This window comes from Chitinophaga niastensis, from assembly GCF_003014755.1.
Lineage (GTDB): Bacteria > Bacteroidota > Bacteroidia > Chitinophagales > Chitinophagaceae > Chitinophaga > Chitinophaga niastensis.
The window spans coordinates 1-57,671 of the sequence record NZ_PYAW01000007.1; the positions used below are offsets into that span (position 1 = coordinate 1).

At 44.0% G+C, this 57,671-nt stretch carries 34 protein-coding genes (1 of these 34 running past the window's edge); 16 read left to right on the plus strand and 18 right to left on the minus strand.

All coding sequences use genetic code 11. From position 1 onward, the window contains the following. Positions 1-30: 30 nt before the first annotated feature. On the plus strand, positions 31-10,944 hold the full coding sequence (locus CLV51_RS24160; protein WP_211302108.1) for a T9SS type B sorting domain-containing protein: 10,914 nt from the start codon (positions 31-33) through the stop codon (positions 10,942-10,944). Positions 10,945-11,066: 122 nt separating this feature from the next. Further along, entirely contained in the window at positions 11,067-13,319 is a 2,253-nt protein-coding gene (locus CLV51_RS24165) for a glycoside hydrolase family 20 protein (RefSeq protein WP_106530682.1), read from the plus strand. A 72-nt stretch (positions 13,320-13,391) separates the two neighbouring features. Here the strand turns inward: CLV51_RS24165 and CLV51_RS24170 are convergent, their stop codons facing one another. The 3 genes from CLV51_RS24170 to serA form a co-directional block, all read right to left on the minus strand. Further along, a complete protein-coding gene (locus CLV51_RS24170; RefSeq protein ID WP_106530683.1) occupies positions 13,392-14,993 on the minus strand; it encodes a S41 family peptidase in 1,602 nt (533 codons plus the stop codon). Between the two features lie 35 nt (positions 14,994-15,028). After that, positions 15,029-15,790, minus strand: coding sequence for a hypothetical protein (locus CLV51_RS24175; protein ID WP_106530684.1), 762 nt, complete (start codon positions 15,788-15,790; stop codon positions 15,029-15,031). Between the two features lie 176 nt (positions 15,791-15,966). After that, a complete protein-coding gene (serA, locus tag CLV51_RS24180; protein WP_106530685.1) occupies positions 15,967-17,202 on the minus strand; it encodes a phosphoglycerate dehydrogenase in 1,236 nt (411 codons plus the stop codon). Between the two features lie 315 nt (positions 17,203-17,517). Between serA and CLV51_RS24185 the strand changes: the two genes are divergently transcribed. After that, positions 17,518-18,732: a serine hydrolase domain-containing protein gene (locus CLV51_RS24185; RefSeq protein WP_245898935.1), complete on the plus strand. Its 1,215-nt coding sequence runs from the start codon at positions 17,518-17,520 to the stop codon at positions 18,730-18,732. A 76-nt stretch (positions 18,733-18,808) separates the two neighbouring features. On the opposite strand, the gene CLV51_RS24190 is transcribed toward CLV51_RS24185, so the two are convergent. After that, the gene (locus CLV51_RS24190) at positions 18,809-19,786 is read right to left on the minus strand and encodes a cation diffusion facilitator family transporter (RefSeq protein ID WP_106530686.1); all 978 of its coding nucleotides are present in this window, start codon (positions 19,784-19,786) and stop codon (positions 18,809-18,811) included. Positions 19,787-19,970: 184 nt separating this feature from the next. Between CLV51_RS24190 and CLV51_RS24195 the strand changes: the two genes are divergently transcribed. Beyond that, positions 19,971-20,558 carry an HD domain-containing protein gene (locus CLV51_RS24195; RefSeq protein WP_106530687.1) on the plus strand — a complete coding sequence of 196 codons (588 nt, stop codon included), beginning with the start codon at positions 19,971-19,973 and terminating at the stop codon, positions 20,556-20,558. Positions 20,559-20,599: 41 nt separating this feature from the next. Next, positions 20,600-21,118, plus strand: coding sequence for a hypothetical protein (locus CLV51_RS24200; protein ID WP_106530688.1), 519 nt, complete (start codon positions 20,600-20,602; stop codon positions 21,116-21,118). A gap of 104 nt (positions 21,119-21,222) precedes the next feature. Here CLV51_RS24200 and infC read toward each other — a convergent pair whose 3' ends face one another. Both infC and thrS read right to left on the minus strand, forming a co-directional pair. Next, positions 21,223-21,933 (minus strand): translation initiation factor IF-3, encoded by a 711-nt coding sequence (gene infC, locus CLV51_RS24205; RefSeq protein WP_106530689.1) that lies wholly within the window; start codon positions 21,931-21,933, stop codon positions 21,223-21,225. A gap of 170 nt (positions 21,934-22,103) precedes the next feature. After that, positions 22,104-24,044: a threonine--tRNA ligase gene (thrS, locus tag CLV51_RS24210; RefSeq protein WP_106530910.1), complete on the minus strand. Its 1,941-nt coding sequence runs from the start codon at positions 24,042-24,044 to the stop codon at positions 22,104-22,106. Positions 24,045-24,245: 201 nt separating this feature from the next. Between thrS and CLV51_RS24215 the strand changes: the two genes are divergently transcribed. Next, a complete protein-coding gene (locus CLV51_RS24215; protein ID WP_106530690.1) occupies positions 24,246-24,509 on the plus strand; it encodes a hypothetical protein in 264 nt (87 codons plus the stop codon). Positions 24,510-24,559: 50 nt separating this feature from the next. Here CLV51_RS24215 and CLV51_RS24220 read toward each other — a convergent pair whose 3' ends face one another. Then, positions 24,560-26,923, minus strand: a complete 2,364-nt coding sequence (locus CLV51_RS24220) for a TonB-dependent receptor (protein ID WP_106530691.1) — start codon at positions 26,921-26,923, stop codon at positions 24,560-24,562. A 67-nt stretch (positions 26,924-26,990) separates the two neighbouring features. Beyond that, entirely contained in the window at positions 26,991-27,578 is a 588-nt protein-coding gene (locus tag CLV51_RS24225; RefSeq protein ID WP_106530692.1) for a DUF3347 domain-containing protein, read from the minus strand. A 283-nt stretch (positions 27,579-27,861) separates the two neighbouring features. Here CLV51_RS24225 and CLV51_RS24230 point away from each other — a divergent pair, with 283 nt between their 5' ends. The 7 genes from CLV51_RS24230 (at position 27,862) to CLV51_RS24260 (ending at position 38,955) form a co-directional block, all read left to right on the plus strand. Continuing rightward, on the plus strand, positions 27,862-29,823 hold the full coding sequence (locus CLV51_RS24230; RefSeq protein ID WP_106530693.1) for an ABC-F family ATP-binding cassette domain-containing protein: 1,962 nt from the start codon (positions 27,862-27,864) through the stop codon (positions 29,821-29,823). A gap of 92 nt (positions 29,824-29,915) precedes the next feature. Further along, on the plus strand, positions 29,916-30,602 hold the full coding sequence (locus tag CLV51_RS24235; RefSeq protein ID WP_106530694.1) for a response regulator: 687 nt from the start codon (positions 29,916-29,918) through the stop codon (positions 30,600-30,602). 52 nt (positions 30,603-30,654) lie between these two features. Next, a complete protein-coding gene (locus tag CLV51_RS24240; RefSeq protein WP_106530695.1) occupies positions 30,655-32,025 on the plus strand; it encodes a HAMP domain-containing sensor histidine kinase in 1,371 nt (456 codons plus the stop codon). 123 nt (positions 32,026-32,148) lie between these two features. Beyond that, positions 32,149-33,426 (plus strand): TolC family protein, encoded by a 1,278-nt coding sequence (locus tag CLV51_RS24245; RefSeq protein ID WP_158267139.1) that lies wholly within the window; start codon positions 32,149-32,151, stop codon positions 33,424-33,426. Positions 33,427-33,430: 4 nt separating this feature from the next. Further along, positions 33,431-34,522, plus strand: coding sequence for an efflux RND transporter periplasmic adaptor subunit (locus CLV51_RS24250; protein ID WP_106530697.1), 1,092 nt, complete (start codon positions 33,431-33,433; stop codon positions 34,520-34,522). Between the two features lie 8 nt (positions 34,523-34,530). Further along, positions 34,531-35,844 (plus strand): carbohydrate porin, encoded by a 1,314-nt coding sequence (locus CLV51_RS24255; protein WP_106530698.1) that lies wholly within the window; start codon positions 34,531-34,533, stop codon positions 35,842-35,844. A gap of 12 nt (positions 35,845-35,856) precedes the next feature. After that, positions 35,857-38,955, plus strand: a complete 3,099-nt coding sequence (locus CLV51_RS24260) for an efflux RND transporter permease subunit (protein WP_106530699.1) — start codon at positions 35,857-35,859, stop codon at positions 38,953-38,955. A gap of 236 nt (positions 38,956-39,191) precedes the next feature. Here CLV51_RS24260 and trhO read toward each other — a convergent pair whose 3' ends face one another. Beyond that, the gene (gene trhO / locus CLV51_RS24265) at positions 39,192-40,211 is read right to left on the minus strand and encodes an oxygen-dependent tRNA uridine(34) hydroxylase TrhO (protein WP_106530700.1); all 1,020 of its coding nucleotides are present in this window, start codon (positions 40,209-40,211) and stop codon (positions 39,192-39,194) included. A 114-nt stretch (positions 40,212-40,325) separates the two neighbouring features. After that, a complete protein-coding gene (locus CLV51_RS24270) occupies positions 40,326-40,532 on the minus strand; it encodes a hypothetical protein (RefSeq protein ID WP_146151371.1) in 207 nt (68 codons plus the stop codon). Between the two features lie 262 nt (positions 40,533-40,794). Here CLV51_RS24270 and CLV51_RS29825 point away from each other — a divergent pair, with 262 nt between their 5' ends. Beyond that, entirely contained in the window at positions 40,795-40,920 is a 126-nt protein-coding gene (locus CLV51_RS29825) for a hypothetical protein (protein WP_281261539.1), read from the plus strand. 89 nt (positions 40,921-41,009) lie between these two features. Here CLV51_RS29825 and CLV51_RS24275 read toward each other — a convergent pair whose 3' ends face one another. The 4 genes from CLV51_RS24275 to CLV51_RS24290 all read right to left on the minus strand — a co-directional run bounded on the left by CLV51_RS24275 (position 41,010) and on the right by CLV51_RS24290 (position 45,866). Then, positions 41,010-43,532 (minus strand): DUF5686 and carboxypeptidase regulatory-like domain-containing protein, encoded by a 2,523-nt coding sequence (locus CLV51_RS24275; protein ID WP_158267140.1) that lies wholly within the window; start codon positions 43,530-43,532, stop codon positions 41,010-41,012. Between the two features lie 80 nt (positions 43,533-43,612). Beyond that, complete coding sequence (locus CLV51_RS24280) at positions 43,613-43,966, minus strand: hypothetical protein (RefSeq protein WP_106530703.1); 354 nt, start codon at positions 43,964-43,966, stop codon at positions 43,613-43,615. A 273-nt stretch (positions 43,967-44,239) separates the two neighbouring features. Continuing rightward, positions 44,240-45,424: an O-succinylhomoserine sulfhydrylase gene (locus CLV51_RS24285; RefSeq protein ID WP_106530704.1), complete on the minus strand. Its 1,185-nt coding sequence runs from the start codon at positions 45,422-45,424 to the stop codon at positions 44,240-44,242. Between the two features lie 22 nt (positions 45,425-45,446). Continuing rightward, complete coding sequence (locus tag CLV51_RS24290) at positions 45,447-45,866, minus strand: OsmC family protein (protein ID WP_106530705.1); 420 nt, start codon at positions 45,864-45,866, stop codon at positions 45,447-45,449. Between the two features lie 118 nt (positions 45,867-45,984). Here CLV51_RS24290 and metX point away from each other — a divergent pair, with 118 nt between their 5' ends. Together metX and CLV51_RS24300 are read left to right on the plus strand one after the other, a co-directional pair. Further along, entirely contained in the window at positions 45,985-47,019 is a 1,035-nt protein-coding gene (metX, locus tag CLV51_RS24295; protein ID WP_211302109.1) for a homoserine O-acetyltransferase MetX, read from the plus strand. 261 nt (positions 47,020-47,280) lie between these two features. Then, positions 47,281-50,100, plus strand: coding sequence for a TonB-dependent receptor (locus CLV51_RS24300; protein ID WP_211302110.1), 2,820 nt, complete (start codon positions 47,281-47,283; stop codon positions 50,098-50,100). A 159-nt stretch (positions 50,101-50,259) separates the two neighbouring features. Here the strand turns inward: CLV51_RS24300 and CLV51_RS24305 are convergent, their stop codons facing one another. From CLV51_RS24305 to ychF, 4 genes are all read right to left on the minus strand, one after another. Next, the gene (locus tag CLV51_RS24305; RefSeq protein WP_106530912.1) at positions 50,260-51,807 is read right to left on the minus strand and encodes a reverse transcriptase family protein; all 1,548 of its coding nucleotides are present in this window, start codon (positions 51,805-51,807) and stop codon (positions 50,260-50,262) included. A gap of 400 nt (positions 51,808-52,207) precedes the next feature. Then, a complete protein-coding gene (locus CLV51_RS24310) occupies positions 52,208-53,875 on the minus strand; it encodes an SWIM zinc finger family protein (protein WP_106530707.1) in 1,668 nt (555 codons plus the stop codon). Between the two features lie 16 nt (positions 53,876-53,891). Beyond that, positions 53,892-57,224: a HEAT repeat domain-containing protein gene (locus CLV51_RS24315; RefSeq protein WP_106530708.1), complete on the minus strand. Its 3,333-nt coding sequence runs from the start codon at positions 57,222-57,224 to the stop codon at positions 53,892-53,894. 400 nt (positions 57,225-57,624) lie between these two features. Continuing rightward, positions 57,625-57,671, minus strand: partial view of a redox-regulated ATPase YchF gene (ychF, locus tag CLV51_RS24320; RefSeq protein ID WP_106530709.1) — the 3' end only. 1,057 nt of this gene lie beyond the right edge of the window; the window shows 47 of its 1,104 coding nt (coding positions 1,058-1,104); the start codon falls outside the window, past its right edge; it ends in the stop codon at positions 57,625-57,627.

Here is a 57,671-nt window from a genome sequence, read left to right on the forward strand (position 1 = left end):
CAGGCAAACTGTAATAACACCAGCTTTACCATGACCGCCAAAGCTCCTACTGAGTTAGGCGCAAGCGGTAAATGGACATACCCTGCCACTCCAGGTATGACTGTTTCAAGTGATACAGATCCTAAAGCAACTATTTCTATTCCGGTAGGCACCAGTGTAACATTCACATGGACCGTTTCCAATGGTAAATGTGCCGCTACTGCTGCAACAGTTACATTAAGCAACTATGCGGTTCCGGCAAGTGCTGATGCCGGCAAGGATCAGGTAAACTGTAATAACACCAGCTTTACCATGACTGCCAAAGCTCCTACTGAGTTAGGCGCGAGCGGTAAATGGACATACCCTGCCACTCCAGGCATGACCGTTTCAAGTGATACAGATCCTAAAGCAACTATCTCTATCCCGGTTGGTACCAGTGTAACATTCACATGGACGGTTTCCAATGGTAAATGTGCCGCTACTGCTGCAACGGTGACATTAAGCAACTATGCAGTTCCGGCAATCGCTGATGCCGGTAAAAACCAGGTTAACTGTAATAACACCAGCTTTACCATGACTGCCAAAGCTCCTACAGAGTTAGGTGCGAGCGGTAAATGGACATACCCTGCCACTCCAGGCATGACGGTTTCAAGTGATACGGATCCTAAAGCAACTATTTCTATCCCGGTTGGTACCAGTGTAACATTTACCTGGACGGTTTCCAATGGTAAATGTGCCGCTACTGCTGCAACAGTTACATTAAGCAACTATGCGGTTCCGGCAATCGCTGATGCCGGCAAAGACCAGGTTAACTGTAATAACACCAGCTTTACCATGACCGCCAAAGCCCCTACAGAGTTAGGCGCGAGCGGTAAATGGACATACCCTGTTATTGTGGGTATGACTGTTTCAAGTGATACGGATCCTAAAGCAACCATCTCTATACCGGTTGGTACCAGTGTAACATTTACATGGACTGTTTCCAATGGTACATGCGCTGCTACTTCTGCTACGGTGACATTAAGCAACTATGCGGTTCCTGCGATCGCTGATGCCGGTAAAAACCAGGTAAACTGTAACAATACCAACTTTACTATGACCGCCAAAGCTCCTACTGAGTTAGGCGCGAGCGGTAAATGGACATACCCTGTTATTGTGGGTATGACCGTTTCAAGTGATACAGATCCTAAAGCAACCATCTCTATCCCGGTTGGTACCAGTGTAACATTCACATGGACGGTTTCAAATGGTAAATGTGCGGCTACCTCTGCAACCGTTACATTAAGCAACTATGCAGTTCCAGCAAATGCTGATGCCGGTAAAAACCAGGTAAACTGTAATAACACCAGCTTTACCATGACTGCCAAGGCTCCTACCGAGTTAGGCGCTTCAGGCAAATGGACATACCCTGTAGTAACTGGTATGACGGTTTCAAGTGATACGGATCCTAAAGCAACTATCTCTATTCCGGTTGGTACCAGTGTAACATTTACCTGGACCGTTTCCAACGGTAAATGTGCCGCTACTGCTGCAACAGTTACATTAAGCAACTATGCAGTACCAGCGATCGCTGATGCAGGCAAAGACCAGGTAAATTGTAATAACACCAGCTTTACCATGACCGCCAAAGCTCCTACTGAGTTAGGCGCAAGCGGTAAATGGACATACCCTGTTATTGTGGGTATGACGGTTTCAAGTGATACAGATCCTAAAGCAACTATTTCTATACCAGTAGGTACCAGTGTAACATTTACCTGGACTGTTTCTAACGGTAAATGTGCCGCTACTGCTGCAACCGTTACATTAAGCAACTATGCGGTTCCAGCAATCGCTGATGCCGGCAAAGACCAGATTAACTGTAACAATACCAGCTTTACCATGACCGCCAAAGCTCCTACCGAGTTAGGCGCAAGCGGTAAATGGACATACCCTGCCACTCCAGGTATGACTGTTTCAAGTGATACAGATCCTAAAGCAACTATTTCTATTCCGGTAGGCACCAGTGTAACATTCACATGGACCGTTTCCAATGGTAAATGTGCCGCTACTGCTGCAACCGTTACATTAAGCAACTATGCGGTTCCGGCAAGTGCTGATGCCGGTAAAGATCAGGTAAACTGTAATAACACCAGCTTTACCATGACTGCCAAAGCTCCTACTGAGTTAGGCGCGAGCGGTAAATGGACATACCCTGCTATTGTAGGTATGACCGTTTCAAGTGATACAGATCCTAAAGCAACCATTTCCATTCCAGTGGGCACCAGTGTAACATTTACCTGGACCGTTTCCAATGGTACATGTGCTGCCACTTCGGATAAAGTAACCTTAAGCAACTATGCGGTTCCGGCGATCGCTGATGCCGGCAAGGATCAGGTTAACTGTAATAACACCAACTTTACCATGACCGCCAAAGCTCCTACTGAGTTAGGCGCGAGCGGTAAATGGACATACCCTGTTATTGTAGGTATGACCGTTTCAAGTGACACGGATCCTAAAGCAACCATCTCTATACCGGTTGGCACCAGTGTAACATTCACATGGACCGTTTCCAACGGTAAATGTGCTGCTACTGCTGCAACGGTGACATTGAGCAACTATGCAGTACCGGCAATCGCTGATGCTGGCAAAGACCAGGCTAATTGTAACAATACCAGCTTTACCATGACCGCCAAAGCTCCTACTGAGTTAGGCGCAAGCGGTAAATGGACATACCCTGCCACTCCTGGCATGACCGTTTCAAGTGATACAGATCCTAAAGCAACTATCTCTATCCCGGTTGGTACCAGTGTGACATTCACATGGACGGTTTCTAACGGTAAATGTGCGGCTACTGCTGCAACAGTGACATTGAGCAACTATGCGGTTCCGGCAATCGCTGATGCCGGTAAAGACCAGGCAAACTGTAATAATACCAGCTTTACCATGACCGCCAAAGCTCCTACCGAGTTAGGCGCGGCTGGTAAATGGACATACCCTGCCATTCCCGGTATGACCGTTTCAAGTGATACGGATCCTAAAGCAACGATCTCTATTCCGGTTGGTACCAGTGTAACATTTACCTGGACCGTTTCCAACGGTAAATGTGCGGCTACTACTGCAACGGTTACATTAAGCAACTTTGCAGTACCAGCGATCGCTGATGCCGGTAAAAACCAGGTAAACTGTAATAACACCAGCTTTACAATGACCGCCAAAGCTCCTACTGAGTTAGGCGCTTCAGGCAAATGGACATATCCTGTTATTGTGGGTATGACCGTTTCAAGTGATACGGATCCTAAAGCAACGATCTCTATCCCGGTTGGCACCAGTGTAACATTTACCTGGACGGTTTCCAACGGTAAATGTGCGGCTACTGCTGCAACAGTTACATTAAGCAACTATGCAGTTCCGGCAATTGCCGATGCCGGCAAAGACCAGGTAAATTGTAACAGCACCGGCTTTACAATGACTGCCAAAGCTCCTACCGAGTTAGGCGCAAGCGGTAAATGGACATACCCTGCCACTCCAGGCATGACCGTTTCAAGTGATACGGATCCTAAAGCAACTATTTCTATACCAGTAGGTACCAGTGTAACATTTACCTGGACTGTTTCAAATGGTATATGTGCGGCCACTTCGGATAAAGTGACCTTGAGCAACTATGCGGTACCTGCAAGTGCTGATGCCGGCAAGGATCAGGTAAACTGTAATAATACCAGCTTTACCATGACCGCCAAAGCTCCTACCGAGTTAGGCGCAAGCGGTAAATGGACATACCCTGTTATTGTGGGTATGACCGTTTCAAGTGATACGGATCCTAAAGCAACCATCTCTATTCCGGTTGGTACTAGCGTGAAGTTTACATGGACGGTTTCCAATGGTATATGTGCGGCCACTTCTGCAACGGTGACATTAAGCAACTATGCGGTTCCTGCAATCGCTGATGCCGGCAAAGACCAGGTAAATTGTAACAGCACCAACTTTACCATGACCGCCAAAGCTCCTACTGAGTTAGGCGCAAGCGGTAAATGGACATACCCTGTTATTGTAGGTATGACCGTTTCAAGTGATACAGACCCTAAAGCAACCATCTCTATTCCGATGGGCAATAGCGTGAAGTTTACATGGACGGTTTCCAATGGTACATGTGCTGCTACTTCTGCTACGGTGACATTAAGCAACTATGCGGTTCCTGCGATCGCTGATGCCGGTAAAAACCAGGTAAACTGTAACAATACCAACTTTACCATGACCGCCAAAGCTCCTACTGAGTTAGGCGCGAGCGGTAAATGGACATACCCTGTTATTGTGGGTATGACCGTTTCAAGTGATACAGATCCTAAAGCAACCATCTCTATTCCGGTTGGTACCAGTGTAACATTTACCTGGACGGTTTCCAATGGTAAATGTGCCGCTACTGCTGCAACCGTTACATTAAGCAACTATGCAGTTCCAGCAAATGCTGATGCCGGCAAAGACCAGGTTAACTGTAATAACACCAACTTTACCATGACTGCTAAAGCTCCTACTGAGTTAGGCGCGAGCGGTAAATGGACATACCCTGTTATTGTAGGTATGACCGTTTCAAGTGATACAGATCCTAAAGCAACCATCTCTATTCCGGTTGGTACTAGCGTAACATTCACATGGACGGTTTCCAATGGTAAATGTGCTGCCACTTCTGCAACAGTTACATTAAGCAACTATGCGGTTCCAGCAATCGCTGATGCCGGCAAAGACCAGGTTAACTGTAATAACACCAGCTTTACCATGACCGCCAAAGCTCCTACTGAATTAGGCGCGAGCGGTAAATGGACATACCCTGTTATTGTGGGTATGACCGTTTCAAGTGATACGGATCCTAAAGCCACCATCTCTATTCCGGTTGGCAATAGCGTGAAATTCACGTGGACGGTTTCCAACGGTACATGTGCTGCTACTGCTGCAACGGTTACATTAAGCAACTATGCGATTCCTGCAATTGCCGATGCCGGCAAGGATCAGGTAAATTGTAATAGCACCAGCTTTACAATGAATGCCAAAGCTCCTACTGAATTAGGCGCGTCTGGTAAATGGACATACCCTGTTATTGCTGGTATGACCGTTTCAAGTGATACAGATCCTAAAGCAACCATCTCTATACCGGTGGGCAACAGCGTGAAATTCACTTGGACGGTTTCCAACGGTAAATGTGCCGCTACTACTGCAACGGTTACATTAAGCAACTATGCGGTTCCGGCAATTGCCGATGCCGGTAAAAATCAGGTAAACTGTAACAGCACCGGCTTCATTATGAACGCCAAGGCTCCTACTGAGTTAGGCGCGGCTGGTAAATGGACATACCCTGTAGTAACAGGCATGACAGTTTCAAGTGATACTGATCCTAAAGCCACCATCTCTATACCGGTGGGCAATAGCGTGAAATTCACGTGGACGGTTTCAAATGGTACATGTGCTGCCACTTCTGCAACAATCACATTAAGCAACTATGCAGTTCCAGCAATCGCTGATGCCGGCAAGGATCAGGTAAATTGTAATAGCACCAGCTTTACAATGACTGCCAAAGCTCCTACTGAATTAGGCGCGAGCGGTAAATGGACATACCCTGTTATTGCTGGTATGACCGTTTCAAGTGATACAGATCCTAAAGCAACCATCTCTATCCCGGTGGGCAACAGCGTGAAATTCACGTGGACGGTTTCAAATGGTATATGTGCGGCTACTGCTGCAACGGTTACATTAAGCAACTATGCAGTTCCGGCAATCGCTGATGCTGGGAAAGACCAGGTAAACTGTAACAGCACCAGCTTTACCATGAACGCCAAGGCCCCTACTGAGTTAGGTGCTGCAGGCAAATGGACATATCCTGTTATTGCGGGCATGACCGTTTCCAGTGATACAGATCCTAAAGCAACCATCTCTATACCAGTTGGTAATAGTGTGAAATTCACATGGACTGTTTCAAATGGTAAATGTGCTGCTACTTCCGCAACGATCACATTAAGCAACTATGCGGTTCCTGCAAAAGCAGATGCCGGATTAGACCAGAAAAACTGTAATAACACCAGCTTTACCATGAATGCCAAAGCTCCTACTGAGTTAGGCGCGGCTGGTAAATGGACATACCCTGCCACTCCAGGTATGACCGTTTCAAGTAATACAGATCCTAAAGCAACCATCTCCATTCCGGTTGGTACCAGCATAACATTTACCTGGACCGTTTCCAATGGTACTTGTGCTGCCACTTCGGATCAGGTAATCTTAACCAATTACGCTATCCCTGCTGTTGCCAAAGCTGGCAAAGACCAGGAAAACTGTAACAACCCATCCTTCACATTGAATGGCAACGCTCCTACCGAATACGGAGCAGTGGGTACATGGACAGTTCCAGCGGGTACTACCGGAGTAACCATCACCAATCCAAATCAGGCTAATACCACAGTAACGGTAACTGCCGGTCAAAGTGTAACCTTCACCTGGACCATCACCAATGGTACTTGTGCGGCAACAGCTGACAAGGTAGTAATCACCAACTATGCTACCGCCAATAAAGCCAATGCTGGTCCTGACCAAAAAATCTGTGGCAAAACAGATGATTTCAAAATGGCAGCAAATACACCAAGTGTAGCTACTGCCAAAGGAATATGGACAGACATCAGCCGCATACCAGGCAAGGCAACCATTAAATCACCGAACGATCCGTTTACCAATGTAACCGTTCCAATAGGTGATACAGTGGTATTACAATGGGCGATTGGCAACGGTGTATGTGACTCCACTTTCAGCAGAGTTACTATCATCAATTACAAAACCGCTACAACAGCAAACGCTGGTCCTGACCAGGAAAAATGTAATACTACGGCTGACTTCAAAATGAGCGCCAGCGCACCGGGAGCTACAAGTGCCACAGGTGTATGGACAGATGTAAGCCGCATTCCTAGCCTTGCCAGCATTAAGGAACCAAATAATCCGCTTACGGCAGTGACGGTTCCTTTAGGCGATACCGTTATATTGAAATGGACTGTTACAAATGGTGCATGCGCAAGCAGCAGCAGCACTGTAACCCTTATCAATTATGCGAAAGCTGCTGATGCAAATGCAGGTCCTGATCAGGAAATGTGTAATGCTACCGGTGACTTCACCATGGCTGCAGATGCTTTATCAGTTCCAAGTGCAAAAGGCTTCTGGTCTATTGTCAAAGGAAGTGCTGTTATCAAATCAATTAACAACCCTGCTTCCGGTGTAAATGTGAACGTGGGTGATACTGTTACCTTACGTTGGACCGTTACCAATGGCGTATGTAGTGCTACCTGGGATGATGTGACACTGATCAACTACAGATCGCCGGTAAAAGCCAATGCAGGAGCCAACAGCGAACATTGTAATGTGGATACTTTCCATATGCATGCAAGCGATCCTGGTGTAGCCGGTGCAATAGGCACCTGGGTTGTTACCAGCAGCAATGCATCACTGATCAACATCGCAGGAATCAATAAAAAAGATGCTATCGTAACAGTACCTGCCGGTGAAACAGCACAGCTCACCTGGGTGGTAAGCAACGGCGTATGCGATGCTACCAGCTCCAGCGTTACGCTGATTAACCGTAAACCGATACTGGGTAATACTATCACGGCTGATCAAACAGTATGTGCTACTGAAACGCCAATGGCTATAAGTAGTAATGTATTGACCGGCGGCAATGGTATTTACACTTACCAATGGCAGAAAAGCACCACCAGTGCTACCGGACCATTTACCAATATTACCGGTGCTACCGGCGATACTTATCAGCCGCCTGTACTCACTGCGAATACCTGGTACAGAAGAGTAGTAGCTTCCGGTGCATGTATCGATAACACCAGCAATGCTGTTAAGATTACCGTGGTTACACTAAGCCCAATAGTAACTTCCGTACCTCCTGCTATCACTACTGAATGTATACAGGGTAAGGATTATACCACACTGTTTAGTACACCGGTGTTCAGTCACGCACCTTATAATAATGAAAATCTCACTATCACCTACAATGATGCAACCGTAGTTAGTTCTGCATGTCTCTCTACTATCACCCGTACCTGGACAGCAAAAGACAGATGCGGATTGATGGTAACTGCTTCGCAAACCATTACGATCAGGGATACAAAAGCGCCGGTATTCACTACCTCCGCTCCTGCCGATATCACGGTGGATTGTGATAAAGTACCTGCTAAAGTAGATCTGACGGCGAAAGACGATTGCGCAGGTGATATCATTGTACCTGTTGTGGAAGTACGCCAGGATATGCCAGGCAGCTGTAGCAATAACTATCAACTGATCCGCACATGGACGGCAAAAGATGCCTGCAACACAGGTGTTACATTGAGACAGGTCATCACTGTAAAAGACATGACAGCACCTGTATTTGATATGCCAGCTCCTGCAGATACAACAGTGGATTGTGATAAAATACCAACAGGAATCAATCTTACTGCGAAGGACAACTGCACACCAGGTGTTATCACAGTGGTACCGAAAGATTCTATCGTTCGTAATACCAGCAATTGTGCCAGCAACTACCTCATCTATCGCAAATGGACAGCCTTTGATGAATGTGGTAATGCCAGGGCAGTACAGCAAATCATCAGTGTACAGGATACTACTAAACCAGTATTCAACATGCCTACACCGAAAGACACCGTAGTAGACTGTGATAAAGTACCGGCATGGACTACCATCACTGCAACTGATAACTGTACCAGTAATATCCAGGTATTCACCAGCTCTAAAACAGTGAAATTACCAGGAAGCTGCGCAGGTAACTATCAGGAAATCCGCACCTGGACGGCTACAGATGACTGTGGTAACAATACATCTATACAACAGATCATCACTGTACAGGATACCACTAAACCGGTATTCACCGTGAAACCTCCTGCAGATACCACTGTGAGCTGCGATAATATTCCTGCACCGGCAACAGATGTGAAGGTGAGCGATAATTGCAGCACTATTGGTAACGGCCTTACACTGAGCCGTAAGATCTATACAGAAAGTATCCCTGGTGCATGTGCCAGCAACTATCGCATCATCAGATTATGGACTGCGAAAGATGCATGTGGTAATACCTCCACCGTCACACAGGTGGTGACCGTAAAAGATACCACCAGACCGGTAATTATGCCGGCACCTGCTGATGTGGTGATCTTCTGCCAGGATAAAATTCCTACACCTCCGGTATTAACTGCTACAGACAACTGTGATGCTGCCTTCCCGAAAAGAGCTATCTATACGGAAGATCCGTTTGTGAAAGATATCTGTAACGGCTATACGATTGTAAGAAGATGGTCTATCATGGATGCATGCGGTAACAGAGCTGATGACGTAACACAACGTGTTATTGTAAAGCCTTGCGCTAAACCACAATTAGAGGCTAACCTGCCGGCTAATTGCTCGGACATGCCGAACATAGCCTTACACGCAGTAGGTAACGTTTCTATACCAACTTATACGTTGGTAAGCGTAACACCTGCTAATGCGGTGACCGGCCTGCCAATGACACAAAATAATAACGTGTTCAACCTGAATGGTGCTACATCTGCATCGTTCATCATAACAGATGGTGTTACCGGTTGTTCTTCTGATACCATGACTTACAACCTGACATACATCCAGAAACCGGTAGTGAACCTCGGTAACGATACCACTATCTGCGGCGGCAACAGCCTGGTACTGGATGCAGGTGCAGCTAACTTCGCCTACAGTATCAAATGGTCTACCGGCGCAACCACGCAAAGGATCAATATCACTGCAGCGGGTACTTACTGGGTAAATGTAAGCAACGGTCAATGTTCAACTACTGACACCATTCACGTAGGTCTGGTACCAACGCCACTGGTAACTATCCCTGATACTACCATCTGTCGTGGTCAATCCGTGAAACTGGATGCTTATGTAGACGGTGCACAATACCTCTGGAGCAATGGTTCTACCGCATCTTCCATACTGGTAAGCACACAGGAACAATTCTGGGTGAAAGTGATGAAGACAGGATGTATCACTATCGATACCATCAAAGTGAGTGTGAATCCTCCACCAGATATCAGCCTGAGTCGTGATACAGCGATCTGCCCTGATCAGTCTATCATGCTCACCGTTAATTCAAATGGTGGCCGTATCCAATGGCAAACAGGTGAAACCAGCAACTCTATCGTTGTAAACAAACCAGGCGGTTACTGGGTAGCAGTTAGCAGAGATAATTGTGTGGTGAGAGATACGGTAAATGTGAGAATGAAACCTACCATCAAATTAGATCTGGGACCAGACAAAAACATTTGTCCTGGTGCAACAGTTACCTTAGACGGTACTAACCCGGATGCTATCTCTTACCTCTGGAATGATGGTGATCCTAATCCGGTTAAACAAGTAACGCAAGCCGGTAAATACAAACTGGCGGTGATGGACAGATTCTGTCAACAAGTGTTCATGGATAGTGTAAAAGTAAATATCACTGGTTTGCCGAAAATAGATCTGGGTAGAGATACCACGCTGTGTAAAGGCGAAACACTTATACTGCGCGCAGAAGGCGGTGGTATAACAGGTGCCCGCTGGGATAATGGGACTTCAGGTCCTACCCTCACAGTAACCAATGGTGGTACTTACACCGTAACTGTGTTCAACGATTGTGGTACAGCTACTGATAATATCACAGTAGACTTTATACAATGTGAACCAAAACCAACGGTACCAAATGCCTTCTCACCAAATGGCGATGGACGTAATGATGTATTCAGACCAATAGTAAGAGGACAAATGTTCGAATATGAACTGCGCATCTTTAACCGTTGGGGAGAATTAATCTTTATCACTTCAGATGACCACAGAGGATGGGATGGTAAATACAAAGGCACTCCTGTAGATGTAGGCACCTACGTATGGTGGCTCTCTTACAAAAAAGTAGCCGGCGGTAAATCCAATGTACTCAAAGGAGAAGTAACCGTAGTCCGCTAATCCGGTAAACGATTATAAAATTTGCAAAAAGCATAAAGCCGGTTGGCTTTATGCTTTTTGCTTTTCACAAAAAACTCCCTACTTTCACGCCCTTCCTGTAAATTCAATAAAGTTTTGTGCGTATGTTAAAACGTTGTGCCAGTGTATTATTATTTATAGCATGTTATGGAATGTCTTCCCATGCTCAGTCTACCGGCAACCTGGATCTAATTCCAAGACCTTCTTCGATAGTGGTTACCCAGGGAACTTTTGCCATCACGGCGCAAAGTAAAGTGTACACTTCCCCGGTGTTTACTCCTGTGGCAGCACTCTTTGCGGAAGCGGCACATTTGCCCAAACCGCAATTTTCCCCACTAAAGACCAGATCTGTACAGTGTTTCATATTTCTTCCGGTAGACAAAACCGTTTTGCCGGATTCGGCTGGCTATCAGATTAAGATCACGCCGCATGCTGTATTCATTACTGCCTGCACCCAAACCGGAGCGCTTAATGCGGTGCAGACCTTATTGCAGCTGATACTCCTGCAACCGGATCAGTCTACCCTTCCATGTGCAGAAATCACGGACCATCCCCGTTTCTCCTACAGAGGTGTACACCTGGATGTGTCGCGGAATTTCTTCCCGGCCAGTTATATCAAGCGTTTCATAGACCTGATGGCATTATACAAGATGAACACCTTTCACTGGCATCTGACTGACGGCGCCGGCTGGCGACTGGAAATAAAACATTATCCCGCACTAACGCAAATAGCAGCCTGGCGCGACTACGCAGTATGGAAAGATTGGTGGGCAAAAGGGCGTCGTTATTCCCATGAAGGTGATCCTAACGCATATGGTGGTTATTATACACAGGCAGAGGCCCGCGAAATAGTTGCATATGCAGCACAGCGTGGCATCACAGTTATTCCTGAAATAGAAATGCCCGGGCATTCGGAAGAAGTGCTGGCCGTATATCCGCAACTGTCCTGCTCCGGCATACCTTATAAGAACTCGGAATTTTGCCTCGGCAACGACAGTACTTTTACTTTTCTGGAAAATGTTTTATCAGAAGTCATGGATATTTTCCCATCTACGTATATCCATATAGGTGGTGACGAGGCAAATAAAAAAGCATGGAAAACATGCCCCAAATGCCAGCAGCGTATTCATACAGAAAACCTGAAAGATGAAAACGGATTACAGAGTTATGGTGTGCGCCGCATGGAAAAGTTTCTTATAAAACATAAACGTAAACTCCTGGGTTGGGATGAAATCCTTGAGGGTGGCCTCGCACCGGAAGCTACGGTTATGTCGTGGCGTGGTGAAAGCGGTGGCATTGCTGCTGCAAAAGAAGGCCACGACGTAATCATGACACCTGGCGGCTATTGCTACTTCGACAGTTATCAGGCAGATCCTGCTACACAACCAGCAGCCATTGGCGGTTATCTTCCGGTAGATAAAGTGTACAGTTATGAACCGGTACCAAAAGAACTGAATGCTACTGAAGCTGCACATGTACTGGGTGCACAAGCTAATATCTGGACGGAATACATCCCTATTCCTTCCCACCTGGAATACATGACCTATCCACGTTTGCTGGCATTATCAGAAGTGGTATGGTCAGATACTGTACATAAAAATATAGATGATTTCAGGAAGAGATTACAATCACATTATCTCTTACTCCAACGGCTAAACGTAAATTATTATCGTCCTTCGTACGATGTTACTATTCATCCCAACATCGATTATGCGCATAAACGTACAGCGGTTTCTTTCAGCACAGAGCAATACCAGCCGCAAATCCGTTATACATTAGACGGCACTATACCTGGGAATCATTCAAAATTGTATACCGGCACGTTCGATGTTTCCGGGTCTGCCACGGTTACAGCTGCCATTTTCAAAGACACTGTGCTACAGGGAAAGCCAGCCGTTCTTCCAATAGATGATCATAAAGCAATTGGTAAAAAAGTAATCTATAATCTCCCTTATAGCAAAAGCTATCCTGCACAAAAAGAAGCAACATTGGTAAATGGCTATCGTGGTTCACTCACTTATGGAGATGGCCAGTGGCAAGGATTTGATGGCGAAGCGATGGATGTAACCATTGATATGGATCAGGAAATTCCACTCAATAATTTATCTGTAAGCTTTATGCAACTCACTGGTCCGGGTGTATACATGCCGGCTTTTGTGGAAGTATCAATTTCTGCAGATGGGAAAAAGTTCAGGCAGATTGATCGTGTAAACAATGATGTTCCAACGACTACAGCTACACTTACTTTTAAAGATTTCAGATTTGATCTCAGCGGTCAGAAAGCACGCTATATAAGGATTTATGCGAAGAACACACAACATGGATTTATGTTCGCAGACGAGATAATTATTTATTGATTTTGATATTTTAGAGAGATATTTAGTTTCAGCAACACATCTTCCACCGAAACTAAATATCTCTCTAAAAATTTATTTTATTCTTGATACTGCTCTGCTCAATCTGTAATCCACCATACCATTAAAATTATTCAGTGGTTTAGCATTTGGAATAGCCGTGTGTAAATTACCACCGACTGCTGCACTTACCCTTGCCTGTGCAATTCTCGCTTTAAATGCACCATTATTGATATAATTAAATACTTGTATCAGGTTTGCATCCCTCTTGTCTCCCCAGGGAACATCTACATAATCAACTGCCAATCCATCTACAGGAATACCTGTATAGTAGTCTCCTTCGCCTTTTGCATTATGTGTAGCAAAATTAATTGCATAAAGATCTGCCAGATATTTTTTAGCGCCCGTTTTCTGATATGCGGAAATATTAAAATCAATAAAGCCTACCGGTTTACCGTAAGTAGTATCTCCTACCAGTTTTACACTCATGTAAGGTTTCAGGTTGTTCAGTGTAAGCTCACTGGCAGAAGCTGTATTTCTGCTTGTAATAAAAAATACATGGTCCAGTAATAGTCCACTGGTTTGAGCAGCAAAATTAACCTGTGTAGTTAGCTTGTTGTCATTCAGGGTAGCCATCAGCTTATCGTTATACTTATAGGTATACATTGTTTTGCCTGCGGCAGATGCTGGTGCAATGGCGCTATCCAGGTATTCCGCAGTATTCGTAGAGCCTCCACCGTTATACCGTAAATCTACAATCAGGTTCCTGATACCCTGTGAAGCAAACTTGCTGAAAGTTTGATCCAGCACCGTTTTGGTATTGGTTGGTTGCCCCTTATCATTGATCACACTAGCAAAGGTATACATTGAAAAGTAGCCAACTTTTTGACTAGCTCCAACCTGATTCTTCACTGTAAATACGGTGTCAAAAAGCACCGGATTTATATTGTACGGACCCGGACTGAGCGTAGCGGTGAATAGCGTACTATCTGGCCTTCTAAAACCAAGCGTTACGCTGGAGGTAGAGCCAAAGATAGCATCATATACATACCTTAAAGATGCATATGTATTAGTGAAAGAGGTGGTACCATTTACGGACGTAATTTCCCATCCTTTTGAAACACCAACTCTTCCGGCAGGGCCATTTTTATCTGCATACAATACAAAAAGCTGTACCCCATTATTATTATTACCGGACAACACAGGTGCATATTCTAATCCAAAATCACTGTTATTGGCCTCTAATGCCCGTGCAGATACCCCATTCATCAATTTATTTGTCAGCGCGCCGGTGCGGTCCAGAAAACTGTAATGATCATAAGGTCTTCCGGTGGCAGAATTGATCGCATAACGTTTCATCACGGCTAACAGTGTATCTGCATTGGGATATTGACTGTCAAAAGGATTCAGTTTTGGAATCTGGGAATACCAATAATAGGTAGGCAGTCCACCAGCAGCAGTTCTTCCACCATCACCATAAGTTACCTGCATAATTTGATACATCAGGTACTTCAGGGAATCCTCCGCCACTGCATCTGAAATAGTATCCGTAACGCCACCACCGGGGTTTACGGATGGAGCTGGTACATCTTTTTTACGACAAGCTATCAATAATGCGGTGCATAACAAACCGGCCAGCATGGCCCTGGTTGCAGCAGAAATCAATTTTTTATCCATAACAACGGTTAAGACTATATGAAATGGGGTGCTAACTAATGGGTTGCCAAAGTTTGTCTGGTCCAGAAGTCTGCGGAATAATACATAGCAAATGTGTCGGGACCCTGACCTGGCATTGGAGGTGGTTGTCCTTTAGCACGTTTAGCCTCTTGCTCTTTCTTATCTTCTCTTTTCAGGGCATTTACTTTAAAACGGTAAGCTATTGGTTTATCGCTCCCCGCTGTTATTCCAAGCACTTTCAACGGTATACCCAATTCACAAACCAGGTTGCCGGCGGCGTCAAATGTAGCAGCTGTCTGAATACCAAACGTATTCTGAACAGGAATATTGCCATCCGGAATACTGTCAAATCCATCTACTTTAATTTCCTTCAAATTAGCAAGTATCTGTTTTTTCAACTCGCCTGCAATCAGTGCACGGGAGGCTTCTGGTACATCCGGTGCACCTGTATTTACATTAGCTGTAAGCGGAAAAGTGATAGAAGCACCACCCTTCTTTTTACCGGAAGGATTAACAGAAAATGTAAAACCTGAACGCATAATTTTCACCTGGCTTTGTTGATCAGGCACGCTTATTATTACGTACAAATTTTCCTTATCGTTGGCTATTGTGTAAAATAACTTAGTTACGTTGTTATAGAACTGCAGTGGTTTAGGCCATTCAGTAGCCTGTCCGTCAATTTTAATATTGGCTGGAGCCCATTTATTGGGTTCACTATCTTGTGCGGAAACATTTATAGATAGCAGAAGCCCGGTTATCAGCCCCGCTCCTGTTATCAGTGCCCTGGTCATTTTCATGCGTTACTTTTTTTCAGTTGCACTACAAGGTTAACAAAGAAATCTGATACAATAAGCAGAAAAAGCGTATAAGGGGGAAAAGAGTCGGTGAACGGGTATAAAAAGAGGGTAAATTATAATGCAACATAGAAAAAGCAAGGATCTCTCCCTGCTTTTTCGTAAACTCATAACAATTATTAATACAGCAAACGGGTCTTAATCGTATGCTTCACTTCTTTCAGCAATGCAATCGCTTCCTGCGACAACTGTGTATCTACATCAAGCACTACATAACCAATCTGGTCGTTGGTTTTAAGATACTGCCCCAGGATATTAATTTTATTGGCTGACAGCGCCGTGTTAATAGCCGACAACACACCCGGTACGTTTTCGTGTACGTGCAGGATACGATGTGTATTTTCAATTGGAGGTACACTGATAGCGGGCACAGTGTGTGAGCCAAAGCTGGCGCCCTTTTCCAGGTAGTTCAGCATTTTACTGCTCACATCCAGGCCAATATTATGTTGTGCTTCTTCCGTACTGCCGCCAATGTGCGGTGTGAGGATTACGTTAGATAATTTTTGCAGTGGTGTGCTGAATGCAGCGCCATTTTTTTCGGGTTCTACGGGGAATACGTCAATAGCTGCACCTGACAGCTGTCCGCTTACCAGTGCGTCTTTCAGCGCATCGAGGTCTACTACTTCACCACGTGCATAATTGATGAAGATAGCGCCGGGTTTCACATCTGCCAATACTTCCCTGGTGATCATATTGGTGGTTGTTTTGCTGGAAGGTACGTGCAGGGAAATGATGTCAGCTACCTGGAAAAGTTCCTTCAGGGTACGCTGTTGTACGGCGTTACCCAGCGGCAGTTTGGTTTCTGCATCATAATACATGACGTTCATTCCCATTCCTTCTGCGAGTACGCTTACCTGGCTACCGATGTTACCATAACCCACAATACCAAGTGTTTTACCACGGAGTTCATAACTGCCGGTGGCTTCCTTCATCCATACCCCATTGTGCGCAGCTGCATTTTTATCTACAATGCGACGGATGAGTATGATGGATAATCCAATTACCAACTCCGCTACTGAACGGGTGTTGGAATAGGGTGCATTAAATACGGCTACACCATGCTGGGTAGCGGATTTCAGGTCTACCTGGTTGGTACCAATACAGAAACAACCGATGGCCTGCAGCTTCCTGGCAGCTTCCAGTACCTTGCTGGTAACATGTGTTTTAGAACGGATACCCAGGAGATGTACATCCTTTATTTCCTTTATCAGGTCTTCCTCGCTCAGTGCGCCGGTTAATTTGCGCACACTATACCCTGCCGAGGTAAATTCAGCCACCGCGGCGTCACTGATGTTCTCCAACAATAAAATGCTGATCTTCTCTTTCGGATAACTTGTCGACTTTTGCTGGTCCATAATATTATACTAAGTTATATGTGTATTGCTGTGTTGCAATTGGCTTAATAATTGCTGATAGCGGGGAAAACAAGGCACAAACCTACTCGATGTTTGGGAATAATCAAATACTACCACCATCAAATTCGATTTTCATCAAAAAAAGAGCATATCAGGGTCATTTTTTGAAGTTTCTTTAGCATTATAGCTTAAAAACATGTTAAAAGGGTCCGGAACAATGGTTTTTATTTGGCGATCTTTTACATTGAGTCTAAATTTAGCGCTTTGTATTTTTTGTGGGTCAAATTGAATTAAGAAAGTAGTCACACTCCTCTAATGAAGCGATTGAAAGCGGTAAGTATTATCTTAACCATAACGGGAATTGCAATAGTATCAAGTTGTCAGAGCAATGCAGCACGTAAGGAAGCGAACAATAAAAAACGTACTGCAGACAGTACGCTCTACACAGTAGGCTTGACAGATGCACAAAAGGAAGCCATTCTTAAATCCCCCCGCACCGTGCAAATGCAACGCGAGCTGGAGGCTTTTTATAACGGTAAACTATTACACTCCGGCTTCAACGGAGCTATATTGGTAGCAAGAAAAGGCGTTATCATCTTCGAACAATACCACGGATATGAAAACTCCAGAACTAAAATACCGGTAATAGATAGCTCCGCCTTTCAGCTGGCATCTGTATCCAAAACCTTTACCGGCGCAGCTGTGCTGACATTGGTACAAAAGGAAAAACTAAGTCTGGATGACTCGCTGCAAAAATTCTTTCCCGAATTTCCATATAAAGGTATCAATATTCGCATGTTGTTAAGCCACCGTAGCGGCTTGCCTAATTATCTTTATTTCTGCGACAGTCTTTGGAATGATCAATCCAACTTCATCACCAATGATCAGGTGATAAAGTTAATGGAAACACATAAGCCGCCTATCCAGCATCTTCCGGGCACACATTTTCAATATTGTAATACCAATTATTTATTGTTGGCTTCTATTATTGAAAAGGTAAGCGGACAGAAGTATGCGGAATTCATGCAGCAAACAATTTTCAAGCCCCTGGGCATGGTCAATACATTCGTATTTAATCCGGGAGGTGCTGCACGCCCCCATCAAACCCAAAGTCATAAGTACAATGGTCAGTTTGAACCAGATACCTACTTTGATGGTGTAATGGGCGACAAAGGCATCTACAGCACGGCAAAGGATATGCTTAAATGGGATCAGGCATTGTATTCCGGTCAACTGCTGAATGCAGCAACACTAAAGGAAGCCTATACTCCATATAGCCACGAAAAGCCAGGTATACGTAACTACGGCCTCGGATGGCGACTCATGGTATATCCCGACAGCACTAAAAATATCATTTATCATAACGGCTGGTGGCATGGAAATAATACTGTATTCTATCGCTTTGTGCAGGATTCTACTACGCTGATTATCTTAGGAAATAAATATGACCGGGGTATTTACCAGGCAGTAAAACCAATCCGTGAGATACTCGGACATGGAGATGGTGATGAAGCAACCGGAGAAGAATAAAAATCATTTTCATCTGTAGATATTTTGTTTTAGCAAAACATTTATCTCTGAAACAAAATATCTACAGATACAAATATTATCCATGTTTTCTATTGGGCAAAACGTTATCCCTCGTCCACGCAATCTCTCCTATAAAATCGTGACTCCTCACAGCACATTCTTCTTTTAAACAATAATGACAACAGGAAGGAATACATGGATCCATGTGAATAAAAAATTCCACCTCACTGCCCTTAAACTCACTATTGACAAGCTTTTCAATGTATTTCATTTCATCATGGGCTGCCGTCAGTTCCAGGTAATAAGGTAATGTAACATGACAGTCAATATGATAATTATTACCGTATTGCTGCACACGCATATTATGTATATCTATCCAGTTATGCCGACGATGGGAAGATAAAATAACAATTATTTTGTCCACTATTTTCATATCTGTTTCATCCATCAGTCCGGAGATGGACCGGCGCATCAGTTGATAGCCCTTGGTCAGGATCAATCCGCCCATCAGTACTGATACTGCAGGATCCAGCCAGTTCCAGCCTGTAAAATGAATGACACTTAAAGCAATTATTAAGCCCGTACTGCTGTAAACATCCGTCATGATATGTTGTCCGTTGCCGGTGATGGTAATAGACGGCAATTGTTTACCTGAACGTACCAGGTACAAACCAAGAAACAGGTTAGCAATAGTAGTAACTCCTACAATCCACAAACCATTTTCGATTTGATGCAAGTCACGCGGATAAAGAAAATACTGTGCGGCTTTTACCAGGATCAATATACCCGCAATGAAAATCATCGCTCCTTCAAATCCGATGGAGAAAAACTCTACTTTACCATGTCCATAAGGGTGATTAGCATCTTTGGGTTTACTGGCCAGGTAAATACTATAACACGCAAAGCCACCCGCTACTACATTAATAATAGATTCCAGTGCATCCGATAAGATGGCGACTGAATGGGTCATAAAATACGCTGAGAACTTAGCAACGGTGAGGACGAAACTAACGATCAGCGATACCAGGATGACGCGCAGTTCTTTTTTTAGCAAGGGCTCAGATTTGAATGGATTGTAAAGGTCAAAGGTAATGGATTATTGGTGTATGATAGATATGCCGATATTAATATAAACATAACAATACCGATGCTTACTTACTGGTAACACCAGTTATTTTTGTAGGATACTGATTTGGAGAGAGATAAAAACAAACACTAACGTTTATCAATGCACGAAAATGACCAACAAGGAATTACAAGTCAACACCGTAGTTAATAAGATCTTTGATCTGTATGCCATCCATGGAAATCAAACATATGGAGAACAGGTAACTATGCTGATGCATATGATGCAATCCGCACTGATAGCGGAAACTACAGGTTTTGATGATGAAATGATTGTGGCGGCTTTTCTGCATGATGTTGGTCATTTTTTTGAACAGGGTGAGCAAATGGGTACATACGGCACGCACGCCCATGATCATTTAGGCGCGGCTTTCCTTATTGAGTGCGGCTTTCCTGAAAGAATGGCAAAGCTGGTATCCAGCCATGTAGCTGCCAAGCGCTACCTCACCTGGTCAGATAGTGCCTACTACGACACGCTTTCAGAAGCCAGCAAAGAAACCCTTACCTACCAGGGAGGCCCGATGAATGATGAAGAAGCAGCTGCATTCCGCAGTGATCCATTATTTCACCAATACATCGAAATCAGGATCTGGGATGATATGGGAAAAGAGGCAGACATGCCTGTACTCCCGGCAGACATGGAAAGAATGCGGGAAAAAACCTACCAATATCTGTTAGCTCACACAACAAATGCAGCGTAATATAACAGGATTAGCAAGCTTCGCATTAAATTGCTGCCTGTATGGATTTACGGAGCGAAATATTAACAGAACACTCTCGTGCGCAATCATTGCGCATCGCGGCCTGGATAGGCGGCAATGCATCGCGTTTTAAAACGCTCATTACCTTGTTCCTGGAGGACGACTACCGGGTTGTACAGCGGGCGGCCTGGGTAGTAAGCTTTGTAGCAGCAAAACACCCGGCGTTGCTAACTCCTCACCTGCCGGCCATGGTAACAAAAATGGAAGCTGCCGGTCTACCGGTAGCGGTTAAACGAAATGTGCTGCGGGTATTACAATATCTCCCCATTCCGTCAGACCTACACGGTGCCGTGATGAATACCTGCTTTACCTTTTTAGAAGAGCCAACAGAAACAGTGGCGGTGAAAGCTTTCTCAATGACGGTGCTCGCCAATCTGGCTAAAGACTATCCGGAAATTAAAAACGAAATCAGGCTGTTGATAGAAGATCAACTGGAAAATAGTCCTACGGCAGGATTCAGATCAAGGGCTAAAAAAGTATTGAAGGAAATACAGGTATAAAGACGGAATAACTGCAGATAACTGTACTGCAACCAACAACAAAAAATGCAGCACAACAAGGTATAACACCTTCCTGTGCTGCATTTTTAATACATATAAAAAGATTAAGCTTTATCTTCTTCCGGCTTGCTTTCAGCAGCGGGAGCAGATGGCTGTTCCTTTACTTCTTTTGGTTCTCTCGGTTCCCTTGGCTCTCTGGGTTCTCTTGGCTCCTTAGGTTCCTTTTCCTTCTTCTTGGCTGCTTTAGGCGCAAAGATGGCAATCATACGCTTACCTTCCATGGTAGGCATACTTTCCAGACCACCTACTTCTGCTAACCTTTCTGCAAACTTCAGAAGAATCAATTCACCGCGTTCTTTAAACATGATCGCACGACCTTTAAACTGTACGTAGGTTTTCACCTTATTACCGTCTTTCAGGAAGCTTTCAGCATGTTTGGCTTTGAAGTCGAAGTCATGGTCATCGGTGTTAGGCGTAAAACGAATTTCTTTCACTTCGCTTTTGTGGGCCTTTGCCTTCATTTCCTTTTCCTTCTTCTTCTTTTCGTAGAGGAATTTATTGTAGTCGATGATACGACAAACGGGGGGGACTGCATTTGGAGAAATTTCCACCAGGTCTAAACCCTGTTCTTCTGCCATACGCAGCGCATCCTCAGTTTTGTAGACACCTACCTCAATATTTTCGCCTACAAGTCGAACCTCAGGAACGCGTATCATCCTGTTGGTGCGATGTTCTTGTTGTTGTTCCCTGCGGAAGTTCGGGTTTCTTCCCCGATTGTTACCGCCAAAACTTGTTGGTCTGGGTCTTTGTTGCATTAAGAAAAATAAAATTAATTAATTAATTGTCCATAGTCCATGGTCCATATTTCGTTCCATGGACCAAAAACAATTTTTACAAAAATAAGGGGAAAATTAAAGCAAATAACATACCTCAATTCAGTAATGTTCATTCTTTTATATACTTCTTTTCCACATTCATTACCTGGCTATTCAATTGGCTTCTTGTTTGCCACCTCTTCATTTATCATTGAAGTAAATTGTTCGAGCTGCATGGTACCAAGATCACCTTTTGATTGACGACGAACAGCAACGACATTATCGGCAGCTTCTTTCTCTCCCAGCACCAGCATGTATGGAATCTTTGCCAGCTCTGCTTCACGAATCTTTTTGCCTATTTTTTCGCTTCTGTCATCTATCTCTGCGCGAATTTCCGCTTTTTTTAGCAATTCTGCGACTTTTTCTGCATACTCCTGGCTCTTGTCACTGATTGGCAGGATTTTAACCTGTGTAGGCGCTAACCACAACGGGAATTTACCTGCACAATGCTCAATCAATACCGCAATGAATCTTTCCAGTGAACCAAATGGCGCACGGTGAATCATTACCGGGCGATGCTTCATGTTATCTGCACCAATGTACTCCAGTTCAAAACGCTCCGGCAGGTTATAATCCACCTGGATAGTTCCCAGCTGCCATTTACGACCCAGTGCATCTTTCACCATGAAATCCAGCTTAGGACCGTAGAAGGCCGCTTCGCCGTACTCCGTTACCGTTCTCAAACCTTTCTCAGCAGCAGATTCAATGATGGCCCTTTCCGCCAGTTCCCAGTTCTCATCCGTACCAATGTATTTACTGCGATCCTCTTTATCACGAAGAGAGATCTGCGCAGTAAAATCAGTAAAACTTAAACTATTGAATACATACATTACCAGGTCGATCACCTTCTGGAACTCTTCTTTTACCTGGTCAGGACGGCAAAACAAATGCGCATCATCCTGGGTAAATCCTCTTACACGGGTTAAACCATGTAGCTCGCCATGTTGCTCGTAACGATATACGGTACCAAACTCTGCGAAGCGTACCGGCAAATCCTTGTAAGACTTAGGAGATACTTTATACAATTCGCAGTGATGCGGACAGTTCATAGGTTTCAGCATAAACTCCTCACCTTCTTCAGGTGTGTGCATGGGCTGGAAACTGTCTTTACCATATTTTTCGTAGTGACCGGAAGTCACGTACAGATTTTTATTACCAATATGAGGGGTTACTACCGGCAGGTAACCGCTGGCCAGTTGTGCTTCCTGTAAAAAACGTTGCAGGCGCTCGCGGAGCATGGCTCCTTTAGGCAGCCACATAGGCAATCCCAAGCCAACCTTTTCAGAGAAGGCAAACAACTCCAGTTCCTTACCCAGCTTACGGTGATCACGTTTCTTGGCTTCTTCTATCAGTGTCAGGTACTCATCCAGTTCCTTCTGGTTAGGGAAGGTGATACCATAGATGCGGGTAAGCATCTTATTTTTCTCATTACCACGCCAGTAAGCGCCGGCAATGCTGGTGAGCTTGATTGATTTGATGAAACCGGTATGCGGGATATGCGGTCCACGACACAAATCTGTAAACCCTCCCTGGGTGTAGAAGGAAATACTTCCATCTGCCAGTTCGTTGATTGTTTCCAGTTTGTATTGATCTCCTTTTTCCGTAAAGTAAGTCAATGCATCCGCTTTGCTTACTTCTTTACGCACATATTCACTGTTTTGTTTAGACAACTCCACCATCTTGGCTTCTACCTTTTTCAGGTCTTCTTCCGAGATTGTGCGGTCGCCCAGGTCTATATCGTAGTAGAATCCATTCTCAATAGAAGGGCCATAGCCAAGCTTTACGCCGGGATACAGGGCTTCCAGGGCTTCCGCCATTAAATGCGCAGAGGAATGCCACATAGTTGCTTTACCATCCGTGTCTACCCATGTGAGCAGTTGAAGCGTGCTATCCGTTAATATCGGGCGTGTAGCATCCACTACCTGCCCGTTAACTTTTGCTGCCAATACTTTACGTGCCAATCCTTCGCTGATGGATTTGGCAATGTCCAATGCAGTTACCCCTGGTTCATACTGACGAACTGCGCCATCCGGAAAAGTGATATTTATCATACGTTTTGCTGTTAGCACCATACTTTTTCATATGGGCTATATTTCCTTTATAAAATGTTTGCGAAGTTAAGAAATAGTTTGTTAGCTTTTTGATAACTATGTCATTGGATCAAAGGATTTTAAAAATAAATATTTATACGGCGATGTGGATTCAGTTAAAAAATTGCTTAATTTCATTTTTGTAATAAAAAACAATTACACATGTTTGGAGTAAATTTAAAACTTTATGACATCTTCAGGAAGGACCTGCATTTGTCAGATGACAAAGCCAGGGAGCTGGTTGACACACTGGATGAATCTTTGGGAAAGCAGCTGGATGCTCCCGTTGCACAGTTAGCCACTAAATCTGAGCTCAAAGAGCTGGAAGGAAGAATTAAAACCAGCATGTATGTTGTTGGCATAGTTCAATTCATTGCTATTATTGGCACATTGATAGCCGTTGTTAATTTCATGATTAAGAAATAACCCCCTACCCCGTAGTCCACCTTATCTCTTTTCTTACATCCCCATCTCCCCTAAAATTTAAAATTATACGTGACCGATGGTATAATCGGAAACAACGACACCTGCTTGGCTTTCACTGTCAACGAGCCATCCGCCGCATTTCCCTGCTGATCAAAATAAATAAAGTAAGGATTTTTTCTACTGTATACATTATAAACAGAAAATGTCCAACTCCCTTTAATGCGCTTGTTGGGCTTCTTAGGTGTTCTTGTATAAATAGCTGCCAGATCCAGGCGGTTATAGGCTGCCATACGATAGGAATTAATACTGCCATAACTCTGTACCAGTGTACCTTCCATGAAATAAAACCGCTCCGGTACCGTAGTGGTATTGCCTGAACCATAAATAAATACACCTGAAAGTGTCCAGTGTTTATTCAAATCATAGGTACTCACTACCACCAGGTCGTGGCGACGATCATACTTGGCCGGATACTGTTTTCCGTTGTTCAGATCCGGAAACTGCCGCAAGGTCCAGGCCAGCGTATATCCTACCCATCCGGTGAAACGCCCTCTTTTCTTATTTACAAACAACTCCAGCCCATATGCCTGCCCTTTCCCAAATACAAAGTCCAGCTCCGGATCATTCAGCGATGGCGTATAACCTTGCCTGTATTCGATCTGATGCTGCATATCCTTGTAATAGACTTCTGCGGAGGCTTCGTAGCTGTTATCCCTGAAATTACGGAAGTAGCCTGCGGAGTATTGCCACGACATTTGTGGCCTTACCAGGTAAGTGCTGGGCACCCATACATCCGTAGGTAACGTAGTGCCTGCATTGGTAACAAGATGTATGAACTGATAATTACGTGTAACGGATGCCTTCAATGAATTATTATCATTCCATGCCCAACGCAGAATAATCCTTGGCTCAAAGCCACCATAATAAGTAACAGGTTCCCATCTGCGATACACTGTACTGTCCGTTTTATTGCCGGCAGCATCGCGCTGGTAACGGGTATAGGGTCCAACCTGCATAAAGCCACTGTAACGGATACCAGCGTTCAATTGAAAGCTGGGAGATATCTCCCAGTCATCCATCAGATAAAGCGCTACTTCATGCGCATACTTTTTATAGGCATTTTCCGGAGAGAACTTTGTAGAGTCCTGATGACCAGTAACGGTTGAAGGGGTGAACGTATGAAAGATATAATTACCGCCAAATTTTATATGATGTTTAGGGTTTACATAATAGTCGAAATCCATTTTGGCATTGCCATCACTGATGCCGGATGACAAGCCGATAGTAAAATTGTTCTGCAAGGCATTGAACTGAAAACGATAATCATTATAAAGCAGAGAAGTGTTGGCAAACAGCTTCTTATTAAAAACGTGATTCCATCGCAAAGTGGCGGTGGTATTGCCCCAGGGGATCTTTACTTTGAAAGATCTATCGCCGTTATTGAAGGCGAAGACATCTTTTCCCAGATAGCCGCTCAGGTATAACCGGTCTTTATCTGAAAAAATATAATTCATCTTCGCATTCAGGTCGTAGAAGTAATAACCCGAACCGTTATACGAAGTACCATTGACAAATGGTTTTGTTATAAGATCAATATAGGTGCGTCTGCCGGAAACAATAAAGGATGCCTTATCTTTCTTTATTGGTCCCTGAAATGACAACCGGGAGGCAATGGCCCCCAGTCCGCCTTCTCCCTGAAAATTTTTATTATTCCCTTCTTTCATGGAAATATCCACTACGGAGGACAGCCGTCCGCCGTAATTAGCCGGCATGCCGCCTTTGATGAGGGTCGTATTTTTAATGGCATCTGCATTGAATACAGAGAAAAAGCCGAAAAGGTGACCAGTATTGTAAACCGGGGCCTCATCCAACAGAATAAGGTTCTGGTCGGGGCCACCGCCACGTACATAAAAACCCGCATTGCCTTCGCCGGCGGCCTGTACACCGGGCATCAGCTGCAGCGCTTTGAGTACATCCACCTCTCCCATCAGCGCGGGCAATTTCTTTACCTGTACAGACGTTAGCTCCACCCGGCCCATATCCGTGCTTTTAACATTGGCATCTTTCCGTTTATCGGTGATCACCACCTCTTTCGCCTGGTAGGCATGCGGCACCAGCTCCAGGTTTTCGGAGATATTTTCATTTAATGATAATGCAAGTGCTTTGGATTCGTAACCCAGAAAAGAAAAGAGCAGGATATAATTTCCTGCGGGCAGCGTGATGGAATAAAATCCGTAGTTGTTTGTTTGTACACCGTTGGTGCTGTGCAGTATCTGTATAGTGGCCCCTGGCATGGATTCGCCGTTGGTACTGTCTTTTATATAGCCACTAACAGTATATCGCTGTGCCTGCACTTGTATACAACCACACAGCAAAAAAAATAAAAGAAAGAAGGAACGATGCCTTTTAAACATATGGCTAAATCGTGAACAATAATAAGTAACGGTAATTTACGATTACTGTCCACGATTTCCTATTAACTTATTTGTAAATCAAAGTATCTCTTGTTTCCCCACAGCTCAGCATCTTATGACCAAAATAAGGATTTTGTATTTCCGCTTTATCGCTCAGCCAGTAAGCACCTTTGTCTTCAAAAGCCATCGGGCAATACTGATGATAGATTGTCTGACCTTTTAAGCCCGTACTTTTAAGCAGGTCAAACAGCATGTCCGATACCATCTGAAAAGAGGCCCGTTTGCCTTCCAGTCCGGCTTCTCCGGCTAATCCTGTCAATTCTGCGCTGATACTGCCGGTGATGCCGGTAATATTACCAAGATGACTACTATCCATCTGCAGGGTATGTACCGGCAAACTATCAACATGTTGCTTTAATGCCGCGCCTGCAGCGGTTGCAGCTGTACTGTCTGCCTTCACGAATGCTGCGGACAGCTGATAATAAGCCTGCATAGTTACCTGTAGAGAATCATAAAACACCTGGCTGTAAGGCGCCTGCAAAGCCACTGTAGCGGCTGATTGCTGCTGTTCTTCCTTTGGGGCAGCCTGATGACAGGCAAATAAAGCGGATGCTAATAAAAATGTTCCTAAGGGTATGCATGCTTTAAGATTCATAGTGTTGTGCTTTATAGCAAAAGTAACTGTGATTTTTGTGATTTTTATGATAATCCTGATGAGCGGAGATCACCAGGAGGCTCCTGCAGAGATAAATTTATATTACATTATCAATCAATGTGATTGCAGCAAATTACAGTAAAAACCTTATTCACGGCTACCTTAGCCAGTTCATAAATACTTATCTCCGCTCCTATCTTCACATCAGGATAATCATAATCATCACAGTTCAGACATTTATGCTTAACTTTGCACGTTTTTTAGACCATTTTTTTTATTTATTATGTTGATCGCATTACAGGACATTACGTTTGAGTTTGGATCCAGGGTGATACTGGAAGATTCTTCCTGGCATATAGAGCCAGGTGACCGAGTGGGACTAATCGGTTTGAATGGAACCGGCAAATCTACCCTGCTGCGCATTATCAATGGCGAATATTCCATTTCAAAAGGGAGTGTAAATAAAAGTAAAAGTTTGACGATAGGTTTCTTTAACCAGGACCTGCTCAGCTTTGAAACGGATGAATCCATTCTTACAGTGGGCATGATGGCCTTTGGTAAAGCGCTTGAGCTGGAGAAGGATATTGACCGCATCACCAAAGAGCTGGAACACAGCCAAACAGAGGAATTATTACATCAATTCAGCGATACGCTCCATGAATTTGAAGCCCTCGATGGCTATAACATGAAGCACAAAACAGCACAGGTACTGGAAGGCTTAGGCTTCACCACACCTGATCTGGATCGTCCTTACAGCCAGTTTTCCGGTGGATGGCGCATGCGTGTACTCCTGGCCAGGCTGATCCTTCAGCAACCGGATGTACTCATGCTCGATGAACCGACGAACCACCTGGATCTTCCCTCCATTGAATGGCTGGAAAGATACCTGGTAGGATACAACGGTGCGGTGATCATTGTATCGCATGACCGTTTCTTCCTGGACCGTATGGTGAATAAGATCGTGGAAGTGTATCAGCAGCAATTGCACCACTACGCCGGCTCTTACGCTGACTACGAAGTGGAAAAAGAACTGCGCCGCGAAATGCAGCAACGTGCTTACGAAAATCAACAGGACTATATCCGCCAACAGGAACGTTTCATTGAACGTTTTAAAGCGAAAGCCTCCAAAGCCGCACAGGCACAGAGTATCGCGAAAAGACTGGATAAGCTGGATCGTGTGGAACAAACAGACAATGGTCCTTCTAAAATCAAGATCAACTTTACTGTAGATAAAACACCGGGTAAGATTTTATGTACCCTGAACAATATCAGCAAGAGCTACGGTAATATCGAGATCTTAAAAAATACCAGTGCAGAGATCAACCGTGGCGACAAAATCGCTTTGATTGGTGCCAACGGTAAAGGTAAATCCACATTGCTCCGTATCATCTTTGGTATGGAACCAATGGAAGGTGAACGTGTTCCGGGTCATAACGTAGTGACCAGCTTCTATGCACAGCATCAGCTGGAATCTCTGGACATGAACAGCGAAATACTGGACGAACTGAAGAACTTCGGTAGTGGCCGTACAGAGTTGGAATTACGCCAGTTACTGGGTTGCTTCCTCTTTTCAGGGGATGATGTGTTTAAGAAGATCAAGATCTTGTCCGGAGGTGAAAAAGCCCGTGTTGCACTGGCTAAAACCATTATCAGTCAGGCTAACTTCCTGATGCTGGATGAGCCTACGAATCACCTGGACATGAACTCTGTGCAGATGCTGATTGATGCCCTTAATAAATACGACGGTAGCCTCGTACTTGTATCGCATGATCGTTATTTTGTAAGCCAAACAGCTAATAAAATCTGGGAGATCGTTGATGGCGAGATCAAGGAATTCAAAGGCAGCTACGGCGAATGGGAAGAATGGAAAAAGAGAATGGCTGCACAGAACCCGCAATTAAATACAAAAGCAGCTAACGCAGATGCAAAAAAAGATAGCCGTCAGCAAGCGGCTGCTCCTGCTGATACCGCTAAAGGCGCTATCAACAAAGATGTACAGCGTGAACTGCAGAAACAACAAAAACAGTTTTCAACCGTAGAAGGTCAGGTAGCCAGTTTGAAAGAACGCAAAGCTAACCTGGAAGCCAGTTTAGGCACACCTGAGATCTATAATGATAAAACAAAATATGCGCAGGTAGAAAATGAATACCAGGATGTACAAAAGTACCTGGACAGGGCAAATGAACAATATGAGCAATTATTTGAAAAGATAATGAAGCTGGAAGCAAATTTAATAGGCAGCTAATTTAACTGAAAATTACGAATTGCGAATTACGGATCGAAGCGAAGATCGCTTCGATCCGTAATTCGCAATTCGTAATTATTATTCCTTTCCATATGCAAAAAATCCTGGTAGTTGAAGACGAAGTAAAAGTAGCTAATGCCGTTAAGAAGGGATTGGAAGAAAATGGTTTTGAAGTGGATGTTGCCTACGATGGCCGCATGGGAAAGGGTTTGGCTGCCAGCAACAATTACGATCTCGTGATACTCGATCTGAATCTGCCACATAACAATGGTTATGAATTGTGTGAAGTCATTCGCCGCAAGAACAACCGGGTACCGGTTATTATGCTAACCGCACTCGGTGGTATGGAAGATAAAATGCAGGCCTTTGAACTCGGCGCCGATGATTACCTGGTAAAACCATTCGACTTCCGTGAACTGCTGGCCCGCATCCGGGTATTCCTCAAACGTGCCGGTTCTGATGCCACACATGGTACGCAATACAAAATCAGTATTGCCGACCTGGAAATAGACCGTGAGAAAAAAGACGTGACCAGGGGCGGCAAAAAAATAGCACTCACCGCCAAAGAATATCAGCTACTGGAGTTTCTGGCTATGCATAAAGGCAAAGTGATCTCCAAACTCACTATTGCTGAAAAGGTATGGGACATTGACTTTGACACCGGCACCAACGTGATTGAAGTGTATATGAATTTCCTCCGCAAGAAAATAGACAAGGATTTTGAACAGAAATTATTGCATACCAAAACCGGGATGGGATACTACCTCTCTGAAGAATAATTTCATGTAGCTGTTTTTTATTTGATTATTTAAGATATCAAACTTTCATTGGTTGAAGATAAAGTATAAGATAGCACTCTACTACACCATTTCAGCCACACTTATGCTCATTGCATTTGCTGTGCTGGCCTATTATTTCTCGGCCAAATCACGCAAAGCAGAATACCTGGAAAGACTGGAATACCGTGCCCGTTCTATAGCCAATGTGATTATTGAAGATGGAAATATAAAAGTTGATCTGCTGCGGAAGCTGGACAGAACTACCTTTCAGGATCTTTATAAAGAAACCATACTTGTATACAATACCAACTACGACTTACTTTACAGCAATCTGAAAGACACTACTATCCGCACACATCCCAGTTTGCTGAAATATATCACTGAAAACAAACAATACAGTTACGATAAAGGCAGTGGTGAAGTGGTGGGTGTTTATTATACAGAAGACAATGTATCTGTTATTGTAATTGTATCGTCTTTTGACCGGTACGGTTTTCAGAACCTCCTGAACCTGCGGCAGATCCTGCTCCTGGAACTGATTACCGCAGTACTGGTATTGGTGGGTGTAGGTTACTTTTTTGCCCGCAAAATGGTGCAGCCCATTGATCAGCTGGTACAACAGGTAGACAGTATCAATGCCAATAACATGCAGGATACACAGGTGGCCGTGAAAGGAAAAGATGAAATAGCCAAGCTGGGCGCCAACTTCAACACTATGCTGCAGCGTCTCAGCGAATCATTTCACCTGCAGAAAAGTTTTGTAAGTAATGCCTCACATGAGCTGCGCACTCCCCTGGCAGCCATTATCAGCCAATTACAGGTTACTTTATCTAAAGACAGAAGTAAAGAAGAATACCTGGCACTACTGGAGTCTGTGCTGGAAGACGCAGAAAACCTGTCAGATCTCTCCAATGGCCTATTACAGCTGGCCCAATCTGAAATGCGTCAACAGGAATTTGTTTTCAGTGATGTACGGATTGATGAGTTACTTATGGAGATGACCACACTCATCCGGCTTAAACAAAAGACCCCCAGCAAAGTGGATATCCGGTTTATCAAAGTACCCGACAATGATTTGCTGGTAACCTGCTTTGGTAATGAAAGCTTGCTGAAAGTATTATTTCTGAACCTGGTGGATAATGCCTGTAAATTTTCACATGATAATATTGCGCATGTTTCCATTGATTTTTTTACGCAGTACATTCTTGTACAAATAAAAGATAACGGCATTGGTATCCTTCCGGATGAAATCAATAAAATATTTGAGCCTTTTTATCGTGGACAAAATGCCCTCCAAATCCGCGGCCATGGCCTTGGTTTATCTATCTGCAAAAAAATAGTACAGATACATAGCGGGCATATTACGGTCACCTCTACCCCAGCAGAAGGCACTACATTTACTGTAATTTTACCTCATTTATAATCGAAGATTTAATCTTGCTCTCATTTTGATTTAATCTCATTTTAATTTTTAATCTCTTTTTAATGCCCTTTAAAGGGATCTTTAATTATTCTTAGGGAGCTTTGTGCTATGAAATTTGGCATTATGCGAACTATCAGGATGCTGATCCTATCAGGATGCGTTTCCTGCCTGGGCTTTATTCAACCTTCACAGGCACAATCACCTTCCAAACAGGTTTCACTGCAAACAGTGGAAGATTCCTTTCTCGTAAAAAATTATTTACTGCTGGCACAACGCTACCAGGTAGATGCTTCCAAAGCGCTGATACGTCAGGCTAAAATGTGGAGTAATCCATCCTTCAGCACTGTACTTGGTTTTGGCAGCACTGATCATTTTAAGCCATTCGATGTGGGATCAGGCGGGGAAACGCAATACAACGTAGACCAGTTGATACAGCTGGCAGGCAAAAGAAACAAGAGCATACAAATTGCAGCTGCAGCTGCTAAAATGAGCGAAGCTACTTTTGATGAGCTGGTACGCACACTACGTTTGCAACTACGCGAGAACTTCTACAACATATATTATCAGCAACAAACAGAAAAAGTGCTGGATGAACAGCTGGGCAACCTGCAGAAAATTGTAGATGCTTATGTTACAGCAGATAAAAAAGGTAGCGTAGCGCATTCAGACCTGGTAAGGCTACAGGCTTTGCAGGTAGGCATCGAAAACGACTATGCAGACCTGAAACAACAGGAATTAGCCTCTCAGAAAAACCTACAGCAGTTGCTACATACCCGGGATTTTTATGAGGCCACACTGCAACCAGCAGACCTGGCTTCATATAACCTGGATAAAATCCAGTTACCACAATTACTGGACAGTGCTACTCAAAATCGCCCGGATGTAAGGATTGCAGCTGTTCAGTACCAAACTGCGCAACTCAATTACCGCCTCCAGAAATCGCTGGCAGTACCCGATCTGCATTTGGGTGGTACCTATGATAAACAAGGTAGCTACATCAACAATTTTGTGGGTTTAACATTGGGTATTGATCTTCCGGTTTGGAATCGTAACCAGGGCAATATCCGCGCTGCACAATTACAGATTGGTTCTGAAAAGCAACAACTGCTGCAGCAACAATCTATCGCGGAAACAGAAGTGTTAAATGCCTATCAGCGCATAGTAGCACTGGAAAAGCGTTACAAAGGATTTGACCTGCACCTGTTCCAACATGAATTTGATGCACTTATTGATGAAGTAGCCAAAAATTTCAGCAAGGGGAATATCTCCCTGCTCCAGTTTATCGATTATTTCAACAGCTATAGCGATAACGCAAAAAATATAAACAAGTTTTTATCCAACAGGGTTAGTGCCTACGAAGAACTTAATTATGCAACAGGACAAGAATTATTTAAAAATTAAGCACATGAAACGGCCTATTTTATTCCTTGGCTTTTCACTGCTGGCAGCAATTGTATGGAGTGGTTGCAAACACAGCCAGGCAGAAGATTCAGAGAAGACAACTTTTGTTCTCAGTGATACTATGCTGAAAAATATACGTATCGATACGGCACACCTGCAACCGGTACTCAATCAACTGCGCCTCTCTGGTAAAGTAACACCTAATGGTGGTAAAGTATTGAAAGTATACCCGCTGGTAAGTGGTTATGTAGAAGATATTAAAGTACAACTGGGCGATTACGTGAAGAAAGGCCAGGTACTGGCAGTGATCCATAGTGCGGAAATTGCTGATTACGAAAAGCAACAGGCACAGGCTACCTCCGATCACAACGTGGCAGATAAAAATCTGAAAGTAGCGCAAGACCTGTATGATAGCCGCCTTAGCACAGAAAAAGATGTTGTTATTGCAAAAGGTGAGTTACAAAAGTCGGAGGCTGAAATGAGGCGTTTGAATGACCTGTTTAAAATATACCGTAAAGGTAAAGGTGCTACTTACCTCGTAACAGCGCCCATCTCCGGCTATATCATCGAAAAAAATATCAATAACAGCACCGTTATTCGTACGGATAACAGTGCGAACATTTTTACTATTTCTGAACTGGATGATGTATGGGTAATGGCCAATGTTTTTGAAACAGATATCGCCCGTATTAAAGAAGGATACGAAGCTGATGTGGTGACTGTGAGTTACCCTGATCAGCCCTTCCGTGGCAAGATTGACAAGATCTATAACTTCCTCGATCCCGCCACTAAAACCATGCAGGTCAGGGTTAGCATTGATAATAAAAACATGTTGCTGAAGCCGGAAATGTTTGCTACTGTGTATGTGAAGTATAAAGATAATGAAGAGAAAATAGCGGTGCCTTCTGCAGCAGTAATTTTTGATAATAGCAAGAATTTTGTGCTGGTGTTTAAAGATAAATTCAACATTGCAGTACGCCAGGTAGAAGTAGCAAAAACTTCAGGAGATATTACGTATTTGTCATCCGGCTTAAAAGCAGATGAGAAAGTGATTTCTAAAAACCAATTGCTTATTTACGACGCACTTAAAGACTAAAGCCTGCAATGAAGCAATTATTTTCTATAGGAATACTGGCATTGAGCGCCACCAGACTATTTGCACAGGATAAAAAGACGGATAGCATTATCCCCTACTCTTTCCATTTCCAGCAAACCCTTGTAACGCAGTGGCATCCTGACTTCTCTGCGAAGTATTCAGGCCCCAACAGTTTCCGTACACACGAAGACGGTAAAACATCTATTACCAGCACGTTCTACGCAGGTATTCGCCCGCTGAAGAACCTCGAATTATATGTAAACCCGGAACTCGCTGGTGGTGAAGGTCTCAGCCATGCCACCGGCATTGCGGGTTTCCCTAATGGTGAAACCTTTCGCGTAGGTGATCCGAAACCAAAAATTTATCTGGCGCGTGCTTTTGCCGTATATACGTTACCGTTAAATGCCACTACACAAGTGGATGAAGACGATCTGAATAATGTGGCCGGCACTACGCCTACGCATTATCTGCGCTTTATTGGCGGTAAGTACTGCCTGGCAGACTTCTTCGACCAGAACAATTACAGTCATGATCCGCGCACCCAGTTTTTAAACTGGTCGCTCATGAGTAATGCGGCCTGGGATTATCCTGCTGATGTACGTGGTTATACCATGGCGCTTACATTACAATACCGGAAAGATAACTGGCAGGTACAGGCAGCTACTTCCCTGGAACCACTGGAAGCAAATGGTCCGAAGCTAAATTATCATTATGGTCAATCCAATGGTGAAGTAGTGGAGGTAACGCATACGCATATACTAAATAAACATGAAGGGAATATACGCGTAATGGCTTTCATTAACCAGGCGCCTATGGGGAGTTACAATGAAGCGCTGAAAGCACATATAGATACACCCGACATTACTGCTGTACGCAAGAATGGTCGTACTAAATATGGTTTCGCTATCAATGCAGACCAGGAATTTACCAAAGAAGGCGGCGCTTTTTTGAAAGCATCCTGGAGTGATGGTCATAATGAAACATGGGCCTATACAGAAATTGACCGGTCAGTAAGTGCTGGTTGGCTACAAAATGGCCGTAGCTGGCACCGCGCGCAGGATAATGCTGGTATCGCAGTAGTGGTAAACGGTTTATCCGAAGACCACCGCCACTACCTCGCAGCCGGCGGCAGTGGCTTCATGGTTGGCGACAGCCAGCTGAACTATGCCCCGGAAATGATTGCCGAAGTTTTCTATCAATGTAACATTACCAGGCTACATATTGCTTTAAGCCCTGATTACCAGTTTGTGTTGCATCCGGGATACAACAAGGACCGCGGACCGGTAAATATTATAGGATTAAGGACCAGAGTGGCATTCTAAAGAACAGGAGTTATGAATAAATTCATCAGAAATATTGTAGCTTTTTCGCTAAGGAATAAACTGTTTGTCTTTATCAGCGTTGTTACGCTGATCATCGCAGGTGTGTTTTCCTTTTTGCATACGCCTATTGAAGCATTTCCGGATGTGACCAATACGCAGATTGTAATTGTTACCAAATGGAACGGTCGTAGTGCACAGGAAGTAGAACGTTTTGTAACGCTGCCCATAGAAGTATCTATGAATGCGGTACAAAGGAAAACCAGTGTGCGTTCCGTTACCATGTTCGGTTTATCTGTGGTAAAAATAATTTTTGACGATGATGTGGAAGACTTTTTTGCGCGGCAACAGGTAAACAACATGCTCGCAAATATTAGTCTACCTGAAGGTGCCTCCCCGGAAGTACAGCCACCCTACGGCCCTACCGGTGAAATCTTCCGCTATTATCTGAAAAGCAGTAAACGCGATTCCCGCGATCTGCTCACCTGGCAAAACTGGGTGATAGATCGTCAGATCCGCAGCGTGCCCGGTGTGGCCGATGTGGTAGCTTTTGGCGGACAGGATAAAATCTACGAGATCTCTGCTGATCCGGTAAGACTCGCTAAATATGATATCACGCCGCTGGAATTATACCAGGCCGTTACCAAAAGTAATGTGAATGTGGGAGGGGATGTTATTGAAAAGAACGGCCAGGCATATGTAGTACGTGGTATTGGTTTGCTCAATAGCATACAGGATATCAATAACATTATCATCCAGAATATCAACGGCGTACCGTTGCTGGTAAAGGATCTGGCCAATGTACACGAAGCATCTTCGCCACGTGTGGGACAGGTAGGTCTTGATAAAAATGATGATCTCGTAGAAGGCATTGTAGTAATGCGTAAGGGTGAAAACCCCACCGAAGTACTGGCACGCCTGAAAGACAAGCTGAAGGAGCTGAATGAAACGATCCTGCCAGATGACATTAAAATGGAAACCTTCTACGATCGTGATACCCTGATGGCGTTCTGTACCAAAACGGTAATGCACAACCTGCTGGAAGGGATCATTTTTGTAACGGTGATTGTATTCCTCTTTATGGCCGACTGGCGTACTACAGTGATTGTATCTATCATCATTCCGCTGGCGTTGCTTTTTGCCTTCATGTGTTTGCGCATAAAAGGTATGAGCGCTAACCTGCTGTCAATGGGCGCTATCGACTTCGGTATCATCATAGATGGTGCGGTGGTAATGGTAGAAGGAGTATTTGTAATGCTGGACCATAAGGCCCATAAATATGGCATGGAGCGGTTTAATAAGATGGCCAAACTGGGCTGGATCAAACAAACCGGTGGAGAATTAGCCAAAGCTATCTTCTTCTCAAAACTCATTATCATTATCTCTCTCATTCCTATCTTCTCTTTCCAGAAAGTAGAAGGTAAAATGTTTTCTCCGCTTGCATGGACGTTGGGCTTTGCATTATTAGGCGCACTCCTCTTCACCTTAACACTGGTGCCGGTGCTGTGTTCTATCCTGCTCAACAAAAATGTGAAAGAGAAAAATAACTTCCTGGTTAATTTCTTTGACCGCATTGTAATGAATGGCTTTGGCTGGACTTATCGTAATAAACGTTTAAGTCTTACACTGGCATTGACTTTCATGGTAATCACATTTTTCTCTGCTAAATTCCTGGGAACAGAGTTCCTGCCCCAGCTGAATGAAGGCTCGCTGTGGGTGACTACAGAATTGCCGATGAGTATGTCGCTTACCGAAAGTACCAAGATGGCACATGCTATACGTCAGGACCTTGGCGACTTCCCGGAAGTAAAAAGGGTATTATCTCAGGTAGGCCGTTCCAATGATGGTACGGATCCTAACGGTTTCTATTTTATACAGTACCAGGTAGATCTGGCGCCAAAAGCTGAGTGGACCCGCAAGATTACACAAGACGAACTGATCTCTCAGATGGAGCAGCGTTTAAAGAAATATCCGGGCATTATCCTGAACTTCTCACAACCGATCAGTGACAACGTATCAGAAGCAGTGGCAGGCTTTAAGGCAGCCAATGGGGTAAAGATATTTGGTGATGACCTCGTGAAGCTGGAAGCATTGTCGCAGCAGGTAGTTGCGCAGTTGAAGCATGTAGAAGGTATCAAAGATCTGGGAGTTATCCGCAATATTGGTCAGCCGGAAATGAGCATCAACCTGGACGATAATAAAATGGCGCAATACGGTGTATCTACCGGTGATGCACAGGCAGTTATTGAAATGGCTATTGGTGGTAAAACCGCAACACAGCTGTATGAAGGCGAGAAAAAATTTGATATCCGTATCCGTTATGATGAAAATTATCGTAAAACGGAAGATGATCTCGCCAACCTGATGGTGCCTACTATCAATAACAACAAAGTACCATTGAAAGAGATCGCTGAAATCAAGACTATTACTGGTCCGGCTTTCATTTACCGAGATAGCAACAAACGTTTTATTGGGGTGAAATTCTCTGTACGTGACCGTGATCTTGGTGGTACCATTGCAGAAGCACAGGCAAAAATCAATAAAGCGATTAAGCTGCCAAAAGGCTACAGCATTGGCTGGACAGGTGAATTTGAAAACCAGGTGCGTGCTACACAACGTTTAGGACAGGTTGTCCCTATCAGTATCGTAGCCATTTTTATGGTATTGTTTATCATGCTGGGTAATGTGAAAGATGCGGGACTGGTATTAATGAACGTACCGTTTGCATTGATTGGTGGTATCCTGGCTTTGCATGTAACCAATATGAATTTCGGTATTTCTGCCGGCGTAGGTTTCATTGCACTTTTCGGGATCTGTATACAAAATGGGGTAATTCTCATTTCCGTTTTCCATAAAAATCTGGAGTCGCGGATCAGTTTAAATGAATCAATTAAACTGGGTGTGCAGAGCCGTATTCGTCCGGTTGTAATGACTGCCCTGATGGCTGCTATCGGCCTGGTGCCGGCAGCGTTATCGCATGGTATTGGTTCTGAAACGCAGAAGCCACTGGCAATTGTAGTAATAGGTGGATTGATCACCGCAACGGTATTGACCTTACTGGTGTTCCCTATCATTTTCTACAGTGCTTATAAAAACAAGAAAGAACTTTTGTAAAGCTTTTAGCGATTAGCTGTTAGTTTTTAGTAAATGCAGCGAAGATTAAGAATTATAATGTTGTCTTCGCTGCATTTACTAACAGCTAATCGCTAAAAGCTAACAGCTACCTTTTTAGTTCGCATATAGGTTGATAGAATGGTCATAAAAAAGAAAAGCCAGATACTATCTGGCCGGACTCTTTTTATGATCTCTACTCCGCCCCGCCGGAAAAGATACAACGCGGGGCGGATTTTTTATTCGTTGATTTTTCTTCGTCTTGATTTATTGAACATCAGTCCTTTTTCTACTCCCTTGCGCATTTCCGCCTGCTCTTCTACCGGCAGTGCATGTACCGTCTGACAAGCTTCACTGCAACAACCATCATATTTTTTAGCACAGGATTCACATTGAATGAATAAAAGGTGACAACCTTCGTTCAAACAGTTGGTATGTGTATCACATGGTTCTCCACACTGATGACAATGGCTGATGATATCCTCACTGATACGTTCGCCAAGCCGGTCATCAAATACAAAGTTTTTACCTTTAAATTTAATGGGAAGTCCTTGCTGACGGGCTTTGTTAGTGTATTCAATAATACCACCTTCCAGGTGGTAAACATTATTGAAACCATTATGCAGCATATAGGCAGATGCTTTCTCGCAGCGGATACCTCCGGTACAATACATGATGATATTCTTATCTTTTTTATCTGCCAGCATATCTACTGCCATTGGCAGCTGATCACGGAAGGTATCTGAGGGAACTTCAATGGCGCCTTCAAAATGCCCTACCTCATATTCATAGTGGTTGCGCATATCCACGATCACGGTATCCGGATCGGCAGACAATTCGTTGAATGTTTTAGCATCTACGTAACGGCCACGGTTGGCCATATCAAAAGCGGGATCTTCGATGCCATCGGCCACAATCTTATCGCGCACTTTGATCTTTAATACGAAAAAGGATTTGCCGTCGTCGTCTACAGCTACATTAAGGCGGATACCATTGAGGATGTCAATGGCATACAGCTGTTGCTTAAATGCCTCAAAGTGCTGCTCAGGAACGCTCAATTGGGCATTTATACCTTCATGTGCTACGTAAATACGTCCGAATGCATTCAATTTGAAAAGGAACTCGTACAATTCATCCCGGAAAACCTTTGGGTCGGGAATTTTCGCGTACTGGTAGAAAGAAATAGTAACACGTTTGAATGTTTCCAATACCAGCCGTTGTTTCAACTCGGCGGCGGATACTCTGTTATGTAATGCCATAGTTTGCCTGAAATTTTAAGGACACTTGCGTTGTGAACAAAACTTCAACCAATCCTTCCTGATTATAAAAGAAAAAATTGATTAGTGCGCAAAGGTAGCATAATTCAGGGAATATCAGGAGTGGTAAGGGTCTGATTCTTTACTCCATTGATACAGCGTATGTAAAGAAAACCAGGCTATAGCACTGATAATGAAGATGTAACCAATAAATCCGGGCGTTCGCAGTTCCACTGCTCCCGGCAGGTCGTTTATTTCTGTAATATAGGCTGCAGCAGCCATCAGGATACCTGACAGGAGTGCAAAAAGGGCTATACGTTTCATAGCGCATACGGTTTCGAAGGTGATCTTAAATTTGGTACTTACGTGTGAGTAAAATGTGCACATCGCTACTCCAAATATTACTTACCTTACTAACGTAAAACCTCTATCAAAGGTTTACAATCGCTAAAAAAAATAATTATTCTTTTATAACTATTTGATAATTATTGTATATATCTTTGTAATTAAGTTACGACCCCTGATTGGCACCCTTTTTGAAAATTAGTTTGAGAAGCAATATTGTTTAACCCGAAAATGTTATGTTATGATGAGTATTTACATTTCTTACTTTATTTATGCGATTGTCGCTATCTGGATCTACAGATTACTGGCGTACTTCTTTGATGAGAAGAAGGAGCTGAAAGGCAGAAAAAAATCAGTGAAGTTTTAATTGATTATGTGCGTGTGGAGATACGGAGATTTTGTTACCTGGCAAGCTATCATACCATATGGTGATAACAAGATCTCCGTCATCGTTTATCAGTTCGTCTTAAATTTTACTGCATTACCTAATATTCCTCCAAAACCAACTCTCACGCCTACACGTGTAGCGTCCTTACTCTGATAACCGGCTACTACATCTACCCTGATCATTTTCAGGATATTTTCAATACCCCCAAATACTTCTACATAATTATTATCACTGTTTACATAGAAAGCATTAGAACCCGCTACCAGATTCCATTTCAGCCTGTTAAACAAAGGAATTTTATTGGTTAATAAACCATTAAAGTGATGCTCCACATTTGCCATGGCATAAAAAGGAGCAGTAGTACTGTATTTATAATAAGGTGCCAGCTGAAAACTGTTCAGGTACTTTATGTTATAAAATGTCTGGTTACCATTGAAGTGCTGGTAATCCGGAATCTGTACGTTCCGGTCATTTATAAAACCGCCTACCCCAACATGATAACGGAATTCGCCAAACAATTTGAAGTTCATATTATCCTGTATGGAAAAATTCCATTTATCAAAATCAACAATACTATTGCCGATATTCGGAATCCCTTTACTGTAGCCTACTTCAAAGGTGGGGTATTTGGAGCCGAAGGGAATTTTATGATCAGGTAGTTCTATAAATTGTTGCCCTGGCTGGAAACGAAAACTCATATCCAATACCAGTGCCTGGTGTTTTTTGAACGGAACATTCGCTAATTCATACGGATGATTAGGTGTAAATGTTTTGCGGTTATTCTGGAAGATAACAAAGTCGGTTGTGTTTTCTACCGGCATCCTGCTCTCGTAGGTAACGCCCAGCGAGAGCTTATCGTTTGTCTGGAAAGTACGGCTGTATTGTAAATGCCCAAACCAGTTCTCGTACAGCTTCATGTAGTTCTCTTTCAGGAGCAGGGTATAAAATTCATTGGTGAGGTTATCAATCGGATTATCCTGGTTGAACTGGGAAACACGCTTCCCTCCTGCCAGGCTCCAGTCGTTGCGGCCGAAACGTTTACGCACGCGGCTGCCATTGCTGAAATCAATTTGCGTGTAGGCGTTAAGGTGAGTATTGCTTAGACCGTAACGGATAAACGGCGATATCCGCAGGTTCTTTTCTCCTCCCAGGTTATAGTTCATGGTAGGTTCCAGTGCCAGCACCAAACCTTCTACTGTATTATATTTCATAGACTTCAACAGTCCTCTTACCCGCAACTCATTATATTGAATGGCGCTATCACGGCGGAAATAATAATTGCGTCTTACACCACCCCATAATACATCCGTTACTTTAATGCGCTTTTGTTTTTTCTGCAGAGAGTCCAGCCTGTAACGGGAAAACGAAGAGTCGCGTTCCGCTTTGGCAGTGCTGTCTTTTTCGTGGTAATCCTTTGCCTCCGCAATTTCCAGCGGCACCGGCCGGATACTGTCCCAGTAAGCAATCCGTTTTTTATCAAAAGCGGAATCGTATTTCAGAAAAGTATTGTCAAAAAATTTGGGCGGGAAGTTTGGATGCACATTATAATCTGAATATACATTCACAAAATTTCCGGCCATGGCAAAGCCAAATTTATTGAATGACATATACATCACCTGGTCTTTCACGCGCCAGATATTAGCCGTTACAGGTACATGTGTTTGTCTTATTTCCAGTGTATCCATCAGCTCCAGCTGGTATTCGCCGGTGAGGATAAGGTCTGTGCTATGAATGCGCCAATCGTCATCTGTGATGAAGATATAACCGGAAAACAGCGGCTCCTGTTTGCGCCGGGGTATTACTTTGATCTTATTAACTGTTTTACCATCTTCCAAAAATTCTCCTTCCAATCTATATTTATAATAGAACAATGCATTTTCCGCAATGGGTGAAATGTAGCCCCGTGGCCCCATTTGCGTAATCACTGCCGCTACATTGTTGTCATAAAAACTAATGATGGCGGGGAAACTCAAACCGAATCCTCCACCGCTTTTGCGGGAAGAGATTACTTCCAGTTTCATTTTATCCGGTTGACGTGCAGATATTTTTGTAACAGATTCGGAAAGAAATATCATGCCCTTGCCTGTGCTATCTACACCCATTTCTTTTTTATCTACCTTCTGTCCCATAAATTTTTTGGGCACATCTTTCATACCTACTGTTCCTTTGATATAGGACATACAAGTATATTCCTTCACCTGTTCCTGATAAAAACGTCTTTTCTTTATGGCTTGCCGGATGATGGCGTAGGCAGGATCTTCGCCACCTGCTTTCACTACTACTTCTTTTATCTGCAGGTTAATGGGTTGCAGCCTGAAGTCCAGTGTTTGCGTAGGTGCGTTCACGTTAAGCGGCGTTTCCGTTTTACGAAAACCTATATACTGACATACCACAGTATACTGACCAGGTGCCAGGTCCAGCTGATATTGTCCAGCAGCGTTGGTGGTAGTACCGGTAGTAGTACCTTTAATTAATACGGTAGCAAAAGGAAGGGGGTGATTTTTTTCATCCGTCACGCTGCCTTTGACCACGTTGGCCTGGCAATAGCTGGTGATGAATAAGCAAAACAGGGTGGATAAATATTTCATCATATCCCAAATGTAACTTCCAGCAGCTAACATGATAGATGCACAGACTGTTTTACCAGAAATTTAACAGCCTAGATAAGTAATCAGGCAGCTGTTTTCACTGCCCGAACAAAGGCAGCAGTGCTTGCAGCCAAACCGGCTACCAGTGCTCCAAGGAAGGCACTCACCACACCCATCAGCGGTGCACTTTTTACGTGCAGGATCATCTCACTCATACGATTTGCCAACAGGTGATCGTTGCGCACGTCCATATAAAAAGCGAGTACCAGCCACAATACAAAGATGCTCATAAATGCACTGAAGAATGATTTACCCGGCGATAGCGGCAACAGCAACGTAACAAGGAAAGCCGTGAGCGGTGCGCTCCACCACGGTAATACCATACCGGCAAGGTATGCGAGGATCAGGATCAGGAGAAAATGGGCAAAGGATTTCATAATTCTAATATAATGAGAATTATTTGAATAGCGAAGATTTGAGTAGTATGGGAAGGCCTTCGGCCTTTGTCTTTCTCTCGATTAGCCTGATTTAGATGATTTTTCTGATTTCATCTTTCCTTAAAAAATATCCATACCTTATTCAGTAAGCTTATTGAAATGAGATTTGAATCTTTATAAGAAAAAAATGAAATCAGAAAAATCATCTAAATCAGGCTAATCGAGAGAAAGACAAAGGCCGAAGGCCTTCCTCCTTATTATAAAAAGCTCCTATTATTTACTTTTCTCTAATGCCTGTTCAATATCTTCTAAAATATCTTTAATATTTTCCAGCCCTACAGAAATTCGTATAAGCCCTGGCGTTATACCCACAATAGCTCTTTCCTGATCGGTGAGTTTGGCATGTGTGGTACTGGCCGGATGAGAGGCAATACTACGGCTATCGCCCAGATTAGCGGTGAGGGACAACAGTTGCAAGGCATTCAGGAAGCGTACTCCCTGAGCCAGACCGCCTTTGAGCTCAAAGCACACGATGCCGCCGCCGCCACTCATTTGCTTTTTAGCTATAGCATATTGCGGATGACTGGGCAGAAAAGGATATTTTACGGACGACAAATACGGATTACTTTCCAGTGCCTGCGCCAGTTTGAGCGCACTCTCAGAGTGGCGTTCCATCCGTACGTACAGTGTTTCCATGCTTTTGCTCAGCACCCAGGCGTTAAATGGCGACATAGCCGGGCCGGTACTTCTGCAAAAAGTATGAATTTCTTTAATCAGTTCTTTTTTACCAACAACAGCACCGCCAAGTACGCGTCCTTGTCCGTCGATCCATTTGGTGGCCGAATGCGTGACAAGGTGAGCACCTGCTTCAATAGGTCTTTGCAGCACTGGTGTAGCAAAGCAGTTATCTACGTTGAGAATGATATTATGCTTATTGGCAATTTTGGCCAGCAGTTCCATGTCGATGATCTCCAGTCCGGGATTGGATGGTGTTTCCACGAAGATCATACGGGTATTGGGTTTTATCATCGCCTCAATACCGCCCGGATCATTCATATCGAAGTAGGATGATTCAATACCCCACTTAGGCAGGAACTTAGTCACCACAGTATGCGTAGAACCAAAAATAGAGCGGGCAGACAACAAATGATCCCCGGCTTTCAGTAGCGCCATAAAGCTGGCGAAGATAGCACTCATGCCGGAGGCAGTAGCATAACCTGCTTCTGCACCTTCCAGGGCACACATCTTCTGTACAAACTCGTCTACATTGGGATTGCTGAAACGGCTGTAGATATTGAAGTCCGTTTCATCTGCAAAGGTAGCACGCATTTCTTCCGCATCATCAAAACAAAAGCTGGAGGTCAGGAACATTGGTGTAGAGTGTTCCATCTCATTCGTTCTTGCAGTTTGGATTCTTACGGCATTGGTATCCGGTTGGTAATGATTTTTTTTGTTCATGGATATTGGTGGTTTCAGCAGTTTATGCGTTCAGTTTCACTTCCCAGGTCAGCTTGGTATTAGCCTGACGCAGGGTTTCCGCTACTGAGCAATATTTATTCATGGACAATTCCACGGCACGTGCGGCTTTATCTGCATCGATATTACCGGTGAGGTGAAATATGATGTGTGCAGTTTCCCACAAAGAAGGTTCTTTATCTTTTTCTCTATCGGCCTCAATTTCGATCCGAAAATCAGTTACTTCCTGGCGTTGTTTCTTCAGGATCATCAGCACATCGATGGCAGAACAGCCACCAAGGCCCATGATCACCATTTGCATGGGTCTTACCCCATTGTTTTTACCCCCATTTTCCAGAGATGAGTCCATCAATACTTTGTGGCCGCCTTCATCTACTGCCTCCATGTTGAATCCGTCGTCAACTCTTTGTAATGCTATCTTCATAGTGAGTTATTTTCTGAAGCAAATATAATTAAATCAATTGCGAATTACGAATTACGGGGAGGAAGGCCTCCGTAATTCCCATGAGTAATTCGTAATTTTTGAATCTGATATTGTAGTTTTGCGCAAATTCAAAGAAGCATTGTCGGCAAAGGTATTTCACAGTAAAGCAGCATTCCGGTTAGAGTCCGGCGAGGTATTACCCGAATTACACATCGCGTATCATACATATGGTACGATGAAAGCGGATGGCAGTAATGTGGTGTGGGTATGTCATGCCTTAACGGCCAACAGTGATGTAGCCGACTGGTGGGCAGGTTTGATAGGAACAGACAGGGTAATAGATCCTTCGAAGCATTTTATTGTATGTGCCAATATCATCGGCTCCTGTTATGGCAGCAGCGGTCCGCATACCACCAATCCCGAAACCGGGCATCCCTGGTACTACAGCTTTCCGGCGGTTACAATCCGGGATATGGTACAGGCACATATGTTACTACGTCAGCATTTACAGATACCGCGCATCCGTTTACTTATTGGTGGCTCTATGGGCGGTTACCAGGTACTGGAATGGGCACTTATAGAACCAACGGTCATTGGTAATTTGTTCCTGCTGTGCACCGGTGCGGCTGAAAGTGCCTGGGGTATTGCCATACATACCGCACAGCGACTATCTATAGAAGCCGATAACACCTGGAAATATGACTCCCACAGCGCCGGTTCAAGAGGACTGAAAGCCGCGAGAGCCATCGGAATGCTTACCTACCGCAACTATCAGACATTTGTGCGCGCACAATCTGAGCCGGATAAAGAAAAAACGGACGATTTCCGGGCATCTTCCTATATCAACTACCAGGGCGATAAACTGGTGAAACGTTTTAATGCCCAGTCGTACTGGCTGCTCACCAAAGCCATGGATAGCCACAATATTGCCCGTGGCCGTCATGAAGACATTACCACTTCCCTATCGCATATACAACAGCCTGCCTTGCTTATTGGCATCAGCAGCGATATTTTATGTCCGCCGGAAGAGCAACAGCTTCTGGCAGCGCATCTTCCCAATGCCACCTATCACGAAATTGATTCTTCGTACGGACATGATGGTTTCCTGATCGAATTTGAAAAAATAGGGCACATACTCCGCGACTGGATGTAATAAGTAGCTATTAGCTGTTAGCAGCAAGCAGTTAGTTATCGTGCCCAAGAGCTAAGCGGATGTTGAAACCGCTAAATTATTCGCCCCGATAACCAGCCACTAACTGCTAAAGGCCAGTAGCTGTATTTTGTATCTGTTTTTTCCCTATATTTAGATTGAACCAAGTCTAAATCCATTTAATTCCCACTGTGTATGAAAAGCATTCTAGTTAAAGCTTGTTTGGGCTCACTGTTGCTATTATTATCCCTATCCCAGGTAATCTTGGCACAAACCCCAGCAACAATCAGCGGTACCGTAACAGACAAAACATCCGGCAATGGGCTATCTGGTGTGACCGTAAGCATTAAAGGCGCCACTGCAGGTACTATTACCAGCAATAGCGGCGGATTTCAGCTTAAAACCACCCATACATTGCCCCTGACCCTTATCTTTTCTTATGTGGGTTACAAATCAGAAGAAAGACAGATAAGCAGCGCCGATGAAAAAGTAAACGTGCAATTAGCCACCACAGAAATCCTCGGACAGGAATTTGTGGTAGCCGCCAGCCGTGTACAGGAAAGCATTCTGCAATCACCGGTATCTATTGAGAAAATAGATGCCCGCACCCTGAAAACTTCTCCGGCTCCTAACTTTTATGATGCCATTGGTAACCTGAAAGGGGTAGAAATGAGCACACAAAGTTTAACATTCAAATCAGTAAACACCCGTGGTTTTAACAGCAATGGTAATACCCGTGTACTGCAATTGAATGATGGTATGGACAACCAGGCACCGGGCCTTAACTTCGCCGTAGGTAATATGGTGGGTATTCCCGAACTGGATCTGGACAACGTAGAACTTATACCAGGTGCAGCTTCTGCCCTGTATGGTCCTAATGCACTCAATGGCATTTTGCTGATGAACAGCAAAAATCCCTTTCAATACCAGGGTTTAAGTGCCCAGGTAAAAACCGGTATCCTAAGTGATGCCGGTCGTACCAAAACAAACACCGGCTTCTATGATGTGGCCGTACGTTACGCCCATGCATTCAATAATAAATGGGCCTTTAAACTCAATATCGGCTACCTGAAAGCAGATGACTGGCAGGCCTACGATAAGCGCGATCAGAGCCTTGCCAACGGTCATACGCTGCAAGATGGTACCAGGGCTAATAACGAGGGCTATAATGGTGTGAATATTTATGGAGATGAAAACACCGTAAATATGCACAACGTGCTGAATTCACAATTTATGACTCCTGGCTCCCCGCTCGCCAATCAATTAGCTTTCTTATCAGCTGTCGCTTTTAAAGGCACTATTACACCTACACAGATCTTTAACGGTGCTATTCCCGGAGCTGGTGCCTCCAGTGTTACCCGTACCGGCTATAACGAAGCTGATGTGGTAGATTATGGTACCAAAAACCTGAAACTCAATGGAGCACTGCATTACAAGATCCATGAGAACCTGGAAGCATTAATACAGGGTAGTTATGGTTCCGGTACTACAGTATATACAGGCGCCGACCGTTATTCCCTGAAGAATTTTAATATGGGTCAGTACAAAGTGGAGTTGAAAAGCCCTGACTTTTATGTAAGATTATATACCACACAGGAAAGATCCGGTGACAGTTATGCCGCCGGTACACTGGCAGCCGGTGTTAATGAAGCCTGGAAAAGCAGTCAGCAATGGTATGGAGAGTACTTCTCTACTTATGCAACCCAATCTATAGGCACATTTGCACAGGCATATGGTGCAGCGTTGGCTGGTGGCGCTACACCTGCTGATGCCTTAACTGCTGCACAAAATGCGGTTAATACAGGACGTGGCACCTTTTATCAAAATGCAAGAGCAAAAGCTGATAGCGGCCGATACCTCCCCGGTACCGCTGCCTTTAATAATGCCGCTGATAAAGTAAAAGGCAAACCTATTCCCGGTGATGCCAATGGTGTAGGTGCCAAGTTCACAGATAAAACCAATTTGTACCAGGCCGAAGCCATGTACAACTTTCATAACCTGATACATTTTGCTGAAATACTGGTGGGTGGCGACTATCGCCTCTATACCCTTAATTCAGAAAAAACATTATTTGCATTAGATGATAATGGAAATGAATTCCGGATTAAAGAATATGGTGGCTATCTCCAGATCATGAAAAAGCTGGTGGATGATCATATAAAGCTCACCGGATCTATCCGTTATGATAAGAACATGAACTTCAAAGGACAGTTCAGTCCGCGGTTATCAGCTGTGTACACCTTCCTGAATACACATAATATCCGTGTATCATACCAAACAGGTTTCCGTATTCCGAACAATCAGAATCAGTATATAGACCTGGTAACACCACAGGCACATCTGATTGGCGGCTTGCCATTTTTCCGCGACCGCTATCACCTGAACACAGGTCCGGTGTACACCCTGCAATCTGTGCTGGCCGGCAATCCGCAGCAATATACCTTCCGTGATTTTGAACCGGAAAAAATACAGGCATTTGAATTGGGTTATAAATCCCTCATTGCACAGAAATTATTAATTGATGCTTACATCTACCATAATAATTTCAAAAATCTGAATGGCAACCAGGTATTAGTACAACCGGTTTCTGCTACCCAGCAAAATATTTTCTCTATACCAGTGAGTGCAGCAGAAACTATTCAGTCTTGGGGATGGGCTATAGGACTGGATTACAGCTTACCACTTCATTTCACTGCAGGCGGTAATGTTTCCTACAATGAGCTCAACAACGAAAAGAACCTGAAAAATTTCTTTGCGGAATTCAACACACCGAAAGTTCGTTATAGCTTAAATTTTGGCAACCGTAATATTGCCAATTCCAATATAGCCTTCAACGTTATCTGGAAATGGCAGGATGCCTTTGTATGGCAATCTTCTTTTGTAGGACCGAATGTTTATGCAGGTGCTTTAAGTGAAATACCATCTTATGGTACGCTGGATGCCATGGTGAGTAAGTTTTTCCCGAAAGCAAAAACTACAGTGAAACTGGGCGGTGCAAATATTCTGAACAAAGGATATGTGCAGTCATGGGGTAACCCAACAGTGGGTGCTCAGTGGTATGTGTCTTTGGGGTATAATTTATAAAGAGCAAATGTCTGAACTATGATTTTTATGATTAGTATGATTATCCTGATGAGCAAGGATTAAATAAAAGATAAAAAGGGAGATGAAAAATTTCATCTCCCTTTTTATTTTCGCTTATCAGGATAATCATACTAATCATAAAAATCACAGTTCAGACATTTACAATACATCCCACCAGGGCTTATCCTTAGACGCCGGCGGTGTTTCCTTTATTATTGGTTTACTGGCTGGTGTTTCAGCCGTCACTGTTGTAACAACGGGTGCTGCTGCAAGCGTCTCTCCTGTCCAGATGCTGCGGGATGCTGCTTTAATATCTTCCCGTTGCAATAATGCGGCCAGCGTGGCTTTCAGCTTAGCTCCCTGTTCGGGTTTAACCATGTATACATAGTTGGCGTAGCCTTCTATGCTACTGATGATATTTTTCCCTTTACCCCAGCTTTTGTTGGATAAGCCGGTAGTGGAGATCTGGTGCAACAGTGCGCGGAATTTGCGCAAAGTTACTCTATCGAGGCTTAATTTATCATTTACCACAATACCGGTTACTTCGCGCTTATCACCTTTGCGCATCACTTTCAGCTTATCCGGGTGAATGGTAAATCCTTCTTCTTTTACTACTAATTTGATAGCCCAGAGTAATTGTCCGGCTTTATCGGCGGCAGCTCCTTTTGCGGAAAAAGTCATGTCATCTGCATAGCGCGTATAGGCGTAACCGTATTTTGCGGACAATCCTTCGAAACGTTTGTCCAGTTTATAACAGATCAGATTAGTGATAGCAGGGCTGGTAGGTGCACCTTGCGGCAAATGACGTGCTGTAGCAGCCACATAATATTTGCGGTTATCCAGTGTTATCTCTTCTACTTCCGGTTCTGTACAGATGAGGCCCAGAATGGTAGCTACCTGTTCTGAATATCCCAGTTTGCAGAATAATCCTTTCACCCGTTTGTATGCAATAGAAGGAAAGAAATCGCGCAGATCGATATTGATAACAATGTCTTGTCCCACGTGTGGCGCGGCATTGGTAACAATTGATTTACCCGGTACAAAGCCATGTGCGGCTTCGCTGTTTTTTATTTTATAGAGAATATTTTCCAGGATCCAGTGCTGCGCTGCTTTCAGCTGTGGCATCGGTGCGGAAATAACGCGGGTACCGCCGGACTTTTTAGGAATTTGAAAACGCTGATAATGGGTATGGTGGCCTACTTTACGGTTGAAAGATAAATAACGCAATTTGCCTAAAGTAACGCCCATGGCGTTGGCCAATGCTACCGCATCATGCCATACCGGTAAACCAAATTTTGCGAGTTGTTCTGTGTTGGAAACAACCTTATTTAATCCTGCGGAAACGTCTTCCCCGAGATAAACAATGCTTTGATTTTTTTCCGCTGCCCAGGCGATGGCACGGGCTTTTCTTTCTTCTTCGCGACGCTTTTTTGTTTCCGCTCTTTTCAGTTTTGCTTTGGCCATGCGCTCTTTACGCATGTCCTGCAGCATCTTTTCTTTGTTGCGGTATTTTTGTTTTTCTTTAATGAGTTCATCCAGTTCACGGCGCAGCACTCCTTCCTGGCGGATAAGGCTTTCAGACGGAGATGGCTGGGAAGTATTATTCGCCCAGAAGCCCAGGCGTGTCATTTCTTCCAGTATAAGTTCCTCTTTGGAGGATGCACGTATTCTATCGTACAGCTGTTGACGGGTTAAGCCTTCGGCCATAATATTGGCTTTTACATTTTTGATGAAAGGGAAAAAATCCAAATTATTTGATAGCGGGAGTGCTAATGAGTCCGGCTATGTAGCCTTGACTGACAGGAGAAAAAACAAAATTTTGTAAAGAGGAAAAGGCCTTCGTGCAAACCTATGACTAAATCAATCAACTCCAGGGAGGGGCGTACTATGGTGATATTTCAGCCCCCGGGGCGCGTACAGTAAATATCACCATAGTACGCCCCTCCCAAAGTAAAGATTGCATTTAGTGAAGCATGTATAGTCAATATACCTGAATGACGAAACATCATTCATCCCTTTTCGGGCGCAAGTGCAATCAATTCCTCTTTACAAAGATCTTTGTTATTAACGAGTCAGCAAGTTAGAAAATAATTCCTGAAAATAAAATTTATTTCACAGAATTATTTTCAGGAATTATTTTTTCTGTATGTGCTATACGCAGTGCCAGCATGTGTTCGCAGGGGCCTTTGTACAATTTATTTGTGCTATAAAAACTACAATCGCAATGCGCTTCACTCAATCTTTCATCTGCATCAATCACTATAACGGGATGGTATACACGATGCGGGCTTTTTACCGTTCCTTTTAATTGTAAGCCCACACCCGGAATATCCTGTTCAGTAAATTGTATACGCTTTTCCTGTACCAGTTTATTGGCTGCTGCTTCCTGTGGATTGGAAAAACGCAGTTCTTCCAATGGCAGTGGCTCACGACTTAATTCGCGCAGGCGGTAAAACCCTGTATGCAAATCAAAGATCACTTTACCTGCCTGTGTATAAATGCCCAATGCTCCCAGTACGGTGGCTTTATCCAAACCAGTAGCCGTTGCAATGGTTTCCGGTTTGGCCATCCACCTGGTTTTCAGGTCAGCAAATACTTTCAGCTTAGCGCTATCATCCACTATTGCACGGGGTGCCATCAGGTCAAACTGTCCGGCGCGCGACCAGTCGTTGGCCGTCCAGCCACTCAATCCCAGTGTAAATTGCATATCACCCAGATCCGCGATGTAGAAGGAAGGCAAACCGTTGCCAGTAAGATGCACGGTGAATTTTTTAGCGATAGGAATCAGTCTTTCGAGGATCAGCATTCTCCTTCTCCCCCATATCCTGATTTCCCTGGTTTGCGGACCGGTGTATAACGATCTCGCACATACGATTTCATGATTCCATGGCTCAAACACTGCACGCACGGGCTTTCCGGGCTCCAGTATAAAACGGATGGATCGTGGCCCCTGTTTCTCTTTAAACCGGCGTAACCAGGAACAGAAATTATATACATCCATAGGATGCAGATCAAAAGTAGCAGCGGGCAACGTCATCGCAGAACTAACCTGCAGGAAGCCACGCACCCAGCTATCCGGCAAATCTATTTTCACTTCATGGTACAGTTCTTCCTGTGAAGTTTGTACCTGGAAGCCAGCCGGGTCAATCTTAAAATCTGTTTCCTTATAATCTCTTATCTTCTGAAATTCATTATACAGTGCAGCGGAATAATCAATATTGGTAGTGCCGCACTCAAATTCATTCACTTCTTTAAACACGTTATAACTGGCACTCAGCTTACCGTAGGTAGATTCATCCTGGCTAAAACATTCAAAAAACATTTCATCCGGATGCACGCTGATCACGGGGTCCAGTACAAACCAGGCATCCCGGTCTTTCTGATATAGAAAATCAAAATAGTTCTTTCGTGCCTTATAAAAGGGTCCCATCACGCGGTCTTTTTCCGCCGAGATCGTATGCAGTTCTTCTTTGAGTGTTTTTATGCGGCTGTCTGTTGCCTGCATATCATATGCGCCCATAAATTCTGCCAGCCATAAGGATTCCTGCTGGGCGGCCCATTCTTTATAGGCGGTTTTATCTTTGGGTTTGAAACGCAGATCAGATACCACTACATCATGCAGGGCAGATATGGCTTCGCGGAAAGCTATTTTTTTATGCAGCTTACCCACAAAAAAAGTTGGGTCACGGCGGGTATCCGGTGCAAAGGAGATGCCGGCAGAATTGGCATTACTATGCACTTGTGAGTTACCGCTATATCTGTAGTTAAATAACATAAAATGGATTCACTTTTTAAGATACTCTTATTGCTGCTGTTTCTACTTTAATAGGCAACTTTACAATGTACCGCTCCTGGATCTTACGCATGATGGCAATACAACGGGCTTTATCACCAATAGCAACAGTGACCGATATATGTGCAATAATTTGTCCGATATAATCCGCAGCAGCCCAGTTTTTCCACGCCTCTTTTTCGAGGAAGAGGAAAATTCTTTCTTTGGCAGCGCGGGCTTTATTAACCCTGCTAAGCACAGAGCGGAAATAAGGCTCCAGCTCTTTCAGGTATTCCAGGTTCCCGGCAGCATAGGCTTCCAGGTAGTTGGTAGCAAATAACTGCATGTTTACACTTGGATGCTGGCTCAGTTTCAGCAGATAGGTTTGCCCGTCTGCTTCCTTGAAAAAGCGCATCAGCAGCTCGCGGCCAAATGCCTGTATGTCTGGCCGCACACTGTCGGCCACAGCTACCAGCGTATCTGGTGTCCAGTCATTTTCTGTAAACTGTGTACGGAAAAATTCCATGGCCATGTGACGGGTATCGTCCCATTTGGCGTCCAGCAAGCCCATGGCAGCCTCGCGCTCATAGCGGATACGGGCTACATTGTTATTGTAGAAGGCCCAACTCCAGGTTCTCACAGCAAGGAGTTCATGGCTGCCGGCAGCTATCACCTGTTTGAGTGACAATGCTTCAGCAGGAATATATTTTTCCAGTACGACTATGCCAAATTCCTGTGCAGACCTATAATTGGAGTACAGCAAACGCAATGCAGTAGCGATGTCTACGTCATGCAAAAAATTCACCAGTTCATTACTGAGGATCTTCGCAATATCTTCATGGATGCCTTCCACGGTTTCTTTGCGCATGAGTCTTGGTACCAGTTCATTCACCAGGTACACCGCAAGACGGCTATCGTGCTTTACCAGTTTATGAATCAGCGGGCGTACAGTATTTCGTACGTCCGTGTGCGTAGCCAGTATTGTAAACAGGAGTAATTCCGGTCTTTTTAATAACTCATCTGCATTCATCGCATTCAGAATACCTACACCAGCGGCTCTCACCGGTTCATATGTATTAGAGAGCAGGTTCTCCAGCAGGTTATCAGATACTTCACTGAAATTAAAGTGACCCTTTTTCAGCAACAGTAATCTTGCCGCAAAGGCGTGATTGGCTTGTACCGGGCTTTTCAAGAGATCTTCAATAACCGGTATACCCGTTTCCGTTAGTGCGTGCGCGCAATGTAGTTCCAGTATGCTACAGCCGTCATTCAGGTTATCATTTTGTTCCGGTGTAGTTGTTTTTAATGCCAGCAGTGCTGCAACAGATTTGGCACAGAGTACGCGGGCTTTCTCCAGCGGCAGGTAATCTGCGTTGAGTTGCTTGCGGGCAAAGTTACGGACATCAGGATATCCGGAGAAAATCATCCGCATTACAAACTCCTCATCTCCCAGGCATATGGACTGATGATCGCTGATCCATTGCAAACCCTGTATACGGGCCAATGCCAGCGGACTTGCCGTAAGTGAATACAATAAGAACAGGGAAGGATTAGCCGGACTATATTTTTCTTTGGCCAGCTCCAGACCAAACATAGCAGGAATGCTGAATGCATTGATTAATAACCCTGATATCACTCCTTCATCCATTTTTTCTTTCAGGCTGTTATAATCCGGGTGTGCTTTCAATTGCTCCATGGCAAAGATGTGCACAACATCCATACGTGCAGATACCAGCAACTGTATGAAGGCCTGCGGTAATTGCTGCCATAAATGCAGGAAAGGTATATCACTTACTATTTCATTAGAGGCTGCAGGTGCGGGATTGTATTCTTTTGGTATACCGGTAGTTGCTGCTGCCGTTTTCCCATTCCCCAACCACCCGAATAATTTTTTCAGGAGGTTCTCTTTATCGCCCGGTTTTACTTCATCCGGATTTGCCTTTGATACCGTTTGCGTAGGTGCTTTACCGTTAGTACCCTTTGGTTCTTCAAAAAACCATTCTCCCCCATCAGTAGTCAGGCGCATATTTGCAGTATTACCTCTGAGGACGTAGTTCAGATATACTGCGCGGGAGTTGGCCGGAAACTGTTTGTAGGTAGCAAGATACCGTCCGTTAACATATCCCCATTGCATCAGCTGGTATTCTTTAGTGGCATCTCTTGCTTCCTCGTATTGCAATAACAAGGCAGTAGCCAGGCGCACGTATTGTATATCATTTTCATGCCCGTACAAACGCATGGTGCGCAGCACACGACGATGCAGGTAAGCACGTGTTCTATTGGAAAAAGATAATTTGCTCGCAGGTTTTTTCAGCTCTTTATCTGCTTTAAAATACTCCTGCAGCTCGGGAATATATGTATCCGGGACGTATTCCTCATCGTCGTAATTTATCCTGGTACCCGGATTCGTAAACATTGGCGTTTCCCTTTCAAAACGGCCTGCCAGCACCGCTACAATGCCCTGATCACCCCGTAGTTCTGCCTGTTTGAAGATGTGCCGTATGTGCTGGAAATAAGACGGGCGGAATGGCAGTTCTGTTAACAATGATACCAGTGCCTGTTTCACCGCAGCATTTTCATATGCCACCAGGTGTAAATCTTCCAGCAAAGGATAATTCAGTTGCTGTTGTGTAAACACGCGCTGGTACATGAGTACATAAATTTCTCCCGGATCATTTTTAGCAATAGTTTCCTGGAAAATTTCGGGCAGGCGTTGCAGATACGATTGAATATGTGCTTTACGTTCTTCTTCCGGCAATACCAGCAGCAGCGCATTGGCTGCGAGCATGCGTATATTCAATGGATAAGAGCCGTTATCAGCATATGACCGCAACACCGGTATAGCAGCAGGGTCTGCGCACTTGCCTAATGACCACAAGGCAGAGTAACGCTGTAAGGCATCACCTCTTTCCACCAGTTTAATCAGATAAGGTATGGCTTCCCCTATTTTTAATTCACCGGCTTTCCAGATGACACGGGAAGTTTTCCATACTGTTTTATAGCTGGACTTTCCTTCCACAGTATCCTGCAGTCGTTTTAATATGACACGGTGTCTCGCATCTGTTACCAGGGTAGTATCTACCGGTACAAATGCAAGATCCTGAACAGCTTCCTGTTCTCCTAGATAGCCTTTGCTGCGCTTTTCTTTTTCAAGGGCATCAAATATAGTGGTGGCGGCGGATAACGCTACGGGGGCTACAGTTTTGGTTCCTTCTTTGAGTGCACCAAATCGTTTTCCGTATCGAAAGTTAACAATATACTGCTCCGGGCCAACTTCACAAAGGTCTATTTCATAGGTCTTATCCGAGTTCCCTTCCCGGAAAAAGAGTTTTACGTTCCTGACAATTCGCATGAGCTAACATTAAAATAGTCGGCTAAACTAATAAATTAAGCTAACTCAGCAAGTTTATTTTTTAGGAAGATAATTTTTACGGGGAGATGAAGGCCTTCGGCCTTTGTCTTTTCTTTAGCAGGATTAGACTGATTATTATGATTATGCTGATTTCATTTCTTTCTAAGAATTAATCCATACTAATTTCTAAAAGATTATTGTATAGAGATGCAAATATTTTTCAGCAGAAAATAAAATCAGAGTAATCATAATAATCAGTCTAATCCTGCTAAAGAAAAGACAAAAGCCGAAGGCTTTCCCTAAATAGCGATGGGCCGGATTTACTCCGGCCCATCAATTGTTGTAACCTTCATTGAAAATATCATGAAGTATTTTTAATTATGTGTCACTACGGTAATGATTATACGTTGAAACGGAAGTGCATTACATCTCCGTCGGCTACTACAT

Excerpts from the sequence above, each read along its gene's own strand:
- CLV51_RS24290 (WP_106530705.1), bottom strand. The coding sequence starts at position 45,866 with ATGAAGATAGCATTACAAAGAGTTGACGACGGATTCAACATGGAGGCA.
- CLV51_RS24170 (WP_106530683.1), bottom strand. The coding sequence starts at position 14,993 with ATGGATAAAAAATTGATTTCTGCTGCAACCAGGGCCATGCTGGCCGGT.
- CLV51_RS24235 (WP_106530694.1), top strand. The coding sequence starts at position 29,916 with ATGCAAAAAATCCTGGTAGTTGAAGACGAAGTAAAAGTAGCTAATGCC.
- CLV51_RS29825 (WP_281261539.1), top strand. The coding sequence starts at position 40,795 with ATGATGAGTATTTACATTTCTTACTTTATTTATGCGATTGTCGCTATC.
- CLV51_RS24220 (WP_106530691.1), bottom strand. The coding sequence starts at position 26,923 with ATGTTTAAAAGGCATCGTTCCTTCTTTCTTTTATTTTTTTTGCTGTGT.
- trhO (WP_106530700.1), bottom strand. The coding sequence starts at position 40,211 with ATGGCATTACATAACAGAGTATCCGCCGCCGAGTTGAAACAACGGCTG.
- CLV51_RS24200 (WP_106530688.1), top strand. The coding sequence starts at position 20,600 with ATGGATTTACGGAGCGAAATATTAACAGAACACTCTCGTGCGCAATCA.
- CLV51_RS24185 (WP_245898935.1), top strand. The coding sequence starts at position 17,518 with ATGAAGCGATTGAAAGCGGTAAGTATTATCTTAACCATAACGGGAATT.
- CLV51_RS24160 (WP_211302108.1), top strand. The coding sequence starts at position 31 with ATGACCGCCAAAGCTCCTACTGAGTTAGGCGCAAGCGGTAAATGGACA.
- CLV51_RS24285 (WP_106530704.1), bottom strand. The coding sequence starts at position 45,424 with ATGAACAAAAAAAATCATTACCAACCGGATACCAATGCCGTAAGAATC.
- CLV51_RS24275 (WP_158267140.1), bottom strand. The coding sequence starts at position 43,532 with ATGATGAAATATTTATCCACCCTGTTTTGCTTATTCATCACCAGCTAT.
- CLV51_RS24165 (WP_106530682.1), top strand. The coding sequence starts at position 11,067 with ATGTTAAAACGTTGTGCCAGTGTATTATTATTTATAGCATGTTATGGA.
- CLV51_RS24255 (WP_106530698.1), top strand. The coding sequence starts at position 34,531 with ATGAAGCAATTATTTTCTATAGGAATACTGGCATTGAGCGCCACCAGA.
- CLV51_RS24270 (WP_146151371.1), bottom strand. The coding sequence starts at position 40,532 with ATGAAACGTATAGCCCTTTTTGCACTCCTGTCAGGTATCCTGATGGCT.
- CLV51_RS24260 (WP_106530699.1), top strand. The coding sequence starts at position 35,857 with ATGAATAAATTCATCAGAAATATTGTAGCTTTTTCGCTAAGGAATAAA.
- CLV51_RS24175 (WP_106530684.1), bottom strand. The coding sequence starts at position 15,790 with ATGAAAATGACCAGGGCACTGATAACAGGAGCGGGGCTGATAACCGGG.
- serA (WP_106530685.1), bottom strand. The coding sequence starts at position 17,202 with ATGGACCAGCAAAAGTCGACAAGTTATCCGAAAGAGAAGATCAGCATT.
- CLV51_RS24215 (WP_106530690.1), top strand. The coding sequence starts at position 24,246 with ATGTTTGGAGTAAATTTAAAACTTTATGACATCTTCAGGAAGGACCTG.
- CLV51_RS24230 (WP_106530693.1), top strand. The coding sequence starts at position 27,862 with ATGTTGATCGCATTACAGGACATTACGTTTGAGTTTGGATCCAGGGTG.
- CLV51_RS24225 (WP_106530692.1), bottom strand. The coding sequence starts at position 27,578 with ATGAATCTTAAAGCATGCATACCCTTAGGAACATTTTTATTAGCATCC.
- CLV51_RS24310 (WP_106530707.1), bottom strand. The coding sequence starts at position 53,875 with ATGTTATTTAACTACAGATATAGCGGTAACTCACAAGTGCATAGTAAT.
- infC (WP_106530689.1), bottom strand. The coding sequence starts at position 21,933 with ATGCAACAAAGACCCAGACCAACAAGTTTTGGCGGTAACAATCGGGGA.
- CLV51_RS24280 (WP_106530703.1), bottom strand. The coding sequence starts at position 43,966 with ATGAAATCCTTTGCCCATTTTCTCCTGATCCTGATCCTCGCATACCTT.
- CLV51_RS24250 (WP_106530697.1), top strand. The coding sequence starts at position 33,431 with ATGAAACGGCCTATTTTATTCCTTGGCTTTTCACTGCTGGCAGCAATT.
- CLV51_RS24315 (WP_106530708.1), bottom strand. The coding sequence starts at position 57,224 with ATGCGAATTGTCAGGAACGTAAAACTCTTTTTCCGGGAAGGGAACTCG.
- CLV51_RS24245 (WP_158267139.1), top strand. The coding sequence starts at position 32,149 with ATGCGAACTATCAGGATGCTGATCCTATCAGGATGCGTTTCCTGCCTG.
- thrS (WP_106530910.1), bottom strand. The coding sequence starts at position 24,044 with ATGATAAATATCACTTTTCCGGATGGCGCAGTTCGTCAGTATGAACCA.
- CLV51_RS24305 (WP_106530912.1), bottom strand. The coding sequence starts at position 51,807 with ATGGCCGAAGGCTTAACCCGTCAACAGCTGTACGATAGAATACGTGCA.
- CLV51_RS24195 (WP_106530687.1), top strand. The coding sequence starts at position 19,971 with ATGACCAACAAGGAATTACAAGTCAACACCGTAGTTAATAAGATCTTT.